This is a genomic window from Mycobacterium sp. shizuoka-1 (assembly GCF_002723835.1).
Taxonomy (GTDB): Bacteria; Actinomycetota; Actinomycetes; order Mycobacteriales; family Mycobacteriaceae; genus Mycobacterium.
Genome location: NZ_BEWG01000031.1, coordinates 34325 through 91995, shown reverse-complemented (window position 1 = coordinate 91995; position 57671 = coordinate 34325). Strand labels below are relative to the sequence as shown.

Sequence of the window (57671 nt, the reverse complement as noted above, 5' to 3'; positions counted from 1 at the left end):
GAACCGGTCGCCGAGCCGTCCGCCGACCAACAGCAGTGCCGCGAACGCCAGCAGGTAGCTGGTCGACACCCACAGGATGTCGCCGTAGCTGACGCCGAATGCGTTCTTCAGCACCGGATTGGCCACCGCGACAGCGGTGGAGTCGACCACGATCAGGAACAGGCCGATCATCAGCACCCACAAGGCGCGGAACGGATGACTCTGTGTCACTGTCCCCCCGCCGTCCACGACGCAGCCGGAAAGTGAAAGTGTCACACGCGTCAGGCGGGTTGGTTGATCGAATCAGAATTCTCGAATCGCCAAGGTGGCGTGCGTATTTCGTTCGCCGATCTTGATCCGATTTGCCATGGCAGCCGCCCGCTCGCAATTCCGCAGGGTGCATGCCGCACCGACCGATCTCGAGGAGTTCGCCGAAACTGCGACTCAGCGGTCGACGAGCGTGGTGTCGAAGTAGTAGCGGGACGCGCGATAGCAATGGGTCCCGAATTCGACGGCGCGCCCGGAATCGTCGAATGCGGTGCGATCCATCGTCAGCAGCGGCGCGCCTGGCTTCTCATCGAGCAGCCGCGCCTCACCGCGGCTGGCGGCCTTGGCCCCGATGCGCTGGCTGGCCAGCCGGATGTGCACACCGCGCGCACGCAGCGATTGGTAGAGCCCGCTTCGTTCGAGTTCCTCGGCTTCCGGGGCGATTTCGACCGGAAGGTAGTTGATCATCAGCGCCAGCGGCTCGCCGTTGGCGCACCGCAGCCGCTTGATGCAGGCGACCTGGCGGTCTGCGGCCAGGCTCAGCTCTCGGGCGACGTCGTCGCCGGGCGGCCCGACGTGGTATTCGAGCAGCTGAGTGGTCGGTTCCTGTCCGGCGCGCGAGAGGTCGTCGAACAAGCTGGTGAGTTCGACCCGGCGGTGGACCGGATTCTGGACGACCTGGGTCCCGACCCCGCGTTTACGCACCAGCAGGCCCTTGTCGACGAGCTCCTGGATCGCCCGCCGCGTGGTGGGCCTCGACAGGGTGAGTCGCTTGGCCAATGCCAGCTCATTCTCGAATCGATCACCGGGCGCAAGTTCGCCACTACGAATGGCCGCCTCGATGGCCTGGGCCAGCTGGTAGTACAGCGGAACGGGGCTTGACCTGTCCAGTTCAACCGCCAACGGCACATCGGCTCCGATCTCGAACTCGAAATCACAACAGTAGCTGCAGTCTAACATTGATTGACTAAAAGATAGAATGTCAGGACAAAGTATTGACAGACTGCTGTGGCGGAGGGCACAGTCGTAGCACGTCCCCATCGAGCCCTGAAGAGAGCTGACGTGACCACTACCCCGCCCTTCGACGTCCTTGCCATCGGGCGCAGTGGCGTCGACATCTACCCGCTTCAGGTCGGGGTCGGCCTGGACAAGGTGGAATCGTTCGGCAAGTTCCTCGGCGGCAGTGCGGCCAACGTCGCGGTCGCCGCCGCCCGGCTGGGAAACCGCACCGCACTCATCTCCGGAGCAGGAGCCGACCCGTTCGGCACATTCGTGCGCGCCGAGTTGGACCGACTGGGAGTCGACAACCGCTACGTCGCGGTGCACCCGAAATACCCGACGCCGGTGACGTTCTGCGAAATCTTCCCGCCGGACGATTTCCCGCTGTACTTCTACCGCAAGCCGAGCGCACCCGACCTGCAGATCACCGCTGGTGACCTCGACCTCACCGCCATCGCCGAGGCGCGGCTGTACTGGTCCACGGTCACCGGATTGTCCGAGGAGCCCAGCCGCAGTGCGCATTTCGCCGCGTGGGAGTCGCGCGCACGCGCACCGCTGACCGTTCTCGACCTCGACTACCGGCCGATGTTCTGGCAATCCCCCGCCGCGGCGTCCGAACAGGTGCAGCGCGCGCTGACCCACGTCACGATCGCGGTCGGAAACCGGGAGGAGTGCGAGATCGCGGTCGGAGAAACCAACCCGCACAAGGCAGCCGACGCCCTGCTCGACCTTGGTGTGCAACTGGCGATCGTCAAACAAGGCCCCCGCGGCGTTCTGGGCAAGACCCGTAGCGCCTCGGTCACCGTGCCCCCGATCGACGTCGACGTGGTCAACGGCCTCGGCGCGGGCGACAGCTTCGGTGGCAGTCTCTGCCACGGCCTGCTGCGCGGCTGGCCGTTGGAGAAGACGTTGCGCTACGCCAACGCCGCCGGTGCGATCGTCGCCACCCGCCTGGAGTGTTCTACGGCGATGCCGACGGCCGACGAGGTCGCCGCGCTGGCCGAGCAGATCGCCGTGGAGGCGGTCAATGTCTAGCGCCTGCAAGGACTACGCCGACATCACCGAACTGCGCGCCGCCGACCCGGCCGCGATCGCGCGGGCCTGGCAGGATCGCACCACCCGGCCCGCCGTCCGCGGCAACGGCCGGCTGATGATCGTCGCGGCCGACCACCCGGCCCGCGGTGCGCTGGCGGTGGGGTCGCGGCCCACCGCGATGAACAGCCGCACCGACCTGCTCGACCGGCTGCGCACCGCTCTGGCCGATCCCGGGGTGGACGGGGTGCTGGCCACCTCCGACATCCTCGACGACCTGCTGTTGCTGGGCGCGCTCGAAGACAAAGTGGTGTTCTCGTCGATGAACCGCGGCGGTCTGGCCGGCGCGTGCTTCGAGCTCGACGACCGGATGACCGCCGCCACCGCGGAGTCGACCGCCGCGGCGAAGATGAACGGCGGAAAAATGCTGTGCCGCATCGACCTCGGCGACCCCGGGACGGTGGCCACCCTGGCCGCGTGCGCGCAGGCCGTCGACGCGTTGGCCGCGCACGGCCTGATCGCGATGGTCGAGCCGTTCCTGTCCAGCCGGGTGGACGGCAAGGTGCGCAACGACCTGACGCCGGACGCGGTGATCAAGTCCATCCACATCAGCCAGGGGCTGGGATCCACCTCGGCCTACACCTGGATGAAGCTGCCAGTGGTCGCCGAGATGGACCGCGTGATGGACTCCACGACGTTGCCGACTCTGCTGCTCGGCGGCGACCCAACCGATCCCGACGAAGCGTTCGCCAGCTGGGAGAAAGCCCTGTCCCTGCCGTCGGTGCGGGGATTGATCGTGGGACGCACACTGCTCTATCCCGCCGATGACGATGTCAGCTCGGCGGTGGCCACCGCCGTGTCGATGGTGAGGTCAGGGGCGAGCGCAGCGACGGGAAAGATCTGAGAGATGAACAGCAAGTACTTCATTCCCGCGCGCAGCGCCGAGCTGCCGTTCACCGTCGACGTCACTCCCGAGTCCGCCGGCTGGGCGGAGTCCTCGCTGCAGGTGGTAGAGCTGGACGACAGTCAGACCATAGAGTTGACCACCGGCGGCACCGAGGTCATGATCCTGCCGTTGTCGGGGGGCGGCAGGATCGACTGTGGCGAAGACACATTCGAGCTGTCGCGGCGCGAATCGGTCTTCGACGGGCCGGCCGACATGGTCTACCTCGGTATCGACCAGACCTACATCATGTCCGGTGAAGGCCGCTTCGCGATCTGCGGCGCCCGAGCGGCCCGCTCGTTCCCGAACCGCCGGGTTGCCGCGGCCGACGTGCCCGTCGAGTTGCGCGGGGCGGGTAACTGCAGCCGTCAGGTGCACAACTTCGGTACCGCAACCACATTCGAGGCCGATTCGCTGATCGCCTGCGAAGTGATCACCCCCGGCGGCAACTGGTCGAGCTACCCGGCGCACAAGCACGAGGAGAACACCGAGTCCGAAACCCAGCTGGAGGAGATCTACTACTTCGAGATCGCCGACAGTCCCGCAGGCACTCCCGGGTTCGGCTTTCACCGGGTGTACGGCACCCCGCAGCGGCCGATCGAGGTGCTCGAAGAGGTCCGTTCCGGTGACGTGGTGCTGGTCCCACACGGCTACCACGGCCCGTCGATCGCCGCACCCGGTCACCACATGTACTACCTCAACGTGATGGCCGGCTCCGGCCCGAACCGAGCATGGTTGATCTGCGACGATCCCAATCACACCTGGCTGCGCGGCAGCTGGGAGCACCAGGAGATCGACCCCCGGCTGCCGATGGGCAGCCCGTCCGGCCAAGGAGTCTGACCGTGGTATCGACCGCCCCGAAGGGACACGAGAAGCTCGCCGACACCGAAGCCACTGTGCGGCTCACTGTCGCGCAGGCCACGATTCGCTTCCTCGCCAACCAGTACGTGGAACGCGATGGCGTGCGGGCCAGATTCTTCGCCGGGTGTCTGGGCATCTTCGGCCACGGCAACGTGGCCGGGATCGGACAGGCACTGCTGCAGGACGAGGTGGACGCCGTCGCCGCCGGCCGCGAGCCTGGGCTGAAGTATGTCCTCGGCCGCAATGAGCAGGCCATGGTGCACACCGCGGTCGCCTACGCGCGGCAGAAGGACCGGCTTCAGACCTGGGCCGTCACCGCCAGCGTCGGACCCGGCTCCACCAACATGCTGACCGGTGCCGCGCTGGCGACCATCAACCGGTTGCCGGTACTGCTGCTGCCCGCCGACACGTTCGCGACCCGGGTCAGCTCCCCCGTACTCCAGGAACTCGAACTGCCGTCGTCCGGTGATGTCACGGTCAACGACGCGTTCAAGCCGCTGTCACGCTACTTCGATCGGGTGTGGCGTCCCGAGCAGTTACCCGCCGCCCTGCTCGGCGCGATGCGGGTGCTGACCGATCCCGTCGAGACCGGGGCGGCGACGGTGTCGATCCCCCAGGACGTCCAGGCCCAAGCCCACGACTGGCCGGAATCGCTGTTCGCCGAACGCACCTGGCACGTCGCCCGGCCGCTGCCGGAGCGGTCGGTGCTCGCGCGGGCCGCCGAGATCATCGCCGCGGCGACCAAGCCGTTGATCATCGCCGGTGGCGGCGTGCACTATTCGCAGGCCGAGGATGCGCTGGACGCGTTGGCCGCACAGACCGGCATCCCGGTCTGTGAAAGCCAGGCAGGCAAAGGATCAGTGCGTTTCGACCACCCGCAGTGTGTCGGTGCGGTGGGCTCGACAGGCACCACCGCCGCCAACGCGCTGGCCGCCGATGCCGATGTGATCATCGGGATCGGCACCCGCTACAGCGATTTCACCTCGGCATCGCGCACCGCGTTCAACAACCCCGATGTGCGGTTCGTCAACATCAACGTCGCCTCGCTGGACTCGGTCAAGCAGGGCGGCGTCAGCGTGGTCGCCGACGCGCGCGAGGCCATCGAAGCCCTCGGTCCGGCGCTCGTCGGGTACACCGTCGGCGACGAATACCGCTCCCGGGTAGCCGAATTGGCCGCCGACTGGGAGGCCACGGTGTTGTCGGCCTGCGCAACGGAGGACGGCCAGCAGCTCAACCAGAACCAGGTCATCGGACTGGTGAACACGCTGTCGGACCCGCGCGACGTCGTGGTGTGCGCGGCGGGGTCGATGCCCGGTGATCTGCACAAGTTGTGGCGCACCCGCGACCGCAAGGGCTACCACGTCGAATACGGCTACTCCTGCATGGGCTATGAGATCGCCGGCGGCATCGGCGTGCGGATGGCCGCACCCGATCGCGACGTGTTCGTCATGGTCGGTGACGGCTCGTATCTGATGATGGCCACCGAGCTGGCGACCGCCGTGCAGGAGGGGGTCAAGATCATCGGAGTCCTGGTGCAGAACCACGGCTTCGCCTCGATCGGCGGCCTGTCGGAGTCGCTGGGCTCACAGCGGTTCGGCACCGCCTACCGCTACCGCGGCACCGACGGCAGGCTCGACGGCGCCACACTGCCGGTCGACCTGGCCGCCAACGCCGCCAGTCTGGGTGCCGACGTCATCAAGGTGACCACGGCCACCGAGTTCGCCGATGCGATCAAGGCGGCCAAGGCAGCCGAGCGCGTCACGGTCATTCATGTCGAGACCGATCCCCTGGTCTACGCCCCGGACAGCCAGTCCTGGTGGGACGTGCCGGTCAGTGAGGTCTCCACGCTGGACTCCACTCAACAGGCTCACCAGCGCTACGCCGAGTGGAAGAACGTCCAACGCCCCCTTGTCAATCCGTCCGACCGCTGAGGACGTCATCGTGGGCAACATTCTCGTCGGATCCGCGCCGGACTCCTGGGGCGTGTGGTTTCCCGACGATCCACACCAAACTCCCTACACCCGTTTTCTCGACGAGGTCGCGGCCTGCGGGTACCGGTGGATCGAGCTCGGTCCGTTCGGCTACTTGCCCACCGACCCTGTCCGCCTGGCCGACGAACTCGCCGCGCGCTCGCTGAGTCTCTCGGCCGGAACGGTTTTCGAGCGGCTGCACCAGGACGACTCGTGGTCGGCGGTATGGAAACAGATCGAGGATGTCGCGCAACTGACCGCAGCCGTGGGCGGGAAGCATGTCGTGGTGATTCCGGAGATGTGGCGCGACCCGTCCTCTGGCGCGGTGCTGGAGGACCGCACCCTGACCGCCGAGCAGTGGCGCCAGAAGACCCAGGGCATGAACGAACTCGGCAAGGCGATGTTCGAACAATATGGGGTCCGGGCGCAGTACCACCCCCACGCCGACAGCCATGTCGACACCGAAGAGAACGTGTACCGCTTCCTCGACGGCACCGACGGCGAGTTCGTCAACCTCTGCCTGGACACCGGTCACATCTCCTACTGCGGTGGCGACAACATCGCGATCATCCGCCGCGCTCCGGAGCGCATCGGCTATCTGCACCTCAAGCAGGTCGACCCCGAGGTGCGGGCCAAGGTCGAGGCCGAGGACCTGCCGTTCGGGGAGGCCGTGAAGCTCGGCGCGATGACCGAGCCACCGCACGGTATCCCGGACATGCCCTCGCTGCTCACCGAGATCGAGAACCTCGGCATCGACGTGTTCGCGATCGTCGAGCAGGACATGTACCCCTGCGAGGTGGACGCGCCGCTGCCTATCGCCACCCGCACCCGCAGCTACCTCGGGTCGTGTGGGGTTCCCGCCGTCCGCTTCTAGATCAGGAGAGTGACCGCCATGGCTGAGCTTCGGGTCGCCGTCCTCGGCGTCGGAGTGATGGGCGCCGACCACGTCGCCCGCATCACCGGCAGGATCAAGGGCGCCCGGGTGGCCGTCGTCAACGACTACGTCACCGAGAAGGCCGAGCAGATCGCAGCCGGTATCGAGGGTTGCCGGGCCGTCGCCGACCCGCTCGATGCGATCGCCGATCCGCAGGTGGATGCGGTGGTGCTGGCCACGCCGGGCCCGACGCACGAGAAGCAGCTGCTGGCCTGCCTCGAGCACGGCAAGCCGGTGATGTGCGAGAAACCGCTGACCACCGATGTCGAGACCTCGCTGGAAGTGGTCAAGCGTGAAGCCGAACTGGGCCGCAAGCTGATTCAGGTCGGCTTCATGCGGCGGTTCGACGACGAGTATGCCGCCCTCAAAGCCATGGTCGTCGCCGGCGAGCTCGGTACCCCGCTGGTCATGCACTGCGCGCACCGCAACCCTGCGGTGCCGTCCGGCTTCGACAGCGCGATGGTGGTACGCGACAGCCTCGTGCACGAGGTCGACGTCACGCGGTTCATGTTCGACGAGGAGATCAGCACCATCCAGATCGTGAAGCCGGCGGCCAATCCCGCTGCGCCGCAAGGCCTGGCCGATCCCCAGATCGCGATCCTGCGGACCAGCAGCGGCAAACATGTGGACGTCGAGCTGTTCGTCACCACTGGCGTCGGCTACGAGGTGCGTACCGAGGTCGTCTGCGAAAAGGGCAGCGCCATCATCGGTCTGGATGTCAACGTGGTACGGAAGTCCGCGCCGGGCACCTGGGGCGGACAGATCACCCCAGGCTTTCGCGAGCGCTTCCGGCGCGCCTACGACACCGAGATCCAACGCTGGGTCGACGCGGTCGCCCGCGGCGTGAATGTCGACGGCCCGGGCGCCTGGGACGGCTATGCCGCGGCTGCGGTGTGTGCGGCGGGCGTCGAATCGCTGGAGACGGGCCTGCCCGTCGCGGTGGCGATGGTAGACCGCGCCTCCATCGCGGGGGCCTGACGAAATATCGCGCCGGCGGGTAGGTGTTGGTTCTGACGAACCCGACACGAGGAGTGGGACGATGACGGCTACGCACGGCACGGCGATCGACGGCAGCATCGCTCTGGTCACCGGGGCCAACCGCAGCCTCGGGCGCGCATTCACCAAGGCCTTGCTCGACCGCGGGGCCACCAAGGTCTACGCCGCCGCCCGCAACCCGGCGGGCATCGACTTCGACGATTCGCGAGTGGTACCGATCGCCGTGGACATCACCGACGCCGGCGCGGTCCGCGCCGCCGCGCAGAACTGCACTGACGTGTCGGTGTTGATCAACAACGCCGGCGCCATGTTGGCCTCGCCGTTTCTGACCGCCGAGGACCCCGACGCCGCCCGCATCGAGATGGAGACCAACTACTTCGGCACGCTGGCGATGGCCCGGGCGTTCGCCCCCGTCCTGGCGGCGCAACCGAACGGCAGCGCGCTGGTGAACATGCTCTCGGTGGTCAGCTTCTTCGTCTCCCCGTTCAATGCGTCCTACGGCGCGTCAAAGGCCGCGCAGTGGGCGTTGACCAACGCTCTGCGCATCGAACTGCACGGCCAGGGCACCCATGTCGTCGGCGTGCACGCCGGTTTCATCGACACCGACATGGCCGGGGTGATCACCACCGGCAAGATCGCGCCCGAGGACGTGGCCGCTCAGACGATGGACGCCATCGAAAGCGGCGCCCCCGAAGTGCTGGCCGACGAGCGGACGCGGGCCATCAAGAACGCGGTGCCCACCGACCAGACCTCGATCTATCCCGATCTCCAGAAGGCCTGGGACGCCGGCGACAATCCCTGGCGGAAGTGACGACCCAACGGGCAAGATGCCCGCATGGACACCAGCTTTGCAGCCCCAGCAGGTCCGCTTCCGGCGTATCAGGCGCGGCCGAGTGGCAGCGGCCCGTGGCCGGGTGTCGTGATCGTGCACGACGCGATGGGGATGACCCGCGATGTCAAGCGCATCACCGACCGGTTCGCCGACAACGGCTATCTCGCGATCACACCGGCGTTGTACCACCGCGGCAACCGGTTGCTGTGCGTGGTGCGCACACTGCAGGCGTTCCGCAACGGGCGTGGCACCGCGGTCGATGACCTGATCGCCGCGCGTGACCATCTCGTCGCCGATCCGCAGTGCACCGGCAAGGTCGGCATCATCGGGTTCTGCATGGGCGGCGGGTTCTGCCTGGTGCTCGGGCCGAGCGGAATGTTCGACGCCTCGGCACCCAACTACGGTGAATGGCCCAAAGATGTCTCGGCCATCCCGAATTCGTGCCCGACCGTGGCGAGCTATGGGGCCAAGGACCCGATGCTCAAGGGGGCGGCGGCGAAGCTGGAGAAGATGCTCGCCCCAGGCGACGTGCCGCGCGACATCAAGGAGTACCCGAACGTCGGGCACTCGTTCATGAACGACTGGGACATCCCCGCGCCGATGAAGACCATCGCCGGTGTGGCGGGGATGGCCTATTCGCAGCCCGAGGCAGAGGACGCCTGGCAACGAATCCTGGCGTTCTTCGGCGAGCACCTCAGCTGACGGCGGGCGCCAAGGCTGTAACTGCCGTGACGAATCGCGAGTGACGATGTCGACAGCTACAGCCTCGGCGTAACCGTCAGAGGATGTAGAGCATCTCCTGGTAGGTCGGCAGCGGCCACAGGTCGTCGGCCACCAAGCCTTCCAACGCATCGGCTGCCGCGCGCACCGCATCCATCTTCGGCAGCAGGCTCTTGGCGTGGGCGGCTTCCTCGGCGGCGGAATCTCCACCGTGCTCGGCCAGGCCCTCCTTGAGCGCGGCCAGCGCCGCGGTCAGCTCCGAGATCGGTGCCGAAACCGCCTGCAGCAGCGTCATATCCGGCTCGACACCGGCAGCCTTGAGCGTGGCCACGTTCTGCGCCAGCTCGGTCTGGTAGCGGATGGCCGCCGGCAGCACCACCGTCGAGCCGATCTCCAGGGTCAGCTTCGCCTCGACCCCGATCGTCAATGCGTAGGTCTCGTACCGGACCTCCACGCGGCTGTGCAGCTCGCGCGCATTGAAGACGCCGTACTTCTCGAACACCTCGATGGCTTCCGGCGTGACCAGCTGCGGGATGGCATCCAGCGTGGTCTTCAGGTTCGGCAGCCCGCGCTCGGCGGCCTCGATCTGCCAGTTCTCCGAATAGCCATCGCCGTTGAAGACCACCGCGCCGTGCTCGGTGATGATCTCGGTCAGCAGTTTCTGCACCGCCGAATCGAAGTCCTCACCGGAGGCGACGGCCGTCTCGAGCGCGCTCGCCATGTAGTCCAGCGAGTCGGCCATGATCGTGTTCAGGATGATCATCGGCACGTTGATCGTCTGGCCCGATCCCGGTGCACGGAACTCGAAACGGTTGCCGGTGAACGCGAACGGGCTGGTGCGGTTGCGGTCGCCCGGATCGGTCGGCAGCTCCGGCAGGGTGTCGACGCCGATGATCATGCTGCCCTTGCCCTTCGACGACGTCGCCGCACCCTTGGCGATCTGATCGAAGACGTCGGCGAGCTGCTCGCCGAGGAAGATCGAGATGATCGCCGGCGGAGCCTCGTTGGCACCGAGGCGGTGGTCGTTGGTGGCCGAAGCCACCGACACCCGCAGCAAGCCGCCGTACTTGTGCACGGCGCGGATGACCGCCGCGCAGAACACCAGGAACTGGGCGTTCTCGTGCGGGGTGTCGCCCGGCACCAGCAGGCTGCCGAACTGGGCGTTGCCCATCGAGAAGTTGACGTGCTTGCCCGAGCCGTTGACGCCGGCGAACGGCTTCTCGTGGAACAGGCACTCCATGCCGTGCTTCTTGGCGATGTTGCGGAACGTCGTCATCAGCAGCTGCTGGTGGTCGGCGGCGATGTTGGCCCGCTCGAACATCGGCGCGATCTCGAACTGGCCGGGCGCGACCTCGTTGTGCCGGGTCTTGGCCGGGATACCGAGCTTGAACAGCTCGCGCTCGGTGTCCATCATGAACGCCAGCACCCGGTCGGGGATCGAGCCGAAGTAGTGGTCGTCGAACTCCTGGCCCTTGGGCGGCTTGGCGCCGAACAGGGTGCGCCCCGCGTTGATCAGGTCGGGGCGGGCCAGGAAGAAGTGCCGGTCGACCAGGAAGTACTCCTGCTCCGGTCCGCAGAACGACACGATGTGGTCGAAGTCCTTGTGCCCGAACAGCTTCAGAATCCGCTCGGCCTGCGCGCCCATGGCCTGCTGGCTGCGCAGCAACGGGGTCTTGTAGTCCAGTGCTTCACCGGTCATCGACACGAACACCGTGGGGATGCACAGCGTGTTGCCGTTCGGGTTCTCCAGAATGTAAGCCGGGCTGGTGACGTCCCACCCCGTGTAGCCGCGCGCCTCGAACGTGCTGCGCAGCCCGCCGGACGGGAAGCTCGACGCGTCGGGCTCGCCCTGGATCAGGGTCTTGCCGGCGAATTCGGCCAACGTCTGGCCGTCGGAGACCGGCTCGAGGAAGCTGTCGTGCTTCTCGGCGGTCAGCCCGGTCATCGGGTAGAACACGTGCGCGTAGTGGGTGGCGCCCTTGGACAACGCCCAGTCCTTCATCGCCGAGGCGACGGAATCGGCGACCGCGGGATCGAGCTTGACGCCCTTCTCGATCGTCGCGACCACCGACTTGTAGACCGACTTGGGCAACCGAAGCCGCATCTCGGCCAGGGTGAACACGTTCGATCCGAAGATCTCGCCGGGCTCTTCAGCGGGGTCGAAGCTGATGGCCGGAGGCTCATAGCCCTCGACGTTGATGATCGCCTGGAGGCGCGCCGCATTACCGCTCAACTGTCTTTCCTCTTCCAACCCAGATGCCCGCGTCTGATGTACGGGCAAGTGACCGGCCCACGGTAGGTCGCGTTCATGCCAAACTCGTTACGCCCGCGTCAACGTTAGAATGCGGCGCTGATCGTGGAAAACTTCCCGCAAATTCAATTTGAGCAAACAAATGCAAATTAAGAGGAGCATATCTGCATGTTAATGCATCAAAATGCAAAATAAATTTAACGTCCCGTTTCCACCCAGCAAGGTTGTAAGCGTCGTATAACCAGAGTTACGGAGGTTTCGGATTCAACTTCTATGGGGGTATCCATGTTTGGTTCATCTGTTGTCGCACCCGTTGCGTTGTGTACTGCCATCGCCGTGGCCGCACCGATACCTGATCCCGGCGGTTCGCGGTTCCCCTCGGGGACCACATCGGCGACCGCAGTCCAGCTCACGAGCCTGGACAGCGTCGATTGGCATCGAACAGCGCCGGCCTCGGCCGGTGCCGTGCCCAGCGGCTCAGTTCCCTTCGGCCTGCCACAGGTCCTCGCGATCATGACCGCGCTGGCCGCCTTCAACCCGGACTCTGCGGCGACGATGCAATTCATCAACACGGCACTGCTCGACGAACTGGCTCAGGGGACGCCGTTGGGCGAAGCCATGGTCAATGTCAGCCTGTTGCTGTACCCACCGACCGACGGCAATATGGACACGCCCGCCACGGCGGTCCTGACGCAATTGGGTCCGATGTTGATGTTGGCGCCTGCCGTGATCAGCGGTGCGATGACAGTGCTGGCAGCAATTCCGGAGGCTGTCATTCCGGTCATGGGGGCGGTGGTGGTAGCCGTCGTCAAAAGCGCCGCCGCGGTGGGTTCGGACGGATTCGCAGCCACCGTGCAGGCCGGTCTCTACGACGTGATGACCGCCGCCGCCAAGGGAATAGCCACGATGGTCAACGTGGTCAAGGCCGTGTTGCAGGACATCTCGGCCGTCCTGACCGGCGGATCGACCGCGACCAACCCGGCCCCCGCCGCGGCCGCGGGATTGCGTGTGGCGGGCCGCGTTGAGGAATCCGGCAAGACGGCCGCACCAAGCACGACGAAGCGCGCCCCCGCCGCCGCCAAACCGGCCCGAGGCGTTGGGGGCCCGCGGCCGAGGCACTCGACATCGGCGCCGGCCGCGGCGACCAGCAGCCGGTCGGCCGATTCGGATCGCGCGGCCGGCAAGCGCGACTCCCGCCCGGCGGCCACGAAGGGCACCGGCAAGTCGGCCCGTTAGTGCCGACGGTCGGGCTGGCCGCCTAGATTTGAGGGCATGGGCACCGACCGCGACATCCCCGCCGACTACGACGAGCACGCGCTGCACGTCGGCCCGCCCAGGCACGAGGCGGCCGGGGTGAAGGCGGTAATGGTCAGCATGCAGCGCGGGCTGGCCGAAATGGGACCGGTCCGCACGCTGGCGACGCTGTCGCGCCTCAACCAGCGGCACGGCTTTGACTGCCCGGGCTGCGCCTGGCCGGAGGAACACGGCGGCCGCAAGCTGGCCGAATTCTGCGAGAACGGCGCCAAGGCGGTCGCCGAGGAGGCCACCAAACGCCGGGTCACCCCCGAGTTCTTCGCCCGTCATTCGGTGGCCGAGCTGGCTGCCAAGCCCGAGTACTGGCTGTCCCAGCAGGGGCGGCTCACCCACCCGATGGTGCTGCGGCCCGGCGAGCAGCACTACGCCCCGATCGAGTGGGACGACGCATACCGGTTGATCGCCGAGCACCTGCACGCCCTCGGCTCCCCGCACGAAGCCGTCTTCTACACCTCCGGGCGTACCAGTAACGAGGCAGCGTTCCTCTACCAACTGTTGGTGCGCAGCTTCGGCACGAACAACCTGCCGGACTGCTCCAACATGTGCCACGAGTCGTCGGGCACCGCGCTGATCGATTCGATCGGCATCGGTAAGGGTTCGGTGACCGTCGACGACGTCGAGCACGCCGATGTCATCGTCATCGCCGGCCAGAACCCGGGCACCAACCATCCGCGGATGCTGTCGGTCCTGGAGAAGGCAAAAGCCAACGGGGCCAAGATCATCGCGATCAACCCATTGCCCGAGGCGGGCCTGATCCGGTTCAAGGACCCCCAGAAGGTGAACGGCGTCGTCGGGCACGGGGTGGCGATCGCCGATGAGTTCGTGCAAATCCGCATCGGCGGGGACCTCGCACTGTTCAAGGGTCTGGGCCGGCTGCTGGTGGAGGCCGAGGACCGTGCCCCCGGCACCGTCATCGACCGCGAGTTCATCGCCGCGCACTGCCACGGGTTCGACGACTACCTCACCGACGTCCGCACCGTCGACCTGGACACCGTCACCGAAGCCACCGGAATCTCCCGCAGCCAACTCGACCGGATCGCCGGCATGCTGGCGGAATCGCAACGCACCATCGTCTGCTGGGCCATGGGTATCACCCAGCACACCCACGCGGTGGCCACCATCGCCGAAATGACGAACCTGCTGTTGTTGCGCGGGATGATCGGCAAGCCCGGAGCCGGGGTGTGCCCGGTCCGCGGGCACTCCAATGTCCAGGGCGATCGCACGATGGGCATCTGGGAGAAAGTCCCCGAGACTTTCCTGACCGCCCTGGACACCCGCTTCGGCATCATCAGTCCCCGCAAGCACGGCTATGACACCGTTGACGCCATCCGGGCGATGCGCGACGGGCGCGCGTCGGTGTTCCTGGCGATGGGCGGCAACTTCGCCTCGGCCACCCCGGACACCGCGGTGACCGAAGCGGCTTTGCGGAATTGTGCGCTGACCGTTCAGGTTTCCACCAAACTCAACCGCAGCCATGTGGTGCACGGCCGCACCGCCCTGATCCTGCCGACATTGGGCCGCACCGACCGCGACCTGGTGAACGGCCGCAAACAGGTTGTCTCCGTCGAGGATTCGATGTCGATGGTGCACCTGTCGCGGGGCAGCCTGACCCCGCCCAGCGACGAAGTCCGCAGCGAAGTGGCCATCATCTGCCGGCTCGCGCGCACCGTGCTCGGCGCCGATCACCCGGTGCCGTGGGAGACCTTCGCCGCCGACTACGACACCATCCGCGACGCGATCGCCGCCGTGGTGCCCGGATGCGCCGACTACAACACCAAAGTGCGTCAACCCGACGGGTTCCAATTGCCGCACCCGCCACGCGACTCGCGCGAATTCCCCACCCTCACGGGCAAGGCCAACTTCGCCGTCAACGAACTCCAGTGGGTGCCGGTGCCGCCGGGGCGGCTGGTGCTGCAGACCCTGCGCAGCCACGACCAGTACAACACCACCATCTACGGTCTCGATGACCGCTACCGCGGGGTCAAGGGCGGCCGCCGCGTGGTGTTCGTCAACCCGGCCGACATCGAAGCGCTGGGGCTGCGCGCGGACGACCGCGTCGACCTCGTCTCGGAGTTCACCGACGGCCAGGGCGACCTCCAGGAGCGGCGCGCCGAGGATTTCCTGGTCGTCCCCTACTCCACCCCGGTCGGCAACGCCGCGGCCTACTACCCCGAGACGAATCCCCTGGTCCCCCTGGATCATGTTGCCGCCAGGTCGAATACACCGGTGTCGAAGGCTGTGGTGATCCGCCTGGAGCGCGCCAGGGGGGACTCACCATGGGGCGGGTGACCGCCCGGCGGCGGGCCAGCCATCTCACCGACGGCAGCGCCACCGACCGCCCCGAGACCCTCGTCGTCGAGGAACCGTTGGAGATCCGGGTCAACGGCTCGCCGCTGACCGTCACGATGCGCACGCCTGGCTCGGATGTCGAACTGGCACAGGGTTTCCTGCTCACCGAGGGGGTGATCACCCACCGCGACGACGTGCTGACCGTGCGCTACTGCCGCGGTGCGGACGACGATGGCGCGAACACCTACAACGTCCTGGACGTGACACTGCGGCCGGACCTCCCCGCCCCGGACGTCGATGTCACCCGCAACTTCTACACCACCTCGTCGTGCGGCGTGTGCGGCAAGGCATCGATCGACGCCGTCCGGCTGACCAGCCGCCACCCACCCGGTGACGACCCCTCGCTGGTCGACGCCACGACGTTGACCGCGATGCCCGGCCAGCTGCGTTCGGCACAAAAGGTTTTCGCCAGCACCGGTGGGTTGCACGGTGCCGCGCTGTTCGGCATCGACGGCACCATGCTCGCCGTCCGTGAGGATGTCGGCAGGCACAACGCCGTCGACAAGGTGATCGGGTGGGCGCTCGAATCCCGCCGCGTACCGCTGGCCGGAACCGTGCTGCTGGTCAGCGGGCGGGCATCGTTCGAACTGACCCAGAAGGCGGTGATGGCCGGCATTCCCGTGCTGGCCGCGGTGTCCGCACCGTCCTCGCTCGCCGTCGACCTCGCCACCCAGTCAGGCCTGACGCTGGTCGCCTTCCTGCGTGGCGATTCGATGAACGTCTACAGCAGGCCCGACCGCATCACGCAGTAACCGAAATCAGTTGTTGCCCGGAATCGCGGTCGGCGCGGGCGGAGCCTTCACCGTCGGAGAGAAGCTGTTGGGGCCACCGCCGTCCGAGCCCTTCTCCGTCGGCATCGGCGACGGCGCCATGGTGCTGGTGGCCGGCGTCGTGGTGGTGGGCGTCGTGGTGCTCGTCGTCGGCGCTTCTTTTTCGTTGGAGCTACAGGCCGTGGTGATAGCCAGCATGCCGACAGTGACGGCTACAGCAGCCACCGCGGATCGGTGGCGAAGTGTCTTCATAAGAAAGACCGTACGACGCCTAGGCGGACTTGTCGCGACGCTCGGGGCGAGCCGGCTTGCGCGGCACGATCGTGGGCAGGACGTTGTCCTGGACGGTCTCCTTGGTCACCACGACCTTGGCGACGTCGTCGCGGCTGGGGATGTCGTACATCACCGGCAGCAGGACTTCCTCCATGATCGCGCGCAGCCCGCGGGCGCCGGTGCCGCGATGGATGGCTTGATCGGCGATCGCGTCGAGCGCGTCGTCGGCGAACTCGAGCTCGACGCCGTCCATCTCGAACAGCCGGGTGTACTGCTTGACCAGAGCGTTCTTCGGCTTGGACAGGATCTGCACCAAAGATTCCTTGTCCAGGTTGGTCACCGAGGCCACCACCGGCAGACGACCGATGAACTCCGGGATCAGACCGAACTTGATCAGGTCTTCGGGCATCACCTCGGCGAAGTGATCCTGGGTGTCGATCTCGGCCTTGGACTTCACCTCGGCGCCGAAACCGAGCCCACGCTTGCCGACCCGGTCGGAGACGATCTTCTCCAGCCCGGCGAACGCACCGGCCACGATGAACAGCACATTGGTGGTGTCGATCTGGATGAATTCCTGATGCGGGTGCTTACGACCGCCCTGCGGCGGGACCGACGCCTGGGTGCCTTCCAGGATCTTCAGCAGGGCCTGCTGGACGCCCTCACCGGAGACGTCGCGGGTGATCGACGGGTTCTCGCTCTTGCGGGCGATCTTGTCGACCTCGTCGATGTAGATGATGCCGGTCTCGGCCCGCTTGACGTCGTAATCGGCGGCCTGGATCAGCTTGAGCAGGATGTTCTCGACGTCTTCACCGACGTAACCGGCCTCGGTGAGGGCCGTCGCATCCGCTATCGCAAACGGGACATTGAGCATCTTGGCCAGCGTCTGCGCCAGGTAGGTCTTGCCGCAGCCGGTCGGGCCGAGCATCAGGATGTTGGACTTGGCCAGCTCCACCGGCTCCGCGCGGGAGTCACGGTGCTTCTCCTGGGCCTGGATGCGCTTGTAGTGGTTGTAGACCGCCACCGCCAGCGTGCGCTTGGCGGTGTCCTGCCCGATGACGTAGCTCTCGAGGAACTCGCGGATCTCGGCCGGTTTGGGCAGCTCATCGAGTTTGACGTCGTCGGCGTCGGCCAACTCCTCTTCGATGATCTCGTTGCACAGATCGATGCACTCGTCGCAGATGTAGACGCCCGGGCCCGCGATGAGCTTCTTCACCTGCTTCTGACTCTTACCGCAGAACGAGCACTTCAGCAGGTCACCGCCGTCTCCGATACGCGCCATGGTGGTGGGGTCCTACTTTCTTCGCCGGGTCTTCGATCGTTGCCAATGAGTCTGCGTTGGGCTCTGTCCCGACGCTACCCGCTTGCTCTGCCACGGTGCGACAGATAAAGCCGAATCGCGTCAGTGGTATTCGTGCGTGATGGTGAACATATCGCCTGACACCGCTCTCGTCGCCCCGGAACGCTTAGCTGTGTTTTTGGCGTGTCGCCGTCGTGACCGAACCGAGGCGCTCAGCGCAGCCGAACGTAGAGTTGCGTCGTGGTATTTGCCCCTTCCGACGATACCGTGCTGGTCGCCGACGGCGGCCTGGCTACCGAGCTGGAAGCCCGTGGCCACGACCTGTCCGACGACCTGTGGTCGGCCCGGCTGCTGGTGGACTCCCCGGACGAGATCGTGGCTGTTCACGAGGCGTTTTTCCGGGCCGGCGCCGATATCGCGACGACTGCGAGCTACCAGGCGTCCTTCGACGGTTTCGCGGAGCGCGGAATCGCCCGCGGCGAAGCCGAACGCCTCCTGACCCGCAGTGTCGAACTGGCCCGAACGGCCCGCGATCGCAGCGGCGGAAAAGGATGGGTGGCCGCCTCGGTGGGGCCCTACGGCGCCGCGCTGGCCAACGGTGAGGAGTACCGCGGCCGCTACGGGCTAACGGTTGCTCAGCTGGCCGATTGGCACCGGCCCAGGCTGGAGGTCCTGGTGTCCGCACAGCCCGATGTGCTGGCCCTGGAGACGGTGCCCGACATCGACGAGGGTGAGGCGCTGGTCGGTCTGGTGCACGAGTTGGGCACCCCCGCGTGGCTTAGCTACACGATCGCCGGCGCGCGCACTCGGGCCGGTCAATCGCTCGACGACGCGTTCGCGGTGGCCGCCGACGTGCCGGAGATCGTCGCCGTCGGCGTCAACTGCAGCGCGCCCGGGGACGTGCTCGGCGCGGTGCAGACAGCGCGACGGGTCACCGGCAAGCCGGTGATCGTCTACCCGAACAGCGGCGAGGAATGGGACGGCCCGGCCCGCAGGTGGATCGGCCGGCCCGGCCTCGACACCGACGTAGCCGGCCAATGGGTCGCCGCCGGAGCCCGCATCGTCGGCGGGTGTTGCCGGGTCGGGCCCGACCAGATCGCCGCGATCAGCGCGGCGATCCGGACTCAGGCGTTCTGAGCCGACAGCTTCCGGTACTCGAGCACGGTGTCGATGATCCCGTACTCCTTGGCGTCGGCGGCGGTCAGGATCTTGTCGCGGTCGGTGTCCTTGCGGATCACGGCCGGATCCTTACCGGTGTGCCGCGCCAGCGTCTCCTCCATGAGGGTCCGCATCCGCTCGATCTCGGCGGCCTGGATCTCGAGGTCAGAGAACTGACCCTGGATCACGCCACCGAGTGACGGCTGGTGGATGAGCACCCGGGCGTTGGGCAGCGCGAGCCGCTTGCCGGGCGTGCCGGCGGCCAGCAGCACTGCGGCGGCCGAGGCGGCCTGCCCGAGGCACACCGTCTGGATGTCGGCGCGCACGTACTGCATGGTGTCGTAGATCGCCATCAGCGAGGTGAACGAGCCACCCGGCGAGTTGATGTACATGGTGATGTCGCGGTCGGGGTCCAGCGACTCCAGCACCAGCAGCTGGGCCATGATGTCGTTGGCCGAGGCGTCGTCGACCTGCACGCCGAGGAAGATGATGCGTTCCTCGAAGAGCTTGTTGTACGGGTTGGATTCCTTCACGCCCCAGCTGGAGTGCTCGACGAACGAGGGCAGGATGTAGCGCGCCTGAGGCGTGAGCCGGGAATCGGTGTAATCAGGCATTGGACACTCCATTGAAGTGGGCGCGGGTGATGATGTGGTCGACGAAGCCGTACTCGAGGGCTTCCTGCGCGGTGAACCAGCGGTCGCGGTCGGAGTCGGCCTCGATGCGCTCGATCGGCTGGCCGGTGAACTCGGCGTTGAGCCGGAACATTTCCTTCTTGATCAGCGCGAACTGCTCGGCCTGGATGGCGATGTCGGCCGCACCGCCGGTGATGCCGCCCAGCGGCTGGTGCATCAGGATGCGGGCGTGCGGCAGGGCATAACGCTTGCCCTTGGCGCCGGCGGCGAGCAGGAACTCACCCATCGAGGCGGCCATGCCCATGGCGTAGGTGGCGACGTCGCACGGCGCGAGCACCATGGTGTCGTAGATCGCCATGCCGGCGCTGATCGAGCCGCCGGGCGAGTTGATGTAGAGCGAGATGTCCTTGGTCGGATCCTCGGCGGCGAGCAGCAGAATCTGCGCGCACAGCCGATTGGCGATGTCGTCATCGACCTGGGAGCCCAGGAAGATGATGCGCTCGGCGAGCAACCGCTCATACACCGAGTCGGAAAGGTTCAGCCCTGGCATGCCCGAACGCATATGAGTCACGACTTGATACCTGCTTTCTACGGACCTGGAATCTCTCGAGGTACTACCCGACCCTAACCAACGCAGCGCGCAGCGCACTCTCAGGAGAGTGCGCTTTCGCTGTCGGCGTTATTCGGCCTTGTCGGCCTGCTGCTCAGCGGCCTCGCCGGCCTCGTCACTCGCGTCGTCCGTGTCGCCCTCGGCCGCCTCGGCACCGTCCTCCTCGGCCGGCGGGCCGAAGAACTCGGCGGTGTCGACGACATTGCCGTCGGTGTCGGTGACGGTGGCGGCCTCGACGACCGCGGCCACGGTCAGCCCGCGGCGCACGTCGGCGAACATCGCAGGCAGCTGGTTGTTCTGCTGCAGGATCTGCAGCAGCTGGGCCGGCTCGATGCCGTACTGCCGCGACATCAGCACCAGCCGCTCGGTGAGGTCGTTCTGGCCGACCTGGATATCGAGGTCGTCGGCGATGGCGTCCATCAGCAGCTGGGTCTTGACGGCCTTCTCGGCCGCTTCCCGGGTCTCGGCGTCGAACTTCTCGCGCGAGCTGCCCTCAGCCTCCAGCGCCTCGGCGAACTTGGCCTCGTCGTGGTCGAGCCCGTGGATCGCGTTGTGCACGGTCTGGTCGACCTGCGCCTGCACGATCGCCTCGGGCAGCGGCACCTCGGTGGTCTCCAGCAGCAGCTCGAGCGCGTTGTCGCGGATCTTCTCGGCCTGGTGAATGCGCTTGACCCGCTTCACCTGCTCGACGAGGTTCTCACGCAGCTCTTCGATGGTGTCGAACTCGCTTGCCAGCTGCGCGAATTCGTCGTCGGCCTCGGGAAGCTCGCGCTCCTTGATCGACTTGACGGTGACGGTCACCTCGGCCTCTTCACCGGCGTGCTCGCCGGCGGCCAGCTTGGTGGTGAACACCTTCGACTCGCCCTCGGCAAGGCCGACGATGGCCTCGTCGAGACCGTCGATGAGCTGGCCGGAGCCGACCTCGTGCGACAGGCCTTCGGTGGCGGCGTCGGGCAGCTCTTCACCGTTGACGGTGGCCGACAGGTCGATGGAGACGAAGTCACCGGTCTGGGCGGGCCGCTCGACACCCTTGAGGGTGCCGAAACGGGCGCGCAGCGACTCCAGCTCGGCGTCGACTTCCTCGTCGTTGATCTCGATCGGCTCGACCGAGATCTTCAGCGAGCTCAGGTCGGGCAGCTCGATGTCGGGGCGGACGTCGACCTCGGCGGTGAACACCAGCTCCTCGCCGTCCTCGATCTTGGTGACCTCGATCTCGGGCTGGCCCAGCGGAGTCACCTCGGTGGCGACGACGGCCTCGCTGTAGCGGCTGGGCAGCGCATCGTTGACGACCTGCTCGAGCACCGCGCCGCGGCCGATGCGGGCTTCGAGCAGCTTGGCCGGGGCCTTACCCGGACGGAACCCGGGCAGCCGGACCTGCTTGGCGAGCTCCTTGTAGGCCCGGTCGAAGTCAGGCTGCAATTCCGTGAAGGGCACCTCCACGTTGATGCGAACCCGAGTCGGGCTCAACTTCTCGACGGTGCTCTTCACTGCTGTACTCCTCGGGTCGATCCTGTTTCGTATGGGACGTGTTCGGGCGTGTCGGGGTGACAGGATTTGAACCTGCGGCCTTCCGCTCCCAAAGCGGATGCGCTACCAAGCTGCGCTACACCCCGGTGCTGTCTTTCTCGCGCCCGAATCCTACGGGCATGAGCCTGTTCAGCGGCAATCGACCTCGACGACGCGCTCTCAGGTGGGCCGATTGGATTTGATCAGGTCGGCGCCGGTACATTTGGGCTCGCGCAAGCACGCGGGCGTAGCTCAATGGTAGAGCCCTAGTCTTCCAAACTAGCTACGCGGGTTCGATTCCCGTCGCCCGCTCCATCAGGACCGGCGCGAAGCCCCGCCGAACAGCGATTCGGCGGGGCTCCTGCGGTCAGTTCCTACCGATCAGACGGCCGCGGAGTCCGGTGCCGAGGCGTGCGGTATCGGCGTCGTCTTGGTATCGAGTTCGGCTGCCAGGCCCGAGACAGGCGTGTCGAAGTTGACGTCCTGGATCTCGTAGATGGTGTTCCCCGCGCGGATGGTGAAGTTGCCCCAGACGCGGTAATACGGGTCAGATGCGTAGACCTCGAGCCTGGTGTACGGCTGGACCTGATAGCTCCACTTGCTGGTGACCTGGATGGAACTCGTCCAATCATGCCGATAGGCACTGGTGATCTTGAGGTTGATCAGCTTGGCGAGCGTGCCGGACAGCTCGGCGCCACCGCCGATGCTCGTCGTTTCCGACACGGTCTCGGTCTTGCTGCTTTCCCACGCCAGATTGCCGCTGCCGTTGTTGTTCACCAAGCCGACCAGATGTTTATTCAGAAAGACGGTTTCCTCAGGCTTGAGGCCGGTGACGAAATTGCAGCTGAAACGTCCACCGTCGGGGCACAGCTTGTAGAGCAACTCCGCCTGCCGCACCGGGTCATCGGGACCGACCCTGATCACATGGACATCGCCACCATCCATCAGGTCGATCCACTGGTTTTTGGCCGGCGCGCTGCATGAGCCGCCGGCGCTGGCACACCAGGTCGAGGCATTGTCGTCGAGAATGGCTGCGGGCGGCGTGCGGAGATAGACCGTCCAGAGTTCACCCGCCTCGCCGGTGAAGCCAACACCCACCACGACCGAGCTGAAGATGTACTGCGCCACGTTGATGTGCACCGAATCGATCGAACCGTAGGTGCTCGGCGTGGTTGGTGGCTTGTACAGATCTCCGGTGCTGGTGTAACCGGTGAGCGTCACCCTCTCCGAGGTGACGTTGTTGATGTCGAAACCCTTGTAGATGGTGACTCCGGCAGCGACCGTGATCGGCACGTTGACGACGGTGCTCGTGGCACCGTCGTCAATCGCGACCTGAACGACGTCGACACCACCGGTATTGGCGAACTCGACGCTCGGCTTGTAGTAGTAGGTGCCGTTTTTGTTGATGACGAAGGTGCCATCGGCCGGTTCGCCGACCACCGAGTAGGTCAGCTTGTCGCCGTTGGCATCCGACGGCATCAGGTCGCCGATGACCTCGCCATTGCTGAACTCGTGGACCTGCACCGGTCGCGCCGTAGGAGCAACATTGGGCGCATCGCCATTCAATTGGCGGCGCACCGCGGTGACTGCGTGCTCGATGATCGTCCGCAGGGGCGGCAGGCCACGTGAGTCGTACAGGTCATCGGGCGCGTAGCCGAGCAAGACGGCCGCGGCGGCCGTAGTCACGTCGGCGGGGTGCTTCAGGAACATCGACAATTGATTCGGCACCATCGATGACTTGGGCTGTTGAAGCACAGCTGACGCAGGGGTGGCCGCCTGGTCACCCGAATCGGTCGACTTCTGCGCCGATGCGGCCGCCGCGCGCGAGCTGGTCGCGGTCGCATGGACCTTGGTATTCGACTTGGCACGCGACGATGTCGGTGCGGTCTTGGCAGTGCCGCTCACGGCTTTGCTCGGTCGTGCACTCGAGGCATGTGATGGTGATCCGGCGGTTGAATTCGTGCCGGAGTCCGGTGCGGCAGCAGCCTCGCTGGCGCCGCTCAGCACCGCGGCACCAACGCCCAGTGTAAAAGCGGCGGCCGCGAGCCTCGGGACCCAAATTGCGTGCATACATCCTCCTTGGAAGGACATGCGTCATCCCGACTCACGCATGCGAATCTCGAAGAGAAGAGAGCGGAATCGCTCAGGCAGAGATTATCGGCAAGCAAAGTTATAGCGTGCCGCACGATAATTTGCTAGCAAACGGCCGACATGTCATCCAACGTTTGTTTTTTGCCAGGCCGGCTCGGACCCTAGTGCGGTCCGCCTGGCCGCTCGACCCACCGTCGGCCGGCTTTGGCCGCACGAGACAGGGCACCGCATTCGCCCAGGTAGGCGGCCACCGCACCGACCGCGGGCAACATCGCGATGTACCGGAACGGAGCGCGCGGGTGCGGCCGCTTGGCGAGTTCGTCACCGACGGCGTCGAGCACGCCGACCAGCTTCCACAGCGCCGAGGCGATGCCGAACGGCGTGAACGCGACGGTCACCGGCTTGCCATGGTCGGCCTCGCGGACCACGACCGACAGGTCCCGCCCGCACAGCACCGACGCGAGCATCCGGACCTGGCGCCGGTGGTCGGTGACACCCAGCTCACGGGCGACGGCGCACAGCACGATCGCCTGGCTGGCGAAGCCCAGGAGATCCTGGATCGGCAGTCGGCGTCCGACGACGCCCAGCACGCCGGGGAAGGCCACCGCGACGGTGTTCACTGCGCCGACCCGCCACACCCACCAGCCGATCCGCTCGTCGGTACTGAGCTCGTCCCACGCCAGGGTGCCTGGGATGTCGGCCGCGTTGAGCACCCAGGAGACGGCGTTGGGCGGGATCTGCCGCTTCAGTCCGAGAGGGTCGGTCCCCCACAACACGTCCAGCAAGGGATTGATCACCGCGACGGCACGTCCGAGCGCCTCTTCGACGTCGGTGTCGGTGAGAGTCACCTCAGGGGTGGGCAGCAGTTTCACCGTTTCATGATGTCCGAACCGGCGGGCGGCCAAACCCGGTAGTGCCCCTTATTCGACACGAGGCGCGACGCGCGCGAGACCTGCAGGAGGGCTGTGGCTGGAGCCTAAACACAGCCCTCCTGCAGATCTCGGTGACGGCGCTTATCTGTGAGCGCGGTCGGTGTCGATCGGTGCCAACGAATTGACGACTCGGGACACTAGGGCGCGGGCGTCTGCGGAAGTGCGCTGACGGCGTGGGGCACGCCGACACCCCTGAACGGCATTGGCTGGTCGCGCGGCACGATCACCTGCAGCGCCACCTGCTGACTGAAGCCCGGCGACGCCGCGCTCGCGGCGGCCCGTGCACAGGACGGAAGCGACGGCGAATGCATTGTCGCCGTGGCGAGTACGTTCACCAGGGTCGCCGTGATGACCTTCGCCGCGGCAAGCGTCATTGCCCCGCCCCTTCCCGGTAGCCGCCCTCGTCGGCGGACTACCTAGGTTCACGAGCTGCGCCGTCCCGGCGGTTCACACGTCGGCAGTGATCTACGTCACAATCCACGCGCATGTCACATGCTGCGTTGCCACGACCGGTACACCACCCGGCCCACCGTCGCCGGGTCCGGCTCGGGTGCGCTCACCGAGACATCGAGACCCGAATGATCGTCCAGGGCAAGCACTTCGCGCAGATGGAACGCCACGTCACCCGGGGCGTCACGATCCGGCTGGGTGAAATACCCCGTCTGCGGCGCACCGGGGCGCAGCCGCTGCGGCAGGTTGCCGCTCACGGCGATCTCGCGGATGCCGGGACCAAACAGCGGGCGTAGCACGCCACCGAACCAGTCACCGCGAATGCTACCGCGGCGCACCGGAAACCAGATGTTGGTCCACCGCGTCACCGCGAACGGCGACTGCGCACCCAGCACCGTCGCGCCCGAGGCGTCGACGCCGTAGTCGGCCGGCCCGGCCTCGACGGCGTCGGCAGGCAGTGCTTCCGACCGGGGCGGGCACCGGACCACGACACCGCGGCGGGTCAGCCGGTCGAACAACTCGTGGCGCCGGGCATCGGTGCCGGTCAGCCCGGACAGCATCGGCGGGCGGCCGATGAACAGGTCAGCCAGTGCCATCGGCGTTCCGACAGTGACGAAATCTGTTATCCGCCAGGGATTTCCCTGCGCTCTGAGATCACGCCACAGGTCGAACTGTTCGGCCCGGAAGGCGTCGAGCGCATCATCCGCATCCGGCTCGGCGCTCAGCCGGTCGGCCGCCGCCTCGAGCCGGCCCAACGCCCCCAGACCGCAGCCGCTCTCGTCGGGTGCCGCACGCAGCTCGTGCGTCTCCTCCCACAACGTGGTCAGCGCGTCATAGGCGATGTAACCGCCGATTCCGTGGCCCACCACAACGATTCGGGCGTAGCGGCCTTGGTGCAGCGTGTACAGCAGATCGACGAGACCACCGCGGATCGCCCGCCGGGCGGCGTGCGACTCGGGCACCGCCGGATCGAAATAGCGGGCAACGTTGATGAACCCGGTGGTCAAAAAACTGCGAATCAACGCTCGTGGTGCCATCCGGAGCACGGCCAGCGCGACGCTGAGGACCACCACGCTGGTGACCAGCCCGATGATCCACCCGGCCACCCCGGTCTGCAGGAGGAAACCTCCCACCACCAGCACACCCACCAGCACCGCGAGCGGGACCAGCACCGCCAGCCACGTCACCCGCCAGATCCCGAACAGCGGGTCGGGCACGTGGCGCGGCCTGCGCAGGAACACCCGACCGAGCGCCGGAACGAATCCCGCGTACCTCCCACTGGTCATCAGAAACGACCAGTCGTATTCGTAGAGCTCGACGCCCGCCGCAGGCACGACGTAGCGGCGCGCTTCGTAGGAGTCGGTGATCTCGACCGGCCGTGGGTAGTACTCCCAACCGCCCGACTGGGGCGCCAGCACCGTCTTGGCGAAGGAGTCCAACGTGTCCATCGGCCGGCGTTCGAGCAGACCGTGGACGAAGACCACGGCGGTGCGGATCGCGGTGTCGGTGCTCTCGGAGCTCAATCGTCCTCCCGGGACCGTGCGGCGAGCAGCCTCATACTTTGCCAAACACCCGCGGCTGGCGCTGCGGCGGGCGCACGATGAATCATGGCCGATGTCGAGATCTGCGTGGTGGGCGCGGGCTTCGCCGGGCTGACCGCGGCGCTTCGACTTAAACAAGCGGGGCGGTCGGTGGCGCTGCTGGAGGCCCGGGACCGTGTCGGCGGGCGAACCTACACCGTCGAGGGCCCCGGCGGCAGCTTCATCGACCGGGGAGGCGCCTGGATCGGTCCCGGTCAGGATGCGATCAAAGCTTTGATGACGGAGTTCGGCGTCGGCAGCTACAAGCAGTACGTCGACGGCGAGGCGATGATGGTCGTCGACGGCAAGCACTACCGCTACGAGGGCACCATTCCGTTGACGATGAGCCCGTGGGCGGCCCTCAACATCGGCGCCGTCTTTCTCGATCTGGGCCGGTTGTGCAAGACGATCCCGCTGGACGCACCGTGGGACGCCAAGAACGCCGACAAGCTGGACCGCATCAGCTTTGCCGAGTGGCTGAGCGACCGCACCCTGTCCAAACCGGCGCACACGTTGCTGGAGGCCGCGATTTCGGGCCTGTACACCTCGGCGGCCTCTGAAGTCTCGATGCTGTTCGCCCTGTACCAGATGGCCTCCGGCGGCGGCCCGTCGTTCGTGCTGGGCATCAAGGACGCCTCGCAGGATTCCCGCATCGTCGGCGGCATGGGGGCGGTCTCGGGTGCCATGGCCGCCGGACTCGGTGACGCGATCCGGCTGAGCACGCCGGTGCGCCGCATCGTCCAGGACGACGACGGCGTGACCGTGGAGGCCGAGGACACGACCGTGCGCGCCCGCCGCGCCGTCGTGGCGGTGCCGATCGCGATCGCCAGCCACATCCTCTACGAGCCGATGCTGCCGGTGGATCGGTCGTTTCTGCATCAGCGCATGCCCAGCGGTGCCGTCGTCAAGATCAACGTGGTCTACGACGAACCGTTCTGGCGCGCCGACGGGCTGACCGGCCAAAGCTTTGCGCCCGGCACGCTGGCCACGTTGACCATCGACGCGTCCACCGACCAGCCCCGGCCCGGGGTGATGTGTGTGATCACCGAAGGCCCGCAGGCCCGCCGCTACTCGACGATGGACGCCGACCGGCGTCGCGCCGAGGTGGTGGCCAACCTCGTCGAGCGGTTCGGCCAAAGAGCTTCCAGCCCAATAAGTTTCCTGGATCAGGACTGGACCGTCGAACGGTATTCCGGCGGCGGGATGCTCAGCCACGCCCCGCCGGGCGTGCTCACCGAATTCGGTCCCGCCCTGCGGGAACCCTGTGGCCGCCTCCATTGGGCGGGCACCGAGTCGTCGGCGGTGATGTGCGGGTGGGTCGACGGCGCCGTCCGCTCGGGTGAGCGCGCGGCCGCCGAGGTGATGGCGCGCGAGCCAGCGGCGCCCTGACCACGGCGGCAGCCCCTACCGACAGGCCACTCACACCGGCACTATCGAGAGAATCTCCTGCTTTGCTGTGCACGGCATCGCGCGTCCCGTTACAGTGCGATGCACACAAAGGTCAGGCTTACCAAAGCCAGCATCATCGGGGCGGAATCTATGCGGCCACGGCCATCCACGTCGGCCCAGTTCGGGGCGCGACCATCGGGACATCCAGGACGCTGGTGGCGCCGGCCGGCAGCGCACTCGATGGCGGTGGCGGTGGCCCTGACCCTGGTGGTGATCGGCTCCAAGCCTGAGCCCACGCTCGCCCAGGCGATTTCCGGGCCGTTCGCCTCGCTGCTGGCAGCCTCGACAGACCTCGGCACATCGCGTGGCCAGATCGTTGATCTCACAGTCGAATTGCGGAACGCGCAGTCACCCGACGGGCTCTATCGCTGGGCCGAGAACCACGGTCTCACCGTGCGCTGGCGGCCCGACGATCGCTGGGCGGTGCTGACCGGCGACGCACGCGCCCTCGGTGCGGCGGTCGCCGCCCCGATCCACGACTACCGCCACGCCAACGGGCAAGTCTTCTACGCCTCCCCGCAACAGCCCGCCGTGCCATCCGCTCTCGCCGACACCGTGGCCGGCCTGGGCCGGATCCTCAGTTTCACCCCCATGCACGAGAACGCCCCGGGTTTACGGCCGCTGGATGTGCCGGACCACGCGTTGCCACCCAGTTCGTTGCGGACCACGTATAACGTGCAGCCGCTCACCGACTCCGGCTACACCGGCACAGGCACGACCATCGTCGTGTTCGCCTTCGACGGCTTCAACCAAGCCGACCTCGACATGTTCAGCCAGACCTACCAGCTTCCCCGCTTCACGCCCGAGATCGTCGGCAGCATGCCAGAACAGCGTTCCGGGGAAGCCACCATGGACCTTCAGGTCGCCCACGCGATCGCGCCCGACGCACGCAAGGTTCTGGTCAACGCCCGCACGACGGTCGACGGCGGCGGCACCTACGTCAAGATCGCCGAGCTGATGCAATCCGTCGACCGGCAGTACCCCGGTGCCATCTGGAGTTTGTCGATCGGATGGGGCTGCGATCGGCTGATCACTGCCAGCGACTTGGCACCGATCCGCTCCGCCATCTCGGCCGCGGCACTGCGCGGGACCACGGTCTTCGATGCCAGCGGCGACCTTGCCGGCCTGGAATGTAAGAGGGGTCGCGACTGGTCTGCGCCGCCCGGCCCTTCGGACGTCGGACTGGACGCGGTGGCCTCGCTGCCGGAGGTCACCAACGTCGGAGGCACGACACTGTCGACCGATGACCAATACCGATGGCTGGCAGAGCACGCGTGGACCGATGGCCCGCTGACGCAGGGCAGCGGCGGCGGAGTGTCCAGCCTCTTCGACCGGCCACCCTGGCAGGCCGGGGTGTCGAGCGCGAGCAACACCGTGCGAAGGCTCACCCCCGACGTCGCGGCCGTGGCCGACAGCTCCACCGGTGCCGTGATCGTCGCCAATCAGCAGTTGGTGGTCGGCGGCGGGACGTCGCAGGCCGCTCCGATCTGGGCGGGCGTCGCGGCAGTGATCACCCAGTACCTTCTCGACCACGGCGGTCGGCGGCTCGGCGATCTCAATCCGCTGCTGTACCGCGTGGCAGCCCGTTCTGCGCGACCGGGTTTCCATGACATCACCCTTGGCACCAACGCCGTGGCGGTGGCTGCCCCCGGGCATGACATGGTGACCGGCCTGGGCAGTCCCGACGTCTACAACCTTGCGCAGAACATCCTCGACGCGCAGCGGAGCCCACGGTGACCGAGGACGTTGGCCACGCGCGCCACCAGGCGACCATGCCGTGCCCGGCATGCCACCACGATGTACCGGCCGGCCGATTCTGCGCCCACTGCGGAGGCCAGCTGTCACCGGCCGTCGGTGGCGGCCCCACGTGGCTGCGGGTTCGTCACTACGCCGCGGCGCCGGGCGAGCACGTCCTGCAACCGTCGATTGTCAGCTCCGTCTTCCCGCACCTGCCCCAGCGCTCGCGAGGGGCGTTCCGGCTGGGTCTCGCGCTGGTGGCAGTCCTGCTGGTCTCGCTGAGCCTGACCCAGTGGTACATCCCGATGATCGCAGTGGCGATCTTCGCCCCGACCGTCCTGGTAGCGCTCTACCTCCACGAAACCGGACTGCTGGGCGATCTGCCGCGGTGGCTGTGGGTGCTCACCGCGGTCCTCGGCCTATCTGTCGGGATCGCGTGGGCCGTACTCACCCGGTCTATCGTCGCCGAGTCCTACAGCCTCGGCCTGGGCGCCGAAATCCCGACTCTCCGACTGATCGGCGACGCGGTAGTGATCCCGTTCGGCGCTCTGCTGTCGATCCAGATACCCGCTGTCATCGTCCGGATGATGCGTCCGCCTGTCTCAGAGACGTTGCACGGCTTCGTCATCGGATTGATCGGTGCCACGATGTTCACCGTTGCCACCAACGTGGTTCGGATGGTTCCCCAGTTCGGCGAGACCTCGGTGGCAGGTGACCAACCGGTCCCGGCGATGTTGCTCGAGGCGGGCGTGCGCGGCGTCGCAGAACCCTTGACGGGTCTGTCCCTGGGGGGACTGGTCGGCGCGGCACTGTGGTACCAGGGGCGTCGACGGCGCAACGCACTTCTGATCGGTGGCCTCGGCTTGTTGATCGGTTCTGCGGCCTACGCCAGCGTCGGTCTGGCGCAGGCCTACCGCCTACCGGTGTCTGTACAGTTCCTGATTCACATCACGTTTGCCGCGGTGGCGATCGTCGCACTGCGGGTGGGTCTGCAAATCATGATGTTGCGTGAGAACGCGGAGGTATATCCGGAGTTGCCGATCTTGTGCCCGTCCTGCGAGCACGTCGTCCCCGACACCCGGTTCTGCGCCTCGTGCGGAGTCAGCTGTCTTGCTGCACCGACGACGTCTCGCGTCGCGCGCCGCCGAGAGCGACCGCAACCCGCCCTGGAAGCAGTGGACCGATGAGCGCGAACGTCGCCGCGCCGGACGAAGAACAGTTCGCGGGTTATTCGGTGCTGTCGGGTGCGTACTCCGCACACGCGGTGCGCACCACGTCGGTGCGCCGAATGCTCGTATTACTCGGAGTCAGTCTGGCTGTGCTGGTGGGGATTTCGACGACCGCGTGGGCATCGTCGGTGGAACCGACTGCGCGCTATTCCTGCCCGCCCGACTGCGGGAGTCCCCCGACCGGAAATCCCGTCCAAGCCAATCCGCGTTATGTGGCTGCTGACGAAAGCTTCTCGGTGTCCTACCCTGCTGCAGGGTCGGCATACACCATCACCACCCACGAGGACGGCGTCTCGGCCGTCTACACCGGCGGCGACGGCGGCACCATGGAGCTGTTCGCAGTCCCCGCGCAAGGACGTCCGGCCGAGGAGGTGGTGGACAGTCTGCTCAAGGAGAAGCAACCCGACGCGACGGTCGCGTACGTGCTGCCGAATGCGACGGTCGGTTACCAACTCGGCTACGGCGAAGTTCTCGACGTGTACCCACCGGGCGGCGCATCGGGGTCCCGCACCCGCATCGTCGTGATGGCGGCGGTGAAGAACGACCTCGCGCTGGTCGGCGCCGCGATCGGCCCGTATCACAAGTTTGCGCCGGGCGATGGACCCGGCGTTCCTTCCGGGGCGAATCTCGAACTCGCCCAGGATCTCGGCAAGTTCATCAACAGCTTTATCTGGCAGGGCGATCCGCCACGATAGACGTCAGCCGCGAACCTGCCGACGGTAGGTCAGCATGTCGAACTCCCGGCCGTATTCGTCCACGGCGGTCACGTCCATCTCGCTCATCAGGTTTCCCGGCCGCACGTCGACGCGGATGAACGCGTAGTTGCGGAACCGGACCCGCGACCAGGGCACCTCCTCGGCCTGCTTGTGGCCGCCTGCGGTCCACACGTAGCTGTTGGGCACGAAGGTGTCGGGCAACTCGTGGCCGCGGTAGCTTTCCTGCTCGCCGGGCTGGAAGCTGTAACGGCGCCGGCCGCCGGATCCCACGGTGTAGTACACGGTCCCGTCGGTTTCCGGGTAGACGATCGCCTTGTCCCCGGCGACCCGGGTGGGCGCGCCTGCGCGCATCGGGTCGGAGCGTTCGAAGGCGTGGTTGTGGCCTTGGAGCACCAGGTCGACGCCGTAGCGGTCGAACAGCGGGACCCAGGCGGCTCGCACACCCCCGTCACTGGCGTGGTCGGACACCGTCGAATAGGCGCAGTGGTGAAAGAAGCAGACGATGAAGTCGATGTCGGGATTGGCCCTGTGTGCGGCCAACGTCTTTTCCGCCCAGGCGTTTTGGGCGCCCTTCGAGTAGCCGGTGTTGGCGGGGATCTCATCGCTGACGTCGTTGGCGTCCAGGGAGAGCACCGCGACGTTGCCGTAGGTGAACGAATACACCGACGGGCATCCGGCCGGGCCGTTGCCCGGGAAATCCAGCCGCGCCAGATGCCCGCCATAGCCGTGCTGCGGATAGGCCGCCTCCATGTCGTGGTTGCCGGTGGCGAACATCCACGGCGTCGTCGACGCGCTGGCCTCGATGGAGCTCAGATACACGTCCCAGACGAACGGGTTGTATTTGTCGAACCCCTTGGGTGGATTACCTTTTCGGACGAATGCCGCGGGCTTGCCCGCCCCGGTCGGGTCACCGTAGGCGATATCGCCGGCCAACACGTGAAAGTCCGGGCGGGCGGCCACGATCTGGCCCAGCACATTGTCGGCGTGCGCGACCGAAGGATCGTTGTCGGGCTGATAGGAATTGTCGTCGTACTCCCCCGGCGCGAGTCCGGACGGGAGCACCGGTGTGGTGTTGGTGCCCTGATCCCCCATCATCGTGAACCGAAACCAGCCCATGGCATTTCGCGCGGTGGGCATCGCGGTTGTCGCCGAGCGTACGTCACCGGCGAAGCCGTCGTCGGTGCGCCAGCGATAGAAGTGGGGCATACGCCCGGGCAGTCCGTCGAGCGGGGCGTGGACGTAGAACTGTTCGGCCGAGAGCACCCCACCGGCGCTGTCCGGGATCTGTGTCACCAGGCTGCGCACCTCGGCCTCGACGCTCGCCCCGAGCTCGGGTGTCGGGCCGTGGTCGACGAAGACCTTGGCGCGTCCAGGGTTGCGGGAAAGCTGGGCGGCCAGTCGCAACTGGCTCGCGGCGTCCGGGCCGTACCCGATACGACGACCGGCCACCTGCAGCGGCGCGTCCTGGGCGTAGGCCAGGTGGCCGAACGGCGAGGTCCCCGCCGCGGCCACCGCGGCGGCGGCCGCCGACCCGCGCAGGAAGGTGCGCCGCGAAACCCGGTGTCGGCGCAGGAAACTCTGATGCCATTCGTACTGTTCGGCCATCGTCATCCGGCCGACCAGCGCGGGCGGTATGCCGGTGTCGGGAATGTCCACCCGTCGATCGTGACCCACCCGGGCCCGAGAACGGGGTATCGGCGGGAAACTGCGAGTGAACAGATTTTTCGACGTCGGCGCTGATTACGGCGCGGTTGCGATTGCGCTCCGATCGTCCTACCAGCTTTCGTCGGTAGCGTGACCTCCGTAGATTCAGGCTTCTGCACCTGACGGCCAGGAGGCGCGTTGAGCGACCACATCCCCATCGGCGGTGCGTGCGCCGCGGGGTTTGACGCGGTCCGCGACGCCTTCGAGAAGAACTTCACCGAGGGTGACGACGTCGGTGCCGCCGTGGCGGTGTGGGTCGACGGCGATCTGGTGGTCAACCTGTGGGGCGGCTACGCGGATGCCCGCCGCCGGCGGCGGTGGCGGCAGGACACCCTGGCCAGCGTCTTCTCCGGGACCAAGGGCCTGACCAGCACCTGCGTGCACCTGCTGGCCGACCGCGGGGAGATCGACCTGTACGCCCCGGTCGCACGGTATTGGCCGGAGTTCGCTCAGAACGGCAAGCAGGACATCACCGTCGCCTCGGTGCTGGGCCACCGCTCCGGGGTGATCGGCCCCCGGCATCGCCTGCACTGGAGCGACACCACCGACTGGGATCGGGTGTGCGCCGACCTGGCCGCCGCCGAGCCGTGGTGGCCGCCGGGCACCGCGCAGGGCTATCACATGGTCACGTTCGGCTTCATCCTCGGCGAGGTGGTGCGCCGCGTGACCGGACGCACCATCGGCCAGTACCTGCGGACCGAGATCGCCCAGCCGATGGGTATCGACGTGCACATCGGGCTGCCGGAATCCGAGCACTCCCGCTGCGCGGACATGGTGAACAAGCCGCACATCCGCGACGTACTCGCCCACGGGCAGGCACCCGGGCGTCCCACCTCGCTGGGCGAACACCCGATGGCCGGGCTGTCGATCGCGATGGGCTTCGTCCCCGACGACGAACTGGGATCCAACGAACTGACCCGGTGGCGCTCCAGCGAGTTCCCCGGCACCAACGGTCACGTGTCGGCGTTGGGGCTGGCCACGTTCTACAACGGGCTGGCGCAGGAGAAGCTGCTCAGCCGCGACCATCTGGAGTCGGTGCGAATCTCGCAGGGGGGCTTCGACGCCGACGTCGTGCTCGGGGCCCGAGTCGCCGACCACGGCTGGGGTCTGGGCTACATGCTCAACCAGCGCGGGGTGGCCGGGCCGAACCTGCGCAGCTTCGGTCACGGGGGTTCGGGTGGCTCCTACGGCTTCGTCGATCTCGAACACCGCATCGGCTACGCCTACGTCATGAACTACTTCGATGCCACCAAGTGCAACGCCGACCCGCGCAGCACCGCGTTGAGCGACGCGGTCTACCGCACGCTCGGCGTCCTCTGACCGGCAAAGTTTCGTCCGCCGGGGCACTTTCACAGCATCGGTACTGTGGACGCCATGAACGGTGTGCTGGTGTTGCTCATCCTCGTCGTGATCGCCGCCCTCGTGCTCGCCGTATGGAGCTCGTCGCGCGCCTCGGGCAATCGCAACGCGGCGTCACTGGCCGACGCCAAGGCTGACGCGCGGCGGGTCATCGAACGGCTCGGCGGCCAGGTGTTGAGCCTGTCCGGCAACAACGACGCCGCCACCCAGGCCCTGGCCGACGCCTCCGAACGCTTTACCGCCGCCTCGTCCCAGATCGATCAGGCGACCACCGCCAAGCAGGCCATGCTGGCCAAGGAAAGTGCGATCGAGGGGCTGTACTACGTGCGCGCCGCACGCACGGCGATGGGCATGGATCCCGGCCCCGAGCTGGAGACCATGGCCGGCCAGAAGTCGGCGGGCGCGGTCACCGAGGACCGCAAGGTTCAGTTCGAGGGCCGCGAGATCGAGGCCTCCCCCGTGCCCACCCAGCGCACCCCGAACTACTACCCCGGCGGACGGGTCGCGGGCCGGCCGGTGCCGGCCGGCTGGTACTCCGAGCCGTGGTGGAAGACGGCGCTGGTCGCCGGAGCGTGGGGTGTCGGTTCGGTGCTGCTGTTCGATGCGCTGTTCTCCGGCATGCACGGTGTCGGCTATGACGCCTCCGGATTCGAGAACGGTTTCGGCTCCGGCTTCGACCAGGGCTTCGACCAGGGGTACGACCAGGGCCTGGACGCGGCCGGCCAGGACGGTGGCTGGGGTGGCGATGGCGGCGGCTGGGACGGCGGCGGCCTCGGCGACAGCGGCGGCTGGGGCGGTGGCGATTTCGGCGGCGGGGACTTCGGCGGCGGGTTCGGCGACTTCTAGGAGTTAGAACCGGCAGGCAGGAGCGAAGCGACCCGGGGAGCTAGAACCGGCTCTGCATCCTGGCCGACACGCTGGCCTCCTGCAGATCCAGCCGTTCGAGCATCGCCCGCACGGCCTCCTCGTCGAGACGACCTGCGTCGCGCTCGCCGATCAGCGCCGTCCGCTGCGCAGCCAGCACATCTCGATACAGGTTGGAGAACACTTCAGCCCGCAACGTGTGTGCATCGGGATCGGGCATCTCGTCGGCGTCCTGCGAGTGCCGGGCGATCCGGTTGCGGATCTCGGCCAGTACGTACGGGTCGAGCCCCTCGGGTGGATTGGCCTCGAACCAGGCCAGCACCTCGTCGGCGGCCGTGTGCACGATCTGCTCTGCCTTGAGCGTTTCCTCGCGGTCGTAGGCTTCATCCTCGTCGCGCGACGACAGCTTCAACCGCCGGATCAGCGGCGGCAGTGTCGCTCCTTGCAGAAGCAGGGTGCCGACAGCCACGACGAAGGCGATGGCCTGGATGGTGGCCCGTTCGGGGAACGGCTCGCCGCTGGCGATGGTCGGCGGGATGCCCGCCGCGGCGGCCAGCGTCACCACGCCGCGCATCCCTGTCCAGGACACCACCACGTTTTCCTGCCAGCTCAACGTGGAGTGGTCGACCATCGACCGCCACTTGCCCGCCGGCCTCATCCGTTTCCGCACTCCGAGCGCCCCGCGTCCGCCTCCTTCGGGAATCGGGACCGACAGCTTGCGGTCGACGTGCCGGAACAGCATGCGGCGGCCGAACATCACGAACACCGACAGCGGTCGGATTGCCAGCACCATGGCGAGCACCAGCACCGAAGCGGTCGCGACCTCGGCCAGCGATTCGTGGGCGTCGCGCAGGTCTTCCAGAACGAACCGTAGGTGCAGTCCGATGTAGGCAAAGACAAACGCTTCGAGAAGCACGTCGACGGAGTGCCAGACGTAGCGCTCCTGCACCCTGGTCTGGTAGCCCGATCGCAGAGTTCCACTGCCCACCACGAACCCGGCGGCCACCACCGCCAGCACCCCCGAGGCGTGCAACCGTTCGGCGGCGATGAACGCGGCAAATGGCACCACGAGGCCCTGGATGGTCTCCAGGCTCGGGTTGCTCAGCCGTTCCCGGATCCACAGCGTCACATAACCGAGCGCGGCGCCCACCATCGGCCCCACTACCGCGCTGTAGCCGAACAGCAACAGCGGATTGCTGATGAACGTGTGGGTGCCGGCGACCTGGGCGACCGCGATCGAGAACAGCGTCAGCGCCGCCGCGTCATTGATCAAGCTCTCCCCGGTCAGGATCGCCATCACCCGCTTCGGCAGGCCGAGCTTGCGGCCGACCGCGACGGCGGTGACGGCGTCCGGCGGTGCCACGATGGCGCCCAGAATCAGTGCGGTGCCGAAGGTCAGCGGCACCAGGGCCAACCAGGAGGAGACCACCGCGACCGTAAACGCGGAGACGACCACCAGCCCGACCCCGAGACCCAGGATCGGCCTGATGTTCCGAATGAAGGTCGGGAACGAAAAGTCCAGAGCCGCCGAGTACAGCAGCGGCGGAAGCACCACCGTCAGCAGAACATGCGAGTCGAGCTCAGGCGCTTCAAAGCCTGGTAGGAACGACGCCGCGATACCGACCACGACGATCATCAACGCGGGCTCGAGACCCCGCCGGTTCGCCATCGCGGAGACCACGATCGCGCCGACGACGACGAGAATCAGTTCCATGCAAGCATTCTCGCGGGTGGCGCGCGACCGCGCCCGTCAGACCTGACAGGTGGGACACCAGAACACGTTGCGCCCCTCCAGGACGGCGGTCCGGATCGGGGTTTCGCAGACCCGGCACGGGTCGCCGGCCCGCCGGTAGACGTAGGTGCGGGGGCGGTTCGGCGCATACGACGGCGCACCGTGATCGTGTTCGGGCCGCACCACCACGATCTTGCCGCGCCGCACACCGACCTTCATCAGCGCGACCAGGTCGGTCCAGGCGTCGGCAAACTCGGCCTCGGCGATGTCGCGGCCGGGCCGATAGGGGTCGATGTGATGGCGGAACAGCAACTCGCTGCGGTACACATTGCCCACCCCGGCGATCACGCTCTGATCCATCAGCAGCGCACCGACAGGCTTGCGGGACTTGGCGATTCGCGCCAAAGCCAGATCCGGGTCGGCGTCGCGGCGCAGCGGATCGGGGCCCAGCCGGCCCACGATGGACGACACCTGGGCCTCGTCGAGCACCTCACAGGCGGTCGGGCCACGCAGGTCGGTGCCGTATTCGGTGCCGACGATGCGCATCCGCACCTGCCCGACGGGCGGCGGCATCGGCACCGGCGCTTCGGTGAAGGTGCCGTACAGCCCCAGGTGGACGTGCACGATCGGGCCGTCGTAGTGGTGGAACAGGTGCTTGCCCCACACCGACGCCCGGGTGAACACCCGGCCGTCGAGGATCGCGGCGTCGGTGAACCGGCCCTGCGGGCTCGACACCGCGGCGGGGGCGCCGGCGAAACGGCGCTGGTGCAGCCGGGCCAGCCGGTGCAGGGTGTGGCCTTCCGGCACGGGTCAGGCGCCGGGCACCGGCGGCGGCACGTGGGTGCGCTCGTATTCGGCGAGGATGTCGATACGCCGTTGGTGGCGCTCGGCTTTGGACCACTCGGTGGTCAGGAATGCGTCGATGATCTCCAGCGCCTCGGGGACCGTGTGCATCCGCCCGCCGATGCCGATCAGCTGGGCATTGTTGTGTTCGCGGGCCAGCGACGCGGTTTCGACGCTCCAGGCCAGGGCACACCGGGCACCGGGCACCTTGTTGGCCGCGATCTGCTCACCGTTGCCCGAGCCACCGATCACGATGCCCAGGCTGCCCGGGTCGGCGACCGTGCGTACCGCCGCCGCGATGCAGAACGCCGGGTAGTCGTCCTCGGCGTCGTAGGCATAGGCACCGCAGTCGACAGGCTCGTGACCGCCGTTGCGGAGGTGCTCGATCACGGCCTGCTTGAGTTCGTATCCGGCATGGTCTGAGCCGAGGTAGACGCGCATGGCCGATACCTTACTAAGTCGCGCCCAAACCAACGTTTCGCAGGGAAACTTCGAGTAGATCGCGCCAAAACGTCGATCTCGGCGCGCCGGGTGTCAGCCAACAGTGATGGCGTCCAACCGTTCCTTGATGAACGCTGAGCACGTGACCGGCGTCAGACCCGCCACCTTGCCGATCGGCGGCGCCAGCGGGGTGACCAGCGCGTCATGGTTTGCCTCGTAGAAGTAGATCAGCGAGATCAGGTCTTCTTCGGGCGCATGCGGCTGCGGGGGCAGGACCCGATGCCGCCCCGACGGCCACCGCCGTCCGCTCCAGTACTCGAGCAGGTCCCCGATGTTGACGGTCAGTGCCGCGGGATCGTAGGGCGCATCCTGCCAGCCGTCGGCTTCGGAAAACACTTGCAGCCCACCGGCTCCGGGCTCACGGTCGAGGATCGTCACGGTGCCGAAGTCGGTGTGCGGGCCGATCCGGAACTGGCCGGGCTCCGGCTCGCCGACCACGCTGACCGGCGGATAGTGGTTGATGTTCATCGTCCAGGTCGGTCGGTCGGCCAGGGTGGCGAACGGATTTTCGGCCAACCCCAGCGCGTGGGCCATCAGCGCCAGCAGGTCGTCGGCCAGGGTGTGCATGGCCGCGGTGTATTCGGTGACCAGCGGCCGCAGCTCGGCCACCTCGTCGGGCCAGACGTTGGGCGCAAACCAGATCCGGTCGACCTCGGGATCGCCGACCGCGGTCTCGGCTCCCAGGCTGTAGCTCTCCTTGAGGTCGGGCGGTGTCTCGGTGCCCTCGGCGTAGGCATTGGCCTCGGCGCCGGGGGCGATCCAGCCGTGGCCGCCGACCGCCACCGAGTACCGGCGTTTGACTTCGTCGGGCAGGCCGAAGAACGCCCGCGACGCGGCGCGGACACCGGCGGCCAGGCCGGGGTCGATGCCGTGGCCGGTGACGAGGATGAAGCCGGCCTGCTGGAGGCCGGCGTCCAGTTCGGCAGCCACGGCGTCGGCCTGTGCTCCCCCGGCGCGCCAGCGGGAGATGTCGACGGTCGCGATCACGTTTCGGCCACTCCGATGTCCTCGTTCCAGAGCTCAGGGTTCTCGGCGATGAACTCCGTCATCATCGCCGCGCAGCGGTCATCGTCGAGCACCGTGACGTCGACACCGTGCTCGGCCAACCAGTCGTGGCCGCCGGTGAAGGTCCGACTCTCCCCGATCACCACCGCACCGATGTTGAACTGGCGCACCAGCCCACTGCAGTACCAGCACGGCGAGAGCGTGGTGACCATGATCGTCGAGCGATAGTCGCGCTGGCGGCCTGCGGCGCGGAAGGCGTCGGTCTCGGCGTGGATCGACGGATCACCGTCCTGCACCCGCATGTTGTGCCCGCTACCCAGCAGTCGGCCGTCGGCGCTGAACAGCGCGGCGCCGATCGGGATTCCGCCTTCCGCCAAGCCTTTTCGGGCCTCCTCGTAGGCGACGTCGAGCATGTCCTGCGGGGTCATACCGCCGCGCGTTCGGCGGTGATCTTCGATCGGCACAGCACAAGATAACTCGCGCCGGCAATGAGGAAGCCCACGAAGAAGGTGATGTCACCGAGTTGCGGCACCACCCTCACGATGTAGCCCTGGAATATCTCCTGGTTGCAGAACAGCAGCACCGAGACCACCAGGCCGGCCGCAAACGACAGCAGACCGCCCCAGTTCGCGTAGCTGCGGTCATAGAGGTAGCCGGCGATGGCCTGGCCCCGCCGCAGGTACTGGTCGGCGAACACCACACCGAGCCACGGCCCGATCCAGTACGCGATGACCAGCAAGAACGCCTCGTAACTGTGCGCCGCGTCGGGTAGTGCCCACCAGGCGATCAGGAATCCCGCGACACCGAAGAACACCGTGACCAGAGCCCGCGCGATGTGGTGCGGCAGCTTGATGCCGATCGTCACGAAAGCCATTGCGCCCGAGTAGATGTTGATCGAGTTGGCCGCGATGGCACCGATCGCGATCGCCAGCAACGTCGCCTTGGCCAGCAGCGACGGCAGCTCACTGGTGAACGATCCCGTGGGGTCGCCCAGGTTGGCCTCGCCGGTGGTCACCGAGGCGGCGCCGACGACTTCGAGTACGAAGCAGGACAGGAACAACCCGGCCGAGGCATACAGGCCGGTGGCCGCCGTCGACACCGTCGAGGGCAGGTAGCGGGTGTAGTCGGCCGCGTACGGCGTCCAGCCCGCGGCGTACCCGAACGAAGTCCCGACCGTCAGCAGGAATCCGCCGAGCCCGCCGACGCCACCGGTCGGTGCTGCTGCGCCGAGATCGGCATGGGCGAAGATCGCGACCGAGGCGGCCAGGAACACCACGGCCAGCACCGGGAACGACCATCGCTCGAAGGCCTGTACCAGGTTGTGTCCGAAGAACGCGAAGCCGGTCTGCAGCAACACGATGATGATCAGGCCGAGGAGCGGTGAGAAGCCGAACAGGGTGCTGAGCGCGAACGCGCCGCTGACGCTGTTGGTGGCGAACCAGCCGACGCCCGCCGTGACGGACATCAGCCCCGCGGGCAGGGCGTTGCCCTTGAAGCCGAACGCCATTCGGCCCAGGACCATCTGCGGCACACCGTGCAGCGGACCGCGAGCGGACAGGAAGTAGTGCGCGATCGCACCCAGCCCGGTGCCGACGGCGATGCCGACGACGGCTTGCCAGAAGCTCATCCCGAAGGCCAGCACGGCCAGCATGCCGACGAAGATCGTCGCGAACTCGAGGTTCGGCGAGGTCCACGTCCAGAACAGCTGGTGGGGCTTGCCGTGCCGGTCTGCTTCGGCGATGAACTCGTTACCGCCCGGTTCGACCGCAACGATCCGATCGCGGTAGGAACCGTCGGTACTGGGCTCGGCGACTGTCATGGACATACCGTCGCCTGCCGTTCGCGAACCCGCAACCGGAACGTCGTGGTCGAGACCGTCAGTCGAACTGCGGGGCTTCGTTCCTGGTCCGCTTCAGCTCCCAGAAGTGCGGGTAGGACGCGAACGTCACCGAGGCATCCCACAACTTGCCGGCTTCTTCACCGCGCGGAATCCGGGAGAGCACCGGGCCGAAGAACGCCACCCCGTTGATGTGGATCGTCGGCGTGCCGACATCCTCGCCGACGGCGTCCATACCCTCGTGATGACTCTTACGCAGCGCGTCGTCGTACGCCTCGGAGGTGGCCGCCTCGGCGAGTTCGGCGGGCAGGCCGACCTCGGCCAGCGACTCGGCGATCACCGCATCGAAGTCCTTGTTGCCCTGATTGTGGATGCGGGTGCCCATCGCGGTGTAGAGCGGCGAGAGGACCTCCCGGCCGTGGGCCTGCTCGGCGGCGATGGCGACCCGGACCGGGCCCCATGCTTTCTTCATCATCTCGAGGTATTCCTCCGGCAGGTCTCGGCCCTCGTTGAGCACGGCCAAGCTCATCACCCGGAAGTCGACGTCGATGTCGCGGACCTTTTCGACCTCGAGGATCCAGCGCGAGGTGATCCAGCACCACGGGCACAACGGGTCGAACCAGAAACCGGCCTTCGACTTCTCGGACATACGGGCTCCTCCCAACGATTGGCGCAGACGTTCACATCAACTCGTGCCGCGAGGTCACTGTTCCCGCTGACGCGGGCCAACACCACAAACCTGGAAATGGCCGCACAGGAAACGCATAGGTGGCAAGTCTTGATCCAAACGTGCTGCTGCTGTGACCAAACTAAACCAGTGTTCCACGAGTGATTGGAGTGATCCGAGTAGTGACCGCCGCCGCGTTCGTCGCCGGCGCAACCGCCCTGGCAGCACCGGCGCACGCCGACCCTGTCGACGACGCCTTCATCGCCGCGCTGAACCAGGCCGGCATCCATTACGACAACGCCGAGGCCGCCACCCAGTTGGCGAAGTCGGTCTGCCCGCAGCTGGTCGGGCCGGGCAAATCGTTCGGCATGGCGGTGGCCAAGGTGCAGGGTGGTGGCATCCCCCCACAGATGGCGGCGTTCTTCGCCGGCATGGCCGTCAAGCTGTACTGCCCGGCCATGATGAAGTCGGTCACCGACGGCACCTTCTTCGACTGGATCCAGGCCCCACACATGTAGGCGGGTCACAGTAGGTTGGACGCGTGGCACTTCCCAACCTGACTCGTGACGAGGCCATCGAGCGCGCCGCTCTGGTCACCGTCGGCAACTACTCCATCGCTCTCGATCTGACGACCGGCTCCGAGACGACGTTCCGGTCCACCACAACCGTCGCATTCGAGGCACTGCCCGGCGCCGACACCTACATCGACCTGGCCGCCGACACCGTGCACAGCGCGGTGCTCAACGGCCAGCCGATCGACGTCTCGGGCTACGACGAGTCCACCGGCATCCCGTTGCGCGGGCTGGCGAAGAGCAACGTCCTGGTGCTCGACGCGGACTGCCGCTACTCCAACACCGGTGAGGGTCTGCACCGCTTCGTCGACCCTGTCGACAGTGAGGTCTACCTGTACTCGCAGTTCGAAACCGCCGACGCCAAGCGGATGTTCGCCTGCTTCGACCAGCCCGACCTCAAGGCCACCTTCGACGTGGTGGTGACCGCGCCGTCGCACTGGCAGGTGATCTCCAACGGCGCGACGGTGTCGGTGGTCGACGGCGTGCACACCTTCGCCACCACGCCGCGGATGAGTACCTACCTGGTCGCGCTGATCGCCGGGCCGTACGCCCGCTGGGACGACGTCTACACCGACGAGCACGGCGAGATCCCGCTCGGCCTGTTCTGCCGGTCCTCGCTGGCGGAGTTCATGGACGCCGAGCGTCTGTTCACCGAGACCAAGCAGGGCTTCGGGTTCTACCACCGCAACTTCGGCGTGCCGTATGCGTTCGGGAAGTACGACCAGCTGTTCGTGCCCGAATTCAATGCCGGTGCAATGGAGAACGCCGGTGCGGTGACGTTCCTGGAGGACTACGTCTTCCGGTCCAAGGTCACCCGGTACAGCTACGAACGGCGTGCCGAGACGGTGCTGCACGAGATGGCGCACATGTGGTTCGGCGACCTGGTCACCATGACCTGGTGGGACGACCTGTGGCTCAACGAGTCGTTCGCGACGTTCGCCTCGGTGCTGTGCCAGGCCGAGGCCACCGAGTACGACCAGGCGTGGACGACGTTCGCCAACGTCGAGAAGTCGTGGGCCTACCGCCAGGACCAGCTGCCGTCCACCCACCCGGTGGCCGCCGACATCCCCGACCTGCACGCCGTCGAGGTGAACTTCGACGGGATCACCTACGCCAAGGGTGCCAGCGTGCTCAAGCAGCTGGTTGCCTACGTCGGGCTCGAGCACTTCCTGGCCGGGCTGCGCGACTACTTCGCCGCGCACGCCTTCGACAACGCCACCTTCGACGATCTGCTGGGCGCGCTGGAGAAAGCCTCTGGCCGCGACCTGTCCGACTGGGGACGCCAGTGGTTGAAGACCACCGGCCTCAACACCCTGCGCGCCGATTTCGACGTCGACGCCGACGGCACGTTCACCCGCTTCGCGATCACCCAGGGCGGTGCGGCACCCGGCGCGGGCGAGACCCGAGTGCACCGGCTCGCGGTCGGCATCTACGACGACGACCCGACCACCGGCAAGCTGGTCCGCGTGCACCGCGAGGAACTCGACGTCGCTGGTCCGGTCACCGATGTTCCTGCGCTGCAAGGTGTTTCGCGTGGAAAGCTGATCCTGGTCAATGACGACGACCTGACCTACTGCTCGCTGCGGCTGGACGAGAAGTCCCTACAGACCGCACTGAGCCGCATCGCCGACATCTCCGAGCCGCTGCCGCGCACGCTGGTGTGGTCGGCGGCGTGGGAGATGACCCGCGACGCCGAGCTGAAAGCCCGCGACTTCGTCGCGCTGGTGATGAGCGGCGTGCAGGCCGAGACCGAGGTCGGGGTGGCCCAGCGGCTGCTGCTGCAGGCCCAGACCGCGCTGAACTCCTACGCCGACCCGGCCTGGGCCTGTGCCAATGGCTGGCCGGCCTTCGCCGACCGACTGCTGGACCTCGCGCGCGAGTCGCCTGCCGGCTCGGATCATCAGCTCGCGTTCGTCAATGCGCTGTGCGCGTCGGTGCTGCAGCTGCATCACGTGGCGGTGCTGGCGACTCTGCTGGACAACGAGCCGGCCGAGGTGAACCTGCCCGGGCTGGTGATCGACGCCGATCTGCGCTGGCGCATCGTCACCGCGCTGGCCGCCTCCGGTGACATCGACGGCGACGGCGTGCAGACGCCGTTCATCGACGCCGAGGCACAGCGCGATCCCACCGCCGCCGGCCGGCGCCACGCGGCGGCGGCCGCCGCCGCCCGACCGCAGCTCGCGGTCAAGGAGTCGGCGTGGCAGCAGGTGATCGAGGACGACACCCTGGCCAACATCACCGCCCGCGCGATCATCGGCGGGTTCGCCCCGGCCGGGCAGAGCGCTCTGCTGCAGCCGTTCACCGACCGTTACTTCGCGGCGATCCCCGGGGTCTGGGAGCGCCGCTCCAGCGAGGTCGCGCAGACCGTGGTGATCGGCCTGTACCCGTCGTGGGATATCAGCCCCGAAGCCCTGGCGGCCGCCGACACCTTCCTGAGCGAGGACCTGCCGTCGGCGCTGCGCAGGCTGGTCCTGGAGGGCCGGGCCGGCGTCGAACGCTCGCTGAAAGCGCGCGCCTTCGACGCCAGCTGACCTCGCGCTGCCATGATCGCGCCATGGCGGCGAAGAACACCAGGCGGGCCCGCGCGGCGCGCAGACGCACCAAGCGGGTGAAGGCCGCGGTCAACGACCTGACCGAGGAACAGTGGGCAGCGCTCAAAGACGCCTGGAACGGCTGCGCCTACTGCGGCGTTAAGGGCAAGCCGCTACAACGGGACTGCGTCATGGCGATCTCCCGCGGCGGCCGGTACACCGTCGACAATGTCGTGCCCGCCTGCGCGGCGTGCAATGCCAGCAAGTGCAACGACGAAGTCACCGGCTGGATGCGGCGCAAACGCCTCGACGAACGCGCCTTCCTGGAGCGTTACGTCGCGATCAGGAGCCAGAACTACGGCCTGGAGATGCCTGCCGACATCACCCGCACGGCGCTCACCAGGCCGTCGATCAGGTTGCCCTCTTTGAACGCCGACGCGGCGGCCGACACCCCGAGCGGGGCGGCGGATTCCGCGCCACGGCTGCGCACGTCGGCCCCATAGACGACTTCGATCGCCCGCTGATCCGGTGAGACCGCCATCAGTACCGCGTTGTTCGGGGTGGGGACGTCGGCGAGGATCTCACGGGCCCGCGCTGCGGTGTCGCTGCCCAAGTCGCCGATGTAGACCGCGAAGCGGGCCTTGGACTGGCGGCTGCCGTACTTCAGCGCCTCGTCGAGCTCGACGAGCTGGCTGATCGGGAACGGATAGTGCACCGACAGCTCGCCCGGCTCGGTGACGCCCGACAGGCGGCCGCTGGCGGTCTGCGCCCATCCGTACGGCAGGTTGGCCGGATCGACGGTCGCTACGGTCCCGTGGTCACCACTTGCCACTTGCTCCACCTCCCACAGTCACTTCGGCTGCACCGTGGCCGTGATGGCCACCGCCGGGAACGACCTCGTCGACGGCCGCCCACAGGATCGGCGCGTGGGTCCACGGCTCGGACATCTTGTAGGTCGCAGGGTGGTTGCCTTTACGGGCGAAGATCATCGCGGCGAGTATCGCTACCAACAGCAGCGGGATTCCGCCCATCATCGAATGAATGGCTGCAGTGCTCACGGGGCAAACCGTAGCAGTCTCACGCCGCGCCTTCACCCAGGTAGCGCACCCAGGCCGGATCGAGTTCCTTGATGGTGCACAGCAGCCGCCAGTGCTGGCCCTTCGGGGGCATCGGCACCAGCCGCAATGTCCAGCCGAGTTCGGTCAGGAGCTTGTCGGCCTTGCGGTGGTTGCACGGCGCGCAGGCTGCCACGCAGTTCTCCCACGAATGCTCCCCGCCGCGACTGCGGGGCACCACGTGGTCGACGGTGTCGGCCTTGGCCCCGCAGTAGGCGCACCGGAACCGGTCCCGATGCATCAACGCCGCGCGCGTCATCGGGATACGCGCCCGGTAGGGCACCCGCACGAAGCTGCGCAGCCGGATCACCGACGGCACCACGATCGCCCTCGTGGCCGAGTGGATCACCGGGCCGCCGGGATCGTCGTGGACGACGTCTGCCTTACCGCACAGCAGCATGATCACCGCCCGGCGCATGGGGAGCGCCGTCAGCGGTTCGTAGGTCGAGTTCAGCAACAGCACCCGGCGACGTCCCCACACTGATCCGTCGGCCGGGCTGGGTATGTGAGGGTCGGCGTGCAGGCTTGAACTCGGTAGTGACCCGATCGGGCCCGCCGCGGCGCGGTGACCGCGGTTCCGTTTGCGCTGCGCCATGCGTCCTCCGCGGACTAGTCCACCATGGATCTGCCGCCACCGCACGACTATTTGTCCCGTGTTCGCAGGTCAAATCCGTGAACATCGGGTGACACACCTCGCGCCGGAGGCCGCCGTACACAATGGTGGGGTGACGGAGACTCAGGCCGACGGGGACGGGCAGACGTTTTACGACGCGGTAGGCGGCGCCGAGACGTTCCGCAAGATCGTGTCCCGCTTCTACGAGCTGGTTCGAGAGGACGAGGTGCTGCTTCCGCTGTACCCACCGGATGAGCTCGACGCCGCCGAGGACCGGCTGCGGATGTTCCTGGAGCAGTACTGGGGCGGCCCGCGGACCTATTCCGATCAGCGCGGCCACCCGCGGCTGCGGATGCGTCACGTCCCGTTCCGGATCGGCTTCCTGGAACGCGACGCCTGGCTGCGCTGCATGCACAGCGCGGTGGCGTCGATCGATTCGGCGACGCTCGACGACGAGCATCGCCGGGAGCTGCTGGCCTATCTCGAGATGGCCGCGCAAGCGATGGTGAATTCCGCCTTCTAGACCCCCGAAGGACGTCGATGACCCAGCCTGTTGCCGTGCCGTGGTGGGCGACCGCGATCTTCTATCAGGTCTATCCCCGCTCGTTCGCCGACAGCAACGGTGACGGCGTCGGTGATCTCGGCGGTGTGGCGGCCCACCTCGACCACCTCAGCTGGCTGGGGGTCGACGCGATCTGGCTCAACCCGGTGATGGTCTCGCCGATGGCCGACCACGGCTATGACGTGGCCGACCCCCGCGATGTCGACCCGCTGTTCGGCGGGCTGGCCGCGCTCGAAGGGCTCATCGACGACGCGCACGCTCGCGGTATCCGCGTCACGATGGACCTGGTGCCCAACCACACCAGCTCCGCGCACGTCTGGTTCCAGGCCGCGCTGGCCGCGCCGCCGGGAAGCGCCGAGCGCGAACGCTATATCTTCCGCGACGGGCTCGGTCCTGGCGGCGACAGGCCGCCGAACAACTGGGTGTCGGTGTTCGGCGGGCCGGCCTGGACCCGGGTCACCGAAGCCGACGGCACGCCGGGCCAGTGGTATCTACACCTGTTCGACGCCGAACAGCCGGACATCAACTGGGACAACCCCGAGGCGTTCGCCGACCTGGAGAAGACGCTGCGGTTCTGGCTCGACCGCGGCGTGGACGGGTTCCGCATCGACGTCGCCCACGGGATGGCCAAACCGCCCGGCCTGCCGGACATGACGAACCCCGATCTCGAAATGCTCACCCTCGACGACGACGATCCGCGGTTCAACCACGAGGGAGTGCACGAGATCCATCGCGGAATCCGTGCGGTCCTCGACGATTACCCGCACGCCGTGACGATCGGCGAGATCTGGGTGTTCGAGAACGAGGACTTCGCGAAGTACCTGCGGCCCGACGAACTGCACATGGGCTTCAACTTCCGGTTGGTCCGAGCCGAATTCGAGGCGACCAGCATCCACAGCGCGATCGAGAACGCGCTGGCGGCGGCCTCACTGGCCGACGCCAGCCCGACCTGGACGCTGTCCAACCATGACGTCGAACGTGAGGTCACCCGCTATGGCGGTGGCGCCCGCGGAGTCGCCCGGGCCCGGGCGATGGCGATGGCGATGCTGGCGCTGCCCGGGGCGATGTTCCTCTACAACGGCGAAGAGCTGGGCCTGCCCAATGTGGAGCTGCCCGACGAGGTGTTGGTCGACCCGGTGTGGGAGCGCTCCGGACATACCGAACGCGGTCGCGACGGCTGCCGGGTGCCGATGCCATGGGCGGGTGAGGCGCCCCCGTTCGGCTTCTCGTCGAACCCCGACACCTGGTTGCCGATGCCGCCGGACTGGGCGGGCCTGACCGTCGAGCGTCAGCGCGCCGACCCGGATTCCACACTGGCGTTCTTCCGCACGATCCTGCACTTGCGCCGCAGCCGCTTTCACTTCACCGAGTACGACGTCGAGTGGCTGCAGGTGCGGGCCGACGCGGTCGCGTTCGTGTCCGGCGGCGTGCTGTGCGTGCTCAACGCGGGAAGCACTGCGCTGGCGCTGCCGGACGGCGAGTTGCTCGCGGTCAGCGCGCCGTTGGTCGATGGCGAGCTGCCGCCGGATTCGGCGGCCTGGATCGCGACGGGCTAGCTACCCGCAGAGGACACCACGTTCACCACCGAGGCGATGATCATGGTCCCGAACACGAAGGACAGCAGGCCGTGCGCCAGCGCGGTCTTGCGCATCCGTCTGCTGGTCAGGTTGGTGTCGGAGATCGCGAAGCTCATGCCTACCGCGAACGCGACGTAGAAGAAGTCCGAGTAGGCGGGCTTGTCATGCCGGCCGGGATCGTTGAAGTCGATCCCGCCCGGATGGGTGTGGTCGAAGTAGTGCTTGGCATAAATCAGCGCGAACAGGGTGTGGATGGTCAGCCAGGACAGCACGATGCTGCCGACCGCCAGCCAGCCGGCGGCCAGGTCGTCGGCGCGGCGCAGCAGGACGCCCACACCCGCAAGGCTGGCCATCGCGCCACCGAGGATCAGGCTGATGACAGCGACGTGTCCCGGCTGCTCGCTGCCGGCGTGCGAGGCGGTGCGCCGATGGTCCATGGGCCACAGGAGGCTCCAGGTCCAGCCGGTGAACGTCAGCGCCAGCGCGCTCCAGCCGGCCAGTAGCGACAAGGCCCCGGCATGAGCCCACATGGCCACAGTGACGATGAGCCCGGCCGCACCACCGACGATCACCCGGGCGGTCGGGCGTTCTCTGAACGGCAGCCGCTCAGAGCTCGTATCGGCCGTCACCGCAGCACCAGCGCTGGGTCTCCCCGGCGGCGATACACCGAGCCGAAGCGTGCGTCGATGCGCAGCCAGGTCGGCGAAAGCCGCACCCGGACGATCTCCTGCGGCCCCGCCGGATCGGGGACGAAACCCATTGCGGTCAGGGCGAATACGCACCGCATCGGCACGCCGACGGCGGTGTCGCCCGACGTCACCTGCAGCACGTCGGAGTCCAGCAGCGACGACGGTGGCCCGTGCGCGCTGCCGTGTTCCTTGGCCAGGTCCGCGCCGCGCTGGGCCAGGTCGGTGAGCACCGCCGCAGGCACGTCGTCGAGATGGCTGAATCCGGTGTCCGGAGGTAGCACGCCCCGCCACGCGGAGTCCATCGGAAACCCGGGATCGACGCGGCCCGCGACGTCGGCGTCGCGCAGGCCGCGGGCCAATCCGTCTGCCCCGCAGGATAGATCCGCCGGGCTGAGCTCCCCCTCGACGGCGCGGACCGCGAGCACGTCCAACCCGGTGGCCACCCACGCTGCGATCAGGCCGTCGGCGCGTCGGCGCAGCCGGATCACCGCGGCGTCGTCGAGGCGCAGCGCTCGCTCGACGAAGGCCGCGAGATCGTTGCGGTGGGCGGCGTCGACGATGGTGAGACTCATCGCTGCCAGCGCTGCAGGTACTCCCGATGCTTGGGCGAAAGCCGAACCAGCCGTTGCTCTTCGATGTGCACGGCGGCCAATTGCGTCTCGGCGATCACCGACGGCCGGGAGTCCGGTTCGGCGGTCAGCGACCGCACCTCGTAGCCGAGCGTGAAGTCCACCGCGCGCAGCCGCTTGGTCCACATCGTCACCTGCAGCGGCGAATCAGCAAGACGCAGTTGGCCTTTGTAGAGAACCTGCACCTCGTGGATGAGCAATCCGATGGTGGCGATGTCATCGGCGAAGGGTTCGCGCAGGAAGTCCACCCGCGCCTCCTCGAGAATCGTCACCATGGTGGCGTGGTTGATGTGCTGGTACATGTCGATATCCGACCAGCGCACGTGCACGCCCGTTGTGAATCCCTTATCCACTTGTCCCTGTTCCACTCGTCCTCGTCATGCTGCGGATCTGGCGGGCCGCCACCGACAGCGTGGCCAGATCGCGTTCCTCGTCGGCGTAGATCTCAGCCAGCGTGCGCCGCGCCCGCTCGACCCGTGATCCATTGGTGTGCTCCCACTCGGCGATCTTCTCCTCGCCCGTCTCGTCGGGCTCGCCGACGGCCAGCACGTCGAAGCACAATGCCCGCAACGAACCGTAGATGTCGTCGCGAATGGCCAATCGGGCCAGCGCGTGCCAGCGGTCGTCGCGGGGCAGCCCGGACACCGCGGTCAGCAGCCCGTCGGTGCTCAGATGATCCATCAACGCGAAGTAGGTGTCGGCCACCTCGGCGGGGTCGCGGTCGACGATGTCGGCGATGTCGATCACGTCGAGCAGGCTGTACTGATACAGCCCGCTGGCCACCCCGTAGGCCAGCTCGGCCGAGGCACCGTGCGCGGCGAACTCACCGGCTTCCTTGGTGACGATCGCCTTGTCGTCGCCGCGCAGCCACTGCGGCATGTGCGGCGTCAGCTCGGCCACCTTGGCGGCGAACCGGTTGATCTCGGCGCCGACCGCCAGGGGTTGCGGGCGGTAGTTCAGCAGCCACCGCGCGGCCCGGTCGAGCAGGCGGCGCAGATCCAGCGTCATCCGGTCGGAGACGTTGACCGGCAGCTCGTGGTTGCGCGACGCGTCGAGGATGCGCTGCCACACCCCGGTGATGCCGAAGATCGCGTCGGTGGCCACGAACGTGCGGACCGCGTCGACGTACCCGACGCCGGTGTCCTCGGTGACGCGGTAGGCGAAGGTGATGCCGCCGACATCGACGACGTTGTTGACCAGCATCGTGGTGACGATCTCGCGACGCAGCTGATGGCTGCGGATCTCGGTGGTGAAGGTGTCACGCAGCCGGCTCGGGAAGTATTGCGGCAGCCGGGCGGCGAACACTTCCTGGTCGGGCAGATCGCTGGCCAGCACCTCCTCCTTGAGCGCGAGCTTGACGTGCGCCATAAGGGTGGCCAATTCCGGTGAGGTCAGCCCGATCCCGACCTCTTGCCGGCGGCGGATCTCCTTGTTGGACGGCAGCGCCTCCAGCTCCCGGTTGAGCCCGCGCCGCTGTTCGAGTTCGGCGATCTGGCGGGCGTGCACGTTGAGCAGAGCCGCGGCGTTGGCGCGGCTGGTGCCCATCAGGTCGTTCTGGTCGACGTTGTCGGTCAGCACCAGCCGGCCGACCTCCTCGGTCATCGACGCCAGCAGCTCGGTGCGCTCGTCGACACTGACCTTGCCCGCGGTGACCAGCGCGTCGACCAAGATCTTGATATTGACCTCGTGGTCGGAGCAGTCCACACCGGCGGAGTTGTCCATGGCGTCGGTGTTGATCCGGCCGCCGCACAGGTCGAACTCGACGCGCCCCAGCGATGTCACACCGAGGTTGCCGCCCTCGCCGATCACCTTGGCCCGCACCTGATTCCCGTTCACCCGCACCGCGTCGTTGGCACGGTCGCCGACCTCGGCGTCCGATTCCGACTCGGCCTTGATGTACGTGCCGATACCGCCGTTGAACCACAGGTCCACCGGGGCCTGCATGATCGCCTTCATCAGGGCCGGCGGAGTCATTTCGTCGGCGTCGCTGCGCAGTCCGAGCGCGTCCCGCATCTGCGGGCTCACCGGGATGGCCTTCTGCTGGCGGCTGAACACACCGCCGCCTGCGCTGATCAGGCTGGGGTCGTAGTCCTCCCAGCTCGACCGAGGCAGGTCGAAAAGCCGGCGCCGCTCCGCCCAGGACCGCTCCGCATCCGGATCGGGGTCGATGAAGATGTGCCGGTGGTCGAAGGCGGCGATCAGCCTGATGTGCCGCGACAGCAGCATGCCGTTGCCGAACACGTCGCCGCTCATGTCGCCCACCCCGGCGACGGTGAAGTCCTCGCTCTGGGTGTCCACCCCCATCTCGCGGAAGTGCCGCTTGACCGATTCCCAGGCGCCTTTGGCGGTGATGCCCATGGCTTTGTGGTCGTAGCCCACCGAGCCACCGGAGGCGAACGCGTCACCCAGCCAGAAGCCGTAGGAGTTGGCGACCTCGTTGGCGATGTCGGAGAACGTGGCGGTGCCCTTGTCGGCGGCCACGACGAGGTAGGCATCGTCGCCGTCGCGGCGGACCACGCCGGGCGGGGCGACGACCTCGCCGGTGGCGCGGTCGACGTTGTCGGTGACGTCGAGCAGGCCCGCGATGAACAGCCGGTAGCACGCGATTCCCTCGTGGCGGAACGCGTCCCGGTCGGCGGCGGCGTCACCGAGCGGGGCGGGCGGCTTCTTGACGACGAAGCCGCCCTTGGCGCCGACCGGCACGATGACGGCGTTCTTGACGGCCTGCGCCTTGACCAGGCCCAGGATCTCGGTGCGGAAATCCTCCCGGCGGTCCGACCAACGCAGGCCGCCGCGGGCGACGTAGCCGAACCGCAGGTGCACACCCTCGACTCGAGGCGAGTACACGAAGATCTCGAATTTCGGCCGTGGCAGCGGCAACTCGTCGATGAGTTGCGGATTGAGCTTGAGCGACAGCACATTCTGGGCGTGCGCCGAGTCCGGGCTGGTGACGAAGAAGTTGGTGCGCAGCGTCGCCTGGATCATCGAGGCGAATGCCCGCAGCACCCGGTCGGTGTCCAAGCTGACCAGGGCGTCGATGTCGGCTGCCACGGCGTCGGCCGCGGCCAGCGCGTCCAGGCCCTTGTCGGCAGACGCCGGATCGAGCATGGCCTCGAAGAGGTTGATCAGCGAGCGGGCGGTCCCCGGGTTTCCGTTGAGCACCGACTCGATGTGGGACTGACTGTAGGGAAAGCCCGCCTGGCGCAGATATTTTGCGTATGCCCGCAGCACCGCGACCTGCTGCCAGGTCAACCCGGCCCGCAGCACCAGTTCGTTGAACCGGTCGATCTCGGCGCGGCCCTGCCAGATGGCGGTGACAGCGTCGGCGAACCGCTCCGCGGTGGCGTCCCATTCCTGGGGGGTGGCGGCGTCGGGCATCGAGGCGTCGGGCCGGATCTTGAACTGGTAGATCCAGACTTTCAGCCCGTCCGGGCGGACGACGGTGAACGGCCGCTCTTCGAGGACCAGCACGCCCATACACTGCAGCATCGGCAGCAGGTGACTCAGCGACGCCGTCGATCCGCCGAGGTACCAGGTGAGGAAGGCCTCGTTGCCCTCGTCGCCCTTCTCGAACTGCAGTTTGACCGAATCCGCCTGCAGCGCCTCGATGTAGCCGATGTCGGTGATCGCCTCGGTCGAGGTGACGGCCTGCTTGAACTCCTCGGGCAGCGCGTCGGCGTAGTGCTCGGCGATGGCCTGGTCGATTTTGCCGGCCCGCGCCGAACCGATCAGCCGATCGCCCCAGGTACGCAAGGCGTCGGTGAGCAGTCCCTGCACGCGCGCGCGGTTGGCCTCGCTGCCGTCAATCGACTCAAAGGTGGAACCGTCGGGCAGACGGACGGTGAAATGCACGACCGCCCAGGGTGATTCACTGACCCTGGCGGTGTAGTCGATACTCAGGCCGCCGAACTCGCGGACCAGGATGTCCTGCATGGCCAGCCGGACCGCGGTGGTGTACCGGTCGCGGGGCAGATAGACCAGGCACGACACGAAGTGGCCGAGCTGGCCGACACGCAGGAACAACAGCGCCCGGCGCCGCGAGCCGAGATCGACCACGGCGGTCGCCATCGCGAGCAGCTGCTCGGCGGTCAGCGAGAACAGTTCGGAGCGCGGGATGGTCTGGACGATGTCGAGCATCAGCTGCCCGGGGTGGCTGGGGTCGTCGTGCGACAGCGCCAGCACGTCGCGAACCCGCCGGGAGATCAGCGGAATGTCAAGGACATTGGCGCTCATTGCGGTCGCGGTGAACAGCCCGACAAATCGGTGCTCGATATCCCTGGAGCCGATCCCCGAGTCGCTTCGCTCCTGCCCGCCGGAAGGCGTGCGCTCGCGGATCACCACGATGTACGGGTAGGCGCCGTAGCGCAGGAAGCTGGGCATCGTGGCTTGCGCGAGCTGCAGCAGATCGCCCGGGTGCGTCAGCTCGGGCAAGACCTCGGTGCGCAGCCGTGCCACGCCCAGCCGGCTGGACTCCACCACGGTCGCGGCGCCGTCGCCCACTCTGCAGTCCTGGCAGCCCAGCAGCACGAAATTGCCTTCGGACAGCCAGCGCAGCAGGTCGGCGACATCGGCGCGGTCGGGCCCGGCGAACCGAGTGCCCTGGTCGGTGTCGAGTTCGCCGGCCAAGTCGCGCAGCGCTGCGCTCAGCGCCACCGAGTCCAGGGCCACCTGGCGGGCGTCGGCCACCACCATCGGCAGCATCCGCTCGGCCTCGGCGAGTGCCCTGCGGTTGACCGACGGCGAGAGCTGAACGTGGATCCACGACTCGTCGATGCCGGGCGCATCCGCTCCGGTCTCGGCCAGCGGACGCGCGTCGAGCAGTTCGCCGTCAGCCCCACGTCGCACCCGGAACACGGGGTTCATCAGGGCGACGTAGGAGACACCGAGCCGGTGCAGCAGCACCGTCACCGAGTCCAGCAACAACGTCGCCTGGTCGGTCACGATCTGCAGTGCGGGCCCGAAGCCGCCGGGATCGTCGCCGGAGTAGATCGCGACCAGGGTCTCCCCGATCACCCGGGAGTGCGCCAGGCGCTCCTGGGCGGCGATCAGGCCCGGCGGGACCGCCCGCTCGGCGGCCGCCACGACCAGCGGACCGGTGTCGCTGGCATCGACGTCGAGGTCGGGGGCTCCACCGTGGGGGCCGCGATAGGTGGCGAGGTAGGCCTCGCTCATCGACTCGGTAGTTCTGGGGTCAACCGTCATACCCGCCGCTCCTGATCAGCTCGCGAACCGACGCTGGTCCGCAGCGCCACATTAGTCGCGTGTGAGCCTGCGGTGGGTGACCCTGTGCGGACGAGCCGCGTCGGCTCCCAGTCTCTCGAGTTTGTTCTCCTCGTAGGCCCCGAAGTTGCCCTCGAACCAGAACCACTTGGCCTCGTTGTCGTCGTCGCCCTCCCACGCCAGGATGTGGGTGCAGGTGCGGTCGAGGAACCAGCGGTCGTGGCTGATCACCACCGCACAGCCGGGGAAACTCTCCAGCGCGTTCTCCAACGAGGACAGGGTCTCGACGTCGAGGTCGTTGGTGGGCTCGTCGAGCAGGATCAGGTTGCCGCCCTCCTTGAGGGTGAGCGCCAGGTTGAGCCGGTTGCGCTCACCGCCGGAAAGCACGCCGGCCGGCTTCTGCTGATCGGGTCCCTTGAACCCGAACGCCGACACGTAGGCCCGCGACGGGATCTCGTTCTGGCCGACCTCGATGTAGTCGAGCCCGTCGGAAACCACCTGCCACACCGTCTTTTTCGGGTCGATGCCGGCCCGGCTCTGGTCGACGTAGCTGAGCTTGACGGTGTCCCCGACCCGGACCGTGCCGCTGTCGGGCGCCTCGAGCCCGACGATGGTCTTGAACAGCGTCGTCTTGCCGACGCCGTTGGGGCCGATGACTCCGACGATGCCGTTGCGCGGCAAAGTGAACGACAGGTCCTTGATCAGGGTGCGTCCCTCGAAGCCCTTGTCCAGGTGGTCGACCTCGACGACGACGTTGCCCAGCCGCGGCGGGGCCGGGATCTGGATCTCCTCGAAGTCGAGTTTGCGGGTCTTCTCGGCCTCGGCGACCATCTCCTCGTACCGGCCGAGGCGGGCCTTGTTCTTGGCCTGCCGGGCCTTGGCGCCGGAGCGGACCCAGGCGAGTTCTTCCTTGAGCCGTTTCTGCAGCTTCTGGTCCTTCTTGCCCTGGACCTCGAGGCGCTCGGCCTTCTTCTCCAGATACGTCGAGTAGTTGCCCTCGTACGGGAAGGCCCGGCCGCGGTCGAGCTCGAGGATCCATTCGGCGACGTTGTCCAGGAAGTAGCGGTCGTGGGTGACCGCGAGGATGGCGCCCTTGTAGTCGGCGAGGTGCTGCTCGAGCCACAGCACGCTCTCGGCGTCGAGGTGGTTGGTCGGTTCGTCGAGCAGCAGCAGGTCCGGCTTGGACAGCAGCAGCTTGCACAACGCGACGCGGCGGCGCTCACCACCGGACAGGTGGGTGACCGGCTCGTCGGGCGGCGGGCAGCGCAGCGCGTCCATTGCCTGCTCCAGCTGAGAGTCGATGTCCCAGGCGTCGGCGGCGTCCAGCTCCTCCTGGAGCTTGCCCATCTCCTCCATGAGCTCGTCGGTGTAGTCGGTCGCCATCAGCTCGGCGACCTCGTTGTACCGGTTGAGTTTGGCCTTGATCGCGACGCCGTCCTCGACGTTCTCCCGGACGGTCTTGGTCTCGTCGAGTTGGGGCTCCTGCATGAGGATGCCGACCGAGGCGCCCGGCGCCAGCAGCGCGTCGCCGTTGTTGGCCTGGTCGAGACCGGCCATGATGCGCAGGACGCTCGACTTACCGGCACCGTTGGGGCCGACGACGCCGATCTTGGCTCCGGGCAGGAAGGCCAGCGTGACGTCGTCGAGGATGACCTTGTCGCCGTGCGCCTTGCGGACCTTCCGCATGGTGTAGATGTATTCCGCCATTGCCGCGGTGTTGCCTTCCGTCTTGAGTCGTGAATTGCTCGCCGACCATCCTAGGCGCGCGCGGTGG

General features: G+C 67.4%; 50 protein-coding genes, 2 tRNA genes and 1 pseudogene (1 of these 53 cut by a window edge). 24 read left to right on the top strand and 29 right to left on the bottom strand.

Annotation, left to right across the window (positions count from 1 at the left end; genetic code table 11):
- Both MSZK_RS10925 and MSZK_RS10920 read right to left on the bottom strand, forming a co-directional pair.
- Positions 1-210, bottom strand: partial view of a DHA2 family efflux MFS transporter permease subunit gene (locus MSZK_RS10925; protein ID WP_233211226.1) — the 5' portion only. It extends 1203 nt beyond the left edge of the window; the window shows 210 of its 1413 coding nt (coding positions 1-210); its start codon is at positions 208-210; its stop codon lies off the left edge, out of view.
- 213 nt (positions 211-423) lie between these two features.
- A complete protein-coding gene (locus MSZK_RS10920; RefSeq protein WP_304528949.1) occupies positions 424-1206 on the bottom strand; it encodes a GntR family transcriptional regulator in 783 nt (260 codons plus the stop codon).
- A gap of 102 nt (positions 1207-1308) precedes the next feature.
- Here MSZK_RS10920 and iolC point away from each other — a divergent pair, with 102 nt between their 5' ends.
- The 8 genes from iolC (at position 1309) to MSZK_RS10880 (ending at position 9515) form a co-directional block, all read left to right on the top strand.
- A complete protein-coding gene (iolC, locus tag MSZK_RS10915) occupies positions 1309-2280 on the top strand; it encodes a 5-dehydro-2-deoxygluconokinase (RefSeq protein WP_099247635.1) in 972 nt (323 codons plus the stop codon).
- Positions 2273-3181: an aldolase gene (locus tag MSZK_RS10910; RefSeq protein WP_099247633.1), complete on the top strand. Its 909-nt coding sequence runs from the start codon at positions 2273-2275 to the stop codon at positions 3179-3181. Before iolC ends, MSZK_RS10910 begins: the two co-directional genes overlap by 8 nt.
- A 3-nt stretch (positions 3182-3184) precedes the next feature.
- Positions 3185-4060 (top strand): 5-deoxy-glucuronate isomerase, encoded by an 876-nt coding sequence (gene iolB / locus MSZK_RS10905; RefSeq protein ID WP_099247631.1) that lies wholly within the window; start codon positions 3185-3187, stop codon positions 4058-4060.
- Positions 4061-4062: 2 nt separating this feature from the next.
- Complete coding sequence (gene iolD, locus MSZK_RS10900) at positions 4063-6012, top strand: 3D-(3,5/4)-trihydroxycyclohexane-1,2-dione acylhydrolase (decyclizing) (RefSeq protein WP_099247629.1); 1950 nt, start codon at positions 4063-4065, stop codon at positions 6010-6012.
- Between the two features lie 10 nt (positions 6013-6022).
- Positions 6023-6925, top strand: a complete 903-nt coding sequence (locus MSZK_RS10895; RefSeq protein WP_099247627.1) for a sugar phosphate isomerase/epimerase — start codon at positions 6023-6025, stop codon at positions 6923-6925.
- An 18-nt stretch (positions 6926-6943) separates the two neighbouring features.
- A complete protein-coding gene (locus MSZK_RS10890) occupies positions 6944-7963 on the top strand; it encodes a Gfo/Idh/MocA family protein (protein ID WP_099247735.1) in 1020 nt (339 codons plus the stop codon).
- 61 nt (positions 7964-8024) lie between these two features.
- Complete coding sequence (locus tag MSZK_RS10885; RefSeq protein ID WP_099247625.1) at positions 8025-8792, top strand: SDR family oxidoreductase; 768 nt, start codon at positions 8025-8027, stop codon at positions 8790-8792.
- Between the two features lie 24 nt (positions 8793-8816).
- Positions 8817-9515, top strand: coding sequence for a dienelactone hydrolase family protein (locus MSZK_RS10880; RefSeq protein WP_099247623.1), 699 nt, complete (start codon positions 8817-8819; stop codon positions 9513-9515).
- 76 nt (positions 9516-9591) lie between these two features.
- On the opposite strand, the gene MSZK_RS10875 is transcribed toward MSZK_RS10880, so the two are convergent.
- Positions 9592-11766 carry a glutamine synthetase III gene (locus MSZK_RS10875; RefSeq protein WP_099247621.1) on the bottom strand — a complete coding sequence of 725 codons (2175 nt, stop codon included), beginning with the start codon at positions 11764-11766 and terminating at the stop codon, positions 9592-9594.
- A 354-nt stretch (positions 11767-12120) separates the two neighbouring features.
- Between MSZK_RS10875 and MSZK_RS10870 the strand changes: the two genes are divergently transcribed.
- Genes MSZK_RS10870 through fdhD form a run of 3 tightly spaced genes read left to right on the top strand, consistent with a single transcriptional unit; the run spans position 12121 to position 16199 of the window.
- Positions 12121-13020 (top strand): hypothetical protein, encoded by a 900-nt coding sequence (locus tag MSZK_RS10870; RefSeq protein WP_099247619.1) that lies wholly within the window; start codon positions 12121-12123, stop codon positions 13018-13020.
- 36 nt (positions 13021-13056) lie between these two features.
- Positions 13057-15387, top strand: coding sequence for an FdhF/YdeP family oxidoreductase (locus MSZK_RS10865; RefSeq protein ID WP_099247617.1), 2331 nt, complete (start codon positions 13057-13059; stop codon positions 15385-15387).
- Positions 15375-16199, top strand: a complete 825-nt coding sequence (gene fdhD, locus MSZK_RS10860; RefSeq protein WP_099247615.1) for a formate dehydrogenase accessory sulfurtransferase FdhD — start codon at positions 15375-15377, stop codon at positions 16197-16199. The genes MSZK_RS10865 and fdhD overlap by 13 nt, the downstream gene beginning before the upstream one ends.
- A gap of 6 nt (positions 16200-16205) precedes the next feature.
- Here fdhD and MSZK_RS10855 read toward each other — a convergent pair whose 3' ends face one another.
- On the bottom strand, positions 16206-16469 hold the full coding sequence (locus MSZK_RS10855; RefSeq protein WP_099247613.1) for a hypothetical protein: 264 nt from the start codon (positions 16467-16469) through the stop codon (positions 16206-16208).
- A gap of 19 nt (positions 16470-16488) precedes the next feature.
- Positions 16489-17769: an ATP-dependent Clp protease ATP-binding subunit ClpX gene (gene clpX, locus MSZK_RS10850; RefSeq protein ID WP_099247611.1), complete on the bottom strand. Its 1281-nt coding sequence runs from the start codon at positions 17767-17769 to the stop codon at positions 16489-16491.
- A gap of 258 nt (positions 17770-18027) precedes the next feature.
- Here clpX and mmuM point away from each other — a divergent pair, with 258 nt between their 5' ends.
- Entirely contained in the window at positions 18028-18924 is an 897-nt protein-coding gene (mmuM, locus tag MSZK_RS10845) for a homocysteine S-methyltransferase (RefSeq protein ID WP_099247609.1), read from the top strand.
- Here mmuM and MSZK_RS10840 read toward each other — a convergent pair.
- From MSZK_RS10840 to MSZK_RS10825, 4 genes are all read right to left on the bottom strand, one after another.
- Positions 18912-19559, bottom strand: coding sequence for an ATP-dependent Clp protease proteolytic subunit (locus MSZK_RS10840; RefSeq protein WP_099247594.1), 648 nt, complete (start codon positions 19557-19559; stop codon positions 18912-18914). The two genes, mmuM and MSZK_RS10840, sit on opposite strands and share 13 nt — an antisense overlap.
- The gene (locus MSZK_RS10835) at positions 19552-20139 is read right to left on the bottom strand and encodes an ATP-dependent Clp protease proteolytic subunit (RefSeq protein ID WP_199203291.1); all 588 of its coding nucleotides are present in this window, start codon (positions 20137-20139) and stop codon (positions 19552-19554) included. The genes MSZK_RS10840 and MSZK_RS10835 overlap by 8 nt, the downstream gene beginning before the upstream one ends.
- A gap of 117 nt (positions 20140-20256) precedes the next feature.
- A complete protein-coding gene (gene tig, locus MSZK_RS10830) occupies positions 20257-21675 on the bottom strand; it encodes a trigger factor (protein WP_099247590.1) in 1419 nt (472 codons plus the stop codon).
- A 51-nt stretch (positions 21676-21726) separates the two neighbouring features.
- Positions 21727-21800: transfer RNA gene (locus MSZK_RS10825), tRNA-Pro, on the bottom strand.
- A gap of 134 nt (positions 21801-21934) precedes the next feature.
- Between MSZK_RS10825 and MSZK_RS10820 the strand changes: the two genes are divergently transcribed.
- A tRNA-Gly gene (locus MSZK_RS10820) sits at positions 21935-22008 on the top strand.
- Between the two features lie 66 nt (positions 22009-22074).
- Here MSZK_RS10820 and MSZK_RS10815 read toward each other — a convergent pair.
- The 4 genes from MSZK_RS10815 to MSZK_RS10800 all read right to left on the bottom strand — a co-directional run bounded on the left by MSZK_RS10815 (position 22075) and on the right by MSZK_RS10800 (position 26689).
- Complete coding sequence (locus MSZK_RS10815) at positions 22075-23763, bottom strand: Ig-like domain-containing protein (protein ID WP_142389908.1); 1689 nt, start codon at positions 23761-23763, stop codon at positions 22075-22077.
- A gap of 182 nt (positions 23764-23945) precedes the next feature.
- Positions 23946-24656: a hypothetical protein gene (locus MSZK_RS10810; RefSeq protein ID WP_099247733.1), complete on the bottom strand. Its 711-nt coding sequence runs from the start codon at positions 24654-24656 to the stop codon at positions 23946-23948.
- 197 nt (positions 24657-24853) lie between these two features.
- Positions 24854-25090, bottom strand: a complete 237-nt coding sequence (locus MSZK_RS10805; protein WP_099247586.1) for a hypothetical protein — start codon at positions 25088-25090, stop codon at positions 24854-24856.
- A 114-nt stretch (positions 25091-25204) separates the two neighbouring features.
- On the bottom strand, positions 25205-26689 hold the full coding sequence (locus tag MSZK_RS10800; protein WP_099247584.1) for a hypothetical protein: 1485 nt from the start codon (positions 26687-26689) through the stop codon (positions 25205-25207).
- A gap of 84 nt (positions 26690-26773) precedes the next feature.
- Between MSZK_RS10800 and MSZK_RS10795 the strand changes: the two genes are divergently transcribed.
- From MSZK_RS10795 to MSZK_RS10780, 4 genes are all read left to right on the top strand, one after another.
- The gene (locus tag MSZK_RS10795) at positions 26774-28135 is read left to right on the top strand and encodes an FAD-dependent oxidoreductase (protein ID WP_099247582.1); all 1362 of its coding nucleotides are present in this window, start codon (positions 26774-26776) and stop codon (positions 28133-28135) included.
- A 240-nt stretch (positions 28136-28375) separates the two neighbouring features.
- The gene (locus MSZK_RS10790) at positions 28376-29932 is read left to right on the top strand and encodes a protease pro-enzyme activation domain-containing protein (protein WP_099247580.1); all 1557 of its coding nucleotides are present in this window, start codon (positions 28376-28378) and stop codon (positions 29930-29932) included.
- Positions 29929-31119, top strand: coding sequence for a zinc ribbon domain-containing protein (locus MSZK_RS10785; protein WP_099247578.1), 1191 nt, complete (start codon positions 29929-29931; stop codon positions 31117-31119). The genes MSZK_RS10790 and MSZK_RS10785 overlap by 4 nt, the downstream gene beginning before the upstream one ends.
- A complete protein-coding gene (locus MSZK_RS10780) occupies positions 31116-31856 on the top strand; it encodes a hypothetical protein (RefSeq protein ID WP_099247576.1) in 741 nt (246 codons plus the stop codon). The genes MSZK_RS10785 and MSZK_RS10780 overlap by 4 nt, the downstream gene beginning before the upstream one ends.
- Positions 31857-31859: 3 nt before the next feature.
- Here the strand turns inward: MSZK_RS10780 and MSZK_RS10775 are convergent, their stop codons facing one another.
- A complete protein-coding gene (locus MSZK_RS10775; RefSeq protein WP_199203290.1) occupies positions 31860-33488 on the bottom strand; it encodes a metallophosphoesterase in 1629 nt (542 codons plus the stop codon).
- 243 nt (positions 33489-33731) lie between these two features.
- Between MSZK_RS10775 and MSZK_RS10770 the strand changes: the two genes are divergently transcribed.
- Together MSZK_RS10770 and MSZK_RS10765 are read left to right on the top strand one after the other, a co-directional pair.
- A complete protein-coding gene (locus MSZK_RS10770; RefSeq protein WP_199203289.1) occupies positions 33732-34901 on the top strand; it encodes a serine hydrolase domain-containing protein in 1170 nt (389 codons plus the stop codon).
- Positions 34902-34955: 54 nt separating this feature from the next.
- Positions 34956-35786, top strand: coding sequence for a hypothetical protein (locus MSZK_RS10765; protein WP_099247729.1), 831 nt, complete (start codon positions 34956-34958; stop codon positions 35784-35786).
- A gap of 40 nt (positions 35787-35826) precedes the next feature.
- Here MSZK_RS10765 and MSZK_RS10760 read toward each other — a convergent pair whose 3' ends face one another.
- The 7 genes from MSZK_RS10760 to MSZK_RS10730 all read right to left on the bottom strand — a co-directional run bounded on the left by MSZK_RS10760 (position 35827) and on the right by MSZK_RS10730 (position 42371).
- Complete coding sequence (locus MSZK_RS10760) at positions 35827-37518, bottom strand: sodium:proton antiporter (protein WP_099247572.1); 1692 nt, start codon at positions 37516-37518, stop codon at positions 35827-35829.
- A gap of 36 nt (positions 37519-37554) precedes the next feature.
- The gene (locus tag MSZK_RS10755; RefSeq protein WP_099247570.1) at positions 37555-38343 is read right to left on the bottom strand and encodes an Fpg/Nei family DNA glycosylase; all 789 of its coding nucleotides are present in this window, start codon (positions 38341-38343) and stop codon (positions 37555-37557) included.
- A 3-nt stretch (positions 38344-38346) separates the two neighbouring features.
- On the bottom strand, positions 38347-38820 hold the full coding sequence (locus tag MSZK_RS10750) for a ribose-5-phosphate isomerase (RefSeq protein ID WP_099247568.1): 474 nt from the start codon (positions 38818-38820) through the stop codon (positions 38347-38349).
- A gap of 93 nt (positions 38821-38913) precedes the next feature.
- Complete coding sequence (locus MSZK_RS10745; RefSeq protein ID WP_099247566.1) at positions 38914-39867, bottom strand: isopenicillin N synthase family oxygenase; 954 nt, start codon at positions 39865-39867, stop codon at positions 38914-38916.
- Positions 39864-40313, bottom strand: coding sequence for a nucleoside deaminase (locus tag MSZK_RS10740; protein ID WP_099247564.1), 450 nt, complete (start codon positions 40311-40313; stop codon positions 39864-39866). The genes MSZK_RS10745 and MSZK_RS10740 overlap by 4 nt, the downstream gene beginning before the upstream one ends.
- Positions 40310-41704 (bottom strand): cytosine permease, encoded by a 1395-nt coding sequence (locus MSZK_RS10735; protein ID WP_199203286.1) that lies wholly within the window; start codon positions 41702-41704, stop codon positions 40310-40312. The genes MSZK_RS10740 and MSZK_RS10735 overlap by 4 nt, the downstream gene beginning before the upstream one ends.
- Before the next feature lie 58 nt (positions 41705-41762).
- A complete protein-coding gene (locus tag MSZK_RS10730; RefSeq protein WP_099247560.1) occupies positions 41763-42371 on the bottom strand; it encodes a DsbA family protein in 609 nt (202 codons plus the stop codon).
- A 200-nt stretch (positions 42372-42571) separates the two neighbouring features.
- On the opposite strand from MSZK_RS10730, the gene MSZK_RS10725 reads away from it, so the two are divergent.
- The 3 genes and pseudogenes from MSZK_RS10725 to MSZK_RS10715 all read left to right on the top strand — a co-directional run.
- The gene (locus MSZK_RS10725) at positions 42572-42907 is read left to right on the top strand and encodes a DUF732 domain-containing protein (protein WP_233211225.1); all 336 of its coding nucleotides are present in this window, start codon (positions 42572-42574) and stop codon (positions 42905-42907) included.
- A 23-nt stretch (positions 42908-42930) separates the two neighbouring features.
- Positions 42931-45492 (top strand): aminopeptidase N, encoded by a 2562-nt coding sequence (pepN, locus tag MSZK_RS10720; protein WP_099247556.1) that lies wholly within the window; start codon positions 42931-42933, stop codon positions 45490-45492.
- A 23-nt stretch (positions 45493-45515) separates the two neighbouring features.
- Positions 45516-45842: pseudogene (locus tag MSZK_RS10715) on the top strand (HNH endonuclease); the annotation flags it as partial.
- Between the two features lie 5 nt (positions 45843-45847).
- Here MSZK_RS10715 and MSZK_RS10710 read toward each other — a convergent pair.
- Genes MSZK_RS10710 through MSZK_RS10700 form a run of 3 tightly spaced genes read right to left on the bottom strand, consistent with a single transcriptional unit; the run spans position 45848 to position 47202 of the window.
- A complete protein-coding gene (locus MSZK_RS10710) occupies positions 45848-46324 on the bottom strand; it encodes a DUF5130 domain-containing protein (protein WP_099247554.1) in 477 nt (158 codons plus the stop codon).
- Positions 46311-46526: a hypothetical protein gene (locus tag MSZK_RS10705; protein ID WP_099247552.1), complete on the bottom strand. Its 216-nt coding sequence runs from the start codon at positions 46524-46526 to the stop codon at positions 46311-46313. The genes MSZK_RS10710 and MSZK_RS10705 overlap by 14 nt, the downstream gene beginning before the upstream one ends.
- A gap of 43 nt (positions 46527-46569) precedes the next feature.
- Complete coding sequence (locus MSZK_RS10700; RefSeq protein WP_099247550.1) at positions 46570-47202, bottom strand: HNH endonuclease; 633 nt, start codon at positions 47200-47202, stop codon at positions 46570-46572.
- Between the two features lie 130 nt (positions 47203-47332).
- Between MSZK_RS10700 and MSZK_RS10695 the strand changes: the two genes are divergently transcribed.
- Positions 47333-47743, top strand: a complete 411-nt coding sequence (locus MSZK_RS10695) for a globin (RefSeq protein WP_099247727.1) — start codon at positions 47333-47335, stop codon at positions 47741-47743.
- A gap of 17 nt (positions 47744-47760) precedes the next feature.
- Positions 47761-49338 carry a glycoside hydrolase family 13 protein gene (locus MSZK_RS10690; RefSeq protein WP_099247548.1) on the top strand — a complete coding sequence of 526 codons (1578 nt, stop codon included), beginning with the start codon at positions 47761-47763 and terminating at the stop codon, positions 49336-49338.
- On the opposite strand, the gene MSZK_RS10685 is transcribed toward MSZK_RS10690, so the two are convergent.
- The 5 genes from MSZK_RS10685 to ettA are packed head-to-tail and all read right to left on the bottom strand — an operon-like array spanning position 49335 to position 57604.
- Positions 49335-49988, bottom strand: coding sequence for a DUF1345 domain-containing protein (locus MSZK_RS10685; RefSeq protein ID WP_233211224.1), 654 nt, complete (start codon positions 49986-49988; stop codon positions 49335-49337). The two genes, MSZK_RS10690 and MSZK_RS10685, sit on opposite strands and share 4 nt — an antisense overlap.
- Complete coding sequence (locus tag MSZK_RS10680; protein ID WP_099247546.1) at positions 49985-50620, bottom strand: hypothetical protein; 636 nt, start codon at positions 50618-50620, stop codon at positions 49985-49987. The genes MSZK_RS10685 and MSZK_RS10680 overlap by 4 nt, the downstream gene beginning before the upstream one ends.
- Positions 50617-51030, bottom strand: a complete 414-nt coding sequence (locus MSZK_RS10675; RefSeq protein ID WP_099247544.1) for a thioesterase family protein — start codon at positions 51028-51030, stop codon at positions 50617-50619. The genes MSZK_RS10680 and MSZK_RS10675 overlap by 4 nt, the downstream gene beginning before the upstream one ends.
- Complete coding sequence (locus tag MSZK_RS10670; protein ID WP_099247542.1) at positions 51023-55879, bottom strand: NAD-glutamate dehydrogenase; 4857 nt, start codon at positions 55877-55879, stop codon at positions 51023-51025. The genes MSZK_RS10675 and MSZK_RS10670 overlap by 8 nt, the downstream gene beginning before the upstream one ends.
- Before the next feature lie 51 nt (positions 55880-55930).
- Positions 55931-57604: an energy-dependent translational throttle protein EttA gene (gene ettA / locus MSZK_RS10665; protein WP_099247540.1), complete on the bottom strand. Its 1674-nt coding sequence runs from the start codon at positions 57602-57604 to the stop codon at positions 55931-55933.
- Positions 57605-57671 lie beyond the last annotated feature (67 nt).

Bases quoted from the DNA above. Each gene is read 5' to 3' on its own strand.
- MSZK_RS10920 (WP_304528949.1), bottom strand. From the start codon at position 1,206: ATGTTAGACTGCAGCTACTGTTGTGATTTCGAGTTCGAGATCGGAGCC.
- MSZK_RS10910 (WP_099247633.1), top strand. From the start codon at position 2,273: ATGTCTAGCGCCTGCAAGGACTACGCCGACATCACCGAACTGCGCGCC.
- iolB (WP_099247631.1), top strand. From the start codon at position 3,185: ATGAACAGCAAGTACTTCATTCCCGCGCGCAGCGCCGAGCTGCCGTTC.
- MSZK_RS10890 (WP_099247735.1), top strand. From the start codon at position 6,944: ATGGCTGAGCTTCGGGTCGCCGTCCTCGGCGTCGGAGTGATGGGCGCC.
- MSZK_RS10885 (WP_099247625.1), top strand. From the start codon at position 8,025: ATGACGGCTACGCACGGCACGGCGATCGACGGCAGCATCGCTCTGGTC.
- MSZK_RS10880 (WP_099247623.1), top strand. From the start codon at position 8,817: ATGGACACCAGCTTTGCAGCCCCAGCAGGTCCGCTTCCGGCGTATCAG.
- MSZK_RS10865 (WP_099247617.1), top strand. From the start codon at position 13,057: ATGGGCACCGACCGCGACATCCCCGCCGACTACGACGAGCACGCGCTG.
- fdhD (WP_099247615.1), top strand. From the start codon at position 15,375: ATGGGGCGGGTGACCGCCCGGCGGCGGGCCAGCCATCTCACCGACGGC.
- MSZK_RS10855 (WP_099247613.1), bottom strand. From the start codon at position 16,469: ATGAAGACACTTCGCCACCGATCCGCGGTGGCTGCTGTAGCCGTCACT.
- clpX (WP_099247611.1), bottom strand. From the start codon at position 17,769: ATGGCGCGTATCGGAGACGGCGGTGACCTGCTGAAGTGCTCGTTCTGC.
- MSZK_RS10840 (WP_099247594.1), bottom strand. From the start codon at position 19,559: ATGCCTGATTACACCGATTCCCGGCTCACGCCTCAGGCGCGCTACATC.
- MSZK_RS10835 (WP_199203291.1), bottom strand. From the start codon at position 20,139: ATGCGTTCGGGCATGCCAGGGCTGAACCTTTCCGACTCGGTGTATGAG.
- MSZK_RS10815 (WP_142389908.1), bottom strand. From the start codon at position 23,763: ATGCACGCAATTTGGGTCCCGAGGCTCGCGGCCGCCGCTTTTACACTG.
- MSZK_RS10805 (WP_099247586.1), bottom strand. From the start codon at position 25,090: ATGACGCTTGCCGCGGCGAAGGTCATCACGGCGACCCTGGTGAACGTA.
- MSZK_RS10795 (WP_099247582.1), top strand. From the start codon at position 26,774: ATGGCCGATGTCGAGATCTGCGTGGTGGGCGCGGGCTTCGCCGGGCTG.
- MSZK_RS10790 (WP_099247580.1), top strand. From the start codon at position 28,376: ATGGCGGTGGCGGTGGCCCTGACCCTGGTGGTGATCGGCTCCAAGCCT.
- MSZK_RS10780 (WP_099247576.1), top strand. From the start codon at position 31,116: ATGAGCGCGAACGTCGCCGCGCCGGACGAAGAACAGTTCGCGGGTTAT.
- MSZK_RS10775 (WP_199203290.1), bottom strand. From the start codon at position 33,488: ATGACGATGGCCGAACAGTACGAATGGCATCAGAGTTTCCTGCGCCGA.
- MSZK_RS10765 (WP_099247729.1), top strand. From the start codon at position 34,956: ATGAACGGTGTGCTGGTGTTGCTCATCCTCGTCGTGATCGCCGCCCTC.
- MSZK_RS10760 (WP_099247572.1), bottom strand. From the start codon at position 37,518: ATGGAACTGATTCTCGTCGTCGTCGGCGCGATCGTGGTCTCCGCGATG.
- MSZK_RS10750 (WP_099247568.1), bottom strand. From the start codon at position 38,820: ATGCGCGTCTACCTCGGCTCAGACCATGCCGGATACGAACTCAAGCAG.
- MSZK_RS10740 (WP_099247564.1), bottom strand. From the start codon at position 40,313: ATGACCCCGCAGGACATGCTCGACGTCGCCTACGAGGAGGCCCGAAAA.
- MSZK_RS10735 (WP_199203286.1), bottom strand. From the start codon at position 41,704: ATGACAGTCGCCGAGCCCAGTACCGACGGTTCCTACCGCGATCGGATC.
- MSZK_RS10730 (WP_099247560.1), bottom strand. From the start codon at position 42,371: ATGTCCGAGAAGTCGAAGGCCGGTTTCTGGTTCGACCCGTTGTGCCCG.
- MSZK_RS10705 (WP_099247552.1), bottom strand. From the start codon at position 46,526: ATGATGGGCGGAATCCCGCTGCTGTTGGTAGCGATACTCGCCGCGATG.
- MSZK_RS10700 (WP_099247550.1), bottom strand. From the start codon at position 47,202: ATGGCGCAGCGCAAACGGAACCGCGGTCACCGCGCCGCGGCGGGCCCG.
- MSZK_RS10690 (WP_099247548.1), top strand. From the start codon at position 47,761: ATGACCCAGCCTGTTGCCGTGCCGTGGTGGGCGACCGCGATCTTCTAT.
- MSZK_RS10680 (WP_099247546.1), bottom strand. From the start codon at position 50,620: ATGAGTCTCACCATCGTCGACGCCGCCCACCGCAACGATCTCGCGGCC.
- MSZK_RS10670 (WP_099247542.1), bottom strand. From the start codon at position 55,879: ATGACGGTTGACCCCAGAACTACCGAGTCGATGAGCGAGGCCTACCTC.
- ettA (WP_099247540.1), bottom strand. From the start codon at position 57,604: ATGGCGGAATACATCTACACCATGCGGAAGGTCCGCAAGGCGCACGGC.